This window comes from Polaromonas sp., assembly GCF_012927455.1.
Taxonomy (GTDB): Bacteria; Pseudomonadota; Gammaproteobacteria; order Burkholderiales; family Burkholderiaceae_C; genus Polaromonas.
Map to the genome: position 1 here is coordinate 168,257 of NZ_JABBPE010000016.1, position 57,671 is coordinate 225,927.

Annotated in this window: 48 protein-coding genes and 4 pseudogenes (2 of these 52 running past the window's edge); 22 read left to right on the top strand and 30 right to left on the bottom strand. The window is 62.8% G+C overall.

Translation table 11 applies throughout. The features are described from left to right. The 3 genes in view from kdpC to kdpE are tightly spaced (at most 34 nt apart) and all read left to right on the top strand, a layout consistent with a single transcriptional unit that may run on beyond the window. On the top strand, nt 1-74 hold the 3' portion of the coding sequence (kdpC, locus tag HHJ18_RS15865) for a potassium-transporting ATPase subunit KdpC (RefSeq protein WP_296916820.1). Its footprint begins 499 nt before the window's first position; the window shows 74 of its 573 coding nt (coding positions 500-573); its start codon lies beyond the left edge, outside the window; it ends in the stop codon at nt 72-74. 34 nt (nt 75-108) lie between these two features. Continuing rightward, on the top strand, nt 109-2,808 hold the full coding sequence (locus tag HHJ18_RS15870) for a DUF4118 domain-containing protein (protein WP_296916821.1): 2,700 nt from the start codon (nt 109-111) through the stop codon (nt 2,806-2,808). A 9-nt stretch (nt 2,809-2,817) separates the two neighbouring features. Continuing rightward, nucleotides 2,818-3,525, top strand: coding sequence for a two-component system response regulator KdpE (gene kdpE, locus HHJ18_RS15875; protein ID WP_296916822.1), 708 nt, complete (start codon nt 2,818-2,820; stop codon nt 3,523-3,525). A gap of 97 nt (nt 3,526-3,622) precedes the next feature. On the opposite strand, the gene HHJ18_RS15880 is transcribed toward kdpE, so the two are convergent. Next, nucleotides 3,623-4,549 (bottom strand): phosphoribosylaminoimidazolesuccinocarboxamide synthase, encoded by a 927-nt coding sequence (locus tag HHJ18_RS15880; protein ID WP_296916823.1) that lies wholly within the window; start codon nt 4,547-4,549, stop codon nt 3,623-3,625. 137 nt (nt 4,550-4,686) lie between these two features. Continuing rightward, nucleotides 4,687-5,751 carry a class II fructose-bisphosphate aldolase gene (gene fba, locus HHJ18_RS15885; RefSeq protein ID WP_296916824.1) on the bottom strand — a complete coding sequence of 355 codons (1,065 nt, stop codon included), beginning with the start codon at nt 5,749-5,751 and terminating at the stop codon, nt 4,687-4,689. Nucleotides 5,752-6,238: 487 nt separating this feature from the next. Here fba and HHJ18_RS15890 point away from each other — a divergent pair, with 487 nt between their 5' ends. Next, entirely contained in the window at nt 6,239-6,925 is a 687-nt protein-coding gene (locus HHJ18_RS15890; RefSeq protein WP_296916825.1) for a phosphatase PAP2 family protein, read from the top strand. On the opposite strand, the gene HHJ18_RS15895 is transcribed toward HHJ18_RS15890, so the two are convergent. The 7 genes from HHJ18_RS15895 to def all read right to left on the bottom strand — a co-directional run bounded on the left by HHJ18_RS15895 (nt 6,837) and on the right by def (nt 13,704). After that, complete coding sequence (locus HHJ18_RS15895; protein ID WP_296916826.1) at nt 6,837-7,685, bottom strand: alpha/beta hydrolase; 849 nt, start codon at nt 7,683-7,685, stop codon at nt 6,837-6,839. The two genes, HHJ18_RS15890 and HHJ18_RS15895, sit on opposite strands and share 89 nt — an antisense overlap. A 94-nt stretch (nt 7,686-7,779) precedes the next feature. After that, complete coding sequence (pyk, locus tag HHJ18_RS15900) at nt 7,780-9,213, bottom strand: pyruvate kinase (protein ID WP_296916827.1); 1,434 nt, start codon at nt 9,211-9,213, stop codon at nt 7,780-7,782. 303 nt (nt 9,214-9,516) lie between these two features. After that, nucleotides 9,517-10,710 carry a phosphoglycerate kinase gene (locus HHJ18_RS15905; protein ID WP_296916828.1) on the bottom strand — a complete coding sequence of 398 codons (1,194 nt, stop codon included), beginning with the start codon at nt 10,708-10,710 and terminating at the stop codon, nt 9,517-9,519. A gap of 283 nt (nt 10,711-10,993) precedes the next feature. Further along, nucleotides 10,994-11,329, bottom strand: coding sequence for an AzlD domain-containing protein (locus HHJ18_RS15910; protein ID WP_296916829.1), 336 nt, complete (start codon nt 11,327-11,329; stop codon nt 10,994-10,996). Further along, entirely contained in the window at nt 11,326-12,036 is a 711-nt protein-coding gene (locus HHJ18_RS15915; RefSeq protein WP_296917350.1) for an AzlC family ABC transporter permease, read from the bottom strand. Before HHJ18_RS15915 ends, HHJ18_RS15910 begins: the two co-directional genes overlap by 4 nt. Nucleotides 12,037-12,097: 61 nt before the next feature. After that, nucleotides 12,098-13,084 carry a methionyl-tRNA formyltransferase gene (fmt, locus tag HHJ18_RS15920; protein WP_296916830.1) on the bottom strand — a complete coding sequence of 329 codons (987 nt, stop codon included), beginning with the start codon at nt 13,082-13,084 and terminating at the stop codon, nt 12,098-12,100. Nucleotides 13,085-13,182: 98 nt separating this feature from the next. Then, nucleotides 13,183-13,704, bottom strand: coding sequence for a peptide deformylase (def, locus tag HHJ18_RS15925; RefSeq protein WP_296916831.1), 522 nt, complete (start codon nt 13,702-13,704; stop codon nt 13,183-13,185). Between the two features lie 213 nt (nt 13,705-13,917). Here def and HHJ18_RS15930 point away from each other — a divergent pair, with 213 nt between their 5' ends. The 3 genes from HHJ18_RS15930 (at nt 13,918) to HHJ18_RS15940 (ending at nt 16,926) form a co-directional block, all read left to right on the top strand. Continuing rightward, nucleotides 13,918-15,141: a LysM peptidoglycan-binding domain-containing protein gene (locus HHJ18_RS15930; RefSeq protein ID WP_296916832.1), complete on the top strand. Its 1,224-nt coding sequence runs from the start codon at nt 13,918-13,920 to the stop codon at nt 15,139-15,141. Between the two features lie 59 nt (nt 15,142-15,200). Then, nucleotides 15,201-16,349: a DNA-processing protein DprA gene (dprA, locus tag HHJ18_RS15935; protein WP_296916833.1), complete on the top strand. Its 1,149-nt coding sequence runs from the start codon at nt 15,201-15,203 to the stop codon at nt 16,347-16,349. Between the two features lie 64 nt (nt 16,350-16,413). Then, entirely contained in the window at nt 16,414-16,926 is a 513-nt protein-coding gene (locus tag HHJ18_RS15940; protein WP_296916834.1) for a DUF494 domain-containing protein, read from the top strand. A gap of 84 nt (nt 16,927-17,010) precedes the next feature. Here HHJ18_RS15940 and HHJ18_RS15945 read toward each other — a convergent pair whose 3' ends face one another. The 10 genes from HHJ18_RS15945 to HHJ18_RS15990 all read right to left on the bottom strand — a co-directional run bounded on the left by HHJ18_RS15945 (nt 17,011) and on the right by HHJ18_RS15990 (nt 31,131). Beyond that, complete coding sequence (locus tag HHJ18_RS15945; RefSeq protein WP_296916835.1) at nt 17,011-19,356, bottom strand: DUF1631 family protein; 2,346 nt, start codon at nt 19,354-19,356, stop codon at nt 17,011-17,013. Nucleotides 19,357-19,377: 21 nt separating this feature from the next. Continuing rightward, nucleotides 19,378-20,331, bottom strand: a complete 954-nt coding sequence (secF, locus tag HHJ18_RS15950) for a protein translocase subunit SecF (RefSeq protein ID WP_296916836.1) — start codon at nt 20,329-20,331, stop codon at nt 19,378-19,380. A 15-nt stretch (nt 20,332-20,346) separates the two neighbouring features. Then, nucleotides 20,347-22,221, bottom strand: a complete 1,875-nt coding sequence (gene secD / locus HHJ18_RS15955; protein ID WP_296916837.1) for a protein translocase subunit SecD — start codon at nt 22,219-22,221, stop codon at nt 20,347-20,349. Nucleotides 22,222-22,307: 86 nt separating this feature from the next. After that, complete coding sequence (gene yajC, locus HHJ18_RS15960) at nt 22,308-22,649, bottom strand: preprotein translocase subunit YajC (protein ID WP_296916838.1); 342 nt, start codon at nt 22,647-22,649, stop codon at nt 22,308-22,310. 150 nt (nt 22,650-22,799) lie between these two features. Next, nucleotides 22,800-26,366, bottom strand: a complete 3,567-nt coding sequence (locus tag HHJ18_RS15965) for an indolepyruvate ferredoxin oxidoreductase family protein (protein WP_296916839.1) — start codon at nt 26,364-26,366, stop codon at nt 22,800-22,802. A gap of 152 nt (nt 26,367-26,518) precedes the next feature. Continuing rightward, nucleotides 26,519-27,223: an ABC transporter ATP-binding protein gene (locus HHJ18_RS15970; RefSeq protein ID WP_296916840.1), complete on the bottom strand. Its 705-nt coding sequence runs from the start codon at nt 27,221-27,223 to the stop codon at nt 26,519-26,521. Continuing rightward, the gene (locus HHJ18_RS15975) at nt 27,213-27,971 is read right to left on the bottom strand and encodes an ABC transporter ATP-binding protein (RefSeq protein ID WP_296916841.1); all 759 of its coding nucleotides are present in this window, start codon (nt 27,969-27,971) and stop codon (nt 27,213-27,215) included. The genes HHJ18_RS15970 and HHJ18_RS15975 overlap by 11 nt, the downstream gene beginning before the upstream one ends. Then, nucleotides 27,968-28,972 (bottom strand): branched-chain amino acid ABC transporter permease, encoded by a 1,005-nt coding sequence (locus HHJ18_RS15980; RefSeq protein WP_296916842.1) that lies wholly within the window; start codon nt 28,970-28,972, stop codon nt 27,968-27,970. Before HHJ18_RS15980 ends, HHJ18_RS15975 begins: the two co-directional genes overlap by 4 nt. 6 nt (nt 28,973-28,978) lie before the next feature. Beyond that, complete coding sequence (locus HHJ18_RS15985; RefSeq protein WP_296916843.1) at nt 28,979-29,833, bottom strand: branched-chain amino acid ABC transporter permease; 855 nt, start codon at nt 29,831-29,833, stop codon at nt 28,979-28,981. A 74-nt stretch (nt 29,834-29,907) separates the two neighbouring features. Beyond that, the gene (locus HHJ18_RS15990) at nt 29,908-31,131 is read right to left on the bottom strand and encodes an ABC transporter substrate-binding protein (protein ID WP_296916844.1); all 1,224 of its coding nucleotides are present in this window, start codon (nt 31,129-31,131) and stop codon (nt 29,908-29,910) included. Nucleotides 31,132-31,562: 431 nt separating this feature from the next. Between HHJ18_RS15990 and HHJ18_RS15995 the strand changes: the two are divergent. Next, a pseudogene (locus HHJ18_RS15995) lies at nt 31,563-32,243 on the top strand (IS6 family transposase). A gap of 57 nt (nt 32,244-32,300) precedes the next feature. Beyond that, nucleotides 32,301-32,666: pseudogene (locus HHJ18_RS16000) on the top strand (Lrp/AsnC family transcriptional regulator); the annotation flags it as partial. A gap of 92 nt (nt 32,667-32,758) precedes the next feature. Here the strand turns inward: HHJ18_RS16000 and HHJ18_RS16005 are convergent. Beyond that, nucleotides 32,759-33,961 (bottom strand): ammonium transporter, encoded by a 1,203-nt coding sequence (locus HHJ18_RS16005; RefSeq protein ID WP_296916845.1) that lies wholly within the window; start codon nt 33,959-33,961, stop codon nt 32,759-32,761. Between the two features lie 148 nt (nt 33,962-34,109). Between HHJ18_RS16005 and HHJ18_RS16010 the strand changes: the two are divergent. From HHJ18_RS16010 to HHJ18_RS16035, 6 genes and pseudogenes are all read left to right on the top strand, one after another. Continuing rightward, nucleotides 34,110-34,250 (top strand): annotated as a pseudogene (locus HHJ18_RS16010) (UPF0016 domain-containing protein); the annotation flags it as partial. Between the two features lie 147 nt (nt 34,251-34,397). After that, entirely contained in the window at nt 34,398-35,702 is a 1,305-nt protein-coding gene (locus HHJ18_RS16015) for a homoserine O-acetyltransferase (protein ID WP_296916846.1), read from the top strand. Continuing rightward, nucleotides 35,699-36,307, top strand: a complete 609-nt coding sequence (gene metW, locus HHJ18_RS16020) for a methionine biosynthesis protein MetW (RefSeq protein WP_296916847.1) — start codon at nt 35,699-35,701, stop codon at nt 36,305-36,307. The genes HHJ18_RS16015 and metW overlap by 4 nt, the downstream gene beginning before the upstream one ends. Before the next feature lie 149 nt (nt 36,308-36,456). Then, nucleotides 36,457-37,362 carry a chromate resistance protein ChrB domain-containing protein gene (locus HHJ18_RS16025; protein ID WP_296916848.1) on the top strand — a complete coding sequence of 302 codons (906 nt, stop codon included), beginning with the start codon at nt 36,457-36,459 and terminating at the stop codon, nt 37,360-37,362. 14 nt (nt 37,363-37,376) lie between these two features. Beyond that, nucleotides 37,377-38,762 carry a chromate efflux transporter gene (gene chrA, locus HHJ18_RS16030; RefSeq protein ID WP_296916849.1) on the top strand — a complete coding sequence of 462 codons (1,386 nt, stop codon included), beginning with the start codon at nt 37,377-37,379 and terminating at the stop codon, nt 38,760-38,762. Nucleotides 38,763-38,844: 82 nt separating this feature from the next. Further along, complete coding sequence (locus tag HHJ18_RS16035) at nt 38,845-40,845, top strand: SulP family inorganic anion transporter (RefSeq protein ID WP_296916850.1); 2,001 nt, start codon at nt 38,845-38,847, stop codon at nt 40,843-40,845. Between the two features lie 25 nt (nt 40,846-40,870). Here HHJ18_RS16035 and alkB read toward each other — a convergent pair whose 3' ends face one another. From alkB to HHJ18_RS16055, 4 genes are all read right to left on the bottom strand, one after another. Further along, nucleotides 40,871-41,524 carry a DNA oxidative demethylase AlkB gene (gene alkB, locus HHJ18_RS16040; protein WP_296916851.1) on the bottom strand — a complete coding sequence of 218 codons (654 nt, stop codon included), beginning with the start codon at nt 41,522-41,524 and terminating at the stop codon, nt 40,871-40,873. Between the two features lie 8 nt (nt 41,525-41,532). Beyond that, on the bottom strand, nt 41,533-42,492 hold the full coding sequence (locus HHJ18_RS16045; protein WP_296916852.1) for a dihydrodipicolinate synthase family protein: 960 nt from the start codon (nt 42,490-42,492) through the stop codon (nt 41,533-41,535). A 185-nt stretch (nt 42,493-42,677) separates the two neighbouring features. Further along, nucleotides 42,678-43,079, bottom strand: coding sequence for a Cu(I)-responsive transcriptional regulator (gene cueR / locus HHJ18_RS16050; protein ID WP_296916853.1), 402 nt, complete (start codon nt 43,077-43,079; stop codon nt 42,678-42,680). Continuing rightward, the gene (locus tag HHJ18_RS16055) at nt 43,076-45,556 is read right to left on the bottom strand and encodes a heavy metal translocating P-type ATPase (protein WP_296916854.1); all 2,481 of its coding nucleotides are present in this window, start codon (nt 45,554-45,556) and stop codon (nt 43,076-43,078) included. Before HHJ18_RS16055 ends, cueR begins: the two co-directional genes overlap by 4 nt. 224 nt (nt 45,557-45,780) lie before the next feature. On the opposite strand from HHJ18_RS16055, the gene HHJ18_RS16060 reads away from it, so the two are divergent. From HHJ18_RS16060 to asd, 3 genes are all read left to right on the top strand, one after another. Further along, a complete protein-coding gene (locus tag HHJ18_RS16060; RefSeq protein WP_296916855.1) occupies nt 45,781-45,969 on the top strand; it encodes a heavy-metal-associated domain-containing protein in 189 nt (62 codons plus the stop codon). Between the two features lie 241 nt (nt 45,970-46,210). After that, nucleotides 46,211-46,801, top strand: a complete 591-nt coding sequence (locus tag HHJ18_RS16065) for a hypothetical protein (protein WP_296916856.1) — start codon at nt 46,211-46,213, stop codon at nt 46,799-46,801. A gap of 259 nt (nt 46,802-47,060) precedes the next feature. Next, on the top strand, nt 47,061-47,915 hold the full coding sequence (gene asd / locus HHJ18_RS16070) for an archaetidylserine decarboxylase (protein WP_296916857.1): 855 nt from the start codon (nt 47,061-47,063) through the stop codon (nt 47,913-47,915). Nucleotides 47,916-47,918: 3 nt separating this feature from the next. On the opposite strand, the gene HHJ18_RS16075 is transcribed toward asd, so the two are convergent. Continuing rightward, nucleotides 47,919-48,785 (bottom strand): DUF72 domain-containing protein, encoded by an 867-nt coding sequence (locus HHJ18_RS16075; protein ID WP_296916858.1) that lies wholly within the window; start codon nt 48,783-48,785, stop codon nt 47,919-47,921. A 132-nt stretch (nt 48,786-48,917) separates the two neighbouring features. Between HHJ18_RS16075 and HHJ18_RS16080 the strand changes: the two genes are divergently transcribed. Then, nucleotides 48,918-50,573 (top strand): M20 family metallopeptidase, encoded by a 1,656-nt coding sequence (locus tag HHJ18_RS16080; RefSeq protein ID WP_296916859.1) that lies wholly within the window; start codon nt 48,918-48,920, stop codon nt 50,571-50,573. A gap of 53 nt (nt 50,574-50,626) precedes the next feature. Beyond that, a pseudogene (locus tag HHJ18_RS16085) lies at nt 50,627-50,857 on the top strand (hypothetical protein); the annotation flags it as partial. A 33-nt stretch (nt 50,858-50,890) separates the two neighbouring features. Here HHJ18_RS16085 and HHJ18_RS16090 read toward each other — a convergent pair. From HHJ18_RS16090 to HHJ18_RS16110, 5 genes are all read right to left on the bottom strand, one after another. Then, nucleotides 50,891-51,127 carry a YidB family protein gene (locus HHJ18_RS16090; RefSeq protein ID WP_296916860.1) on the bottom strand — a complete coding sequence of 79 codons (237 nt, stop codon included), beginning with the start codon at nt 51,125-51,127 and terminating at the stop codon, nt 50,891-50,893. Nucleotides 51,128-51,246: 119 nt separating this feature from the next. Further along, a complete protein-coding gene (locus HHJ18_RS16095) occupies nt 51,247-51,786 on the bottom strand; it encodes a cysteine hydrolase family protein (protein WP_296916861.1) in 540 nt (179 codons plus the stop codon). 85 nt (nt 51,787-51,871) lie between these two features. After that, nucleotides 51,872-52,219: a DUF805 domain-containing protein gene (locus tag HHJ18_RS16100; protein WP_296916862.1), complete on the bottom strand. Its 348-nt coding sequence runs from the start codon at nt 52,217-52,219 to the stop codon at nt 51,872-51,874. Nucleotides 52,220-52,265: 46 nt separating this feature from the next. Then, entirely contained in the window at nt 52,266-53,036 is a 771-nt protein-coding gene (locus tag HHJ18_RS16105; protein ID WP_296916863.1) for a 16S rRNA (uracil(1498)-N(3))-methyltransferase, read from the bottom strand. A 106-nt stretch (nt 53,037-53,142) separates the two neighbouring features. Further along, nucleotides 53,143-54,399: a phosphotransferase gene (locus tag HHJ18_RS16110; protein WP_296916864.1), complete on the bottom strand. Its 1,257-nt coding sequence runs from the start codon at nt 54,397-54,399 to the stop codon at nt 53,143-53,145. Nucleotides 54,400-54,515: 116 nt separating this feature from the next. On the opposite strand from HHJ18_RS16110, the gene HHJ18_RS16115 reads away from it, so the two are divergent. Then, the gene (locus HHJ18_RS16115; RefSeq protein WP_296917352.1) at nt 54,516-57,005 is read left to right on the top strand and encodes an LPS-assembly protein LptD; all 2,490 of its coding nucleotides are present in this window, start codon (nt 54,516-54,518) and stop codon (nt 57,003-57,005) included. Further along, on the top strand, nt 56,998-57,671 hold the 5' portion of the coding sequence (locus HHJ18_RS16120; RefSeq protein WP_296916865.1) for a peptidylprolyl isomerase. The gene runs 742 nt beyond the window's last position; 674 of the gene's 1,416 nt are visible here — the first part of the coding sequence; its start codon is at nt 56,998-57,000; its stop codon lies off the right edge, out of view. The genes HHJ18_RS16115 and HHJ18_RS16120 overlap by 8 nt, the downstream gene beginning before the upstream one ends.

The following is a 57,671-nucleotide window of genomic DNA, read 5'->3' on the forward strand; positions in this document are numbered from 1 at the left end:
CTCTGCTTGGCTTTTTTGGTGAGCCCCGTATCCATGTGCTCAAGGTCAATCTGGCACTCGATGCCTTGAAGTGAGTGGCTGCGCCAAACACTGCGGTAACCTGTCGCCATGACCGCAACCAGCAGCCAGCGCCCCGACCCTGACGAACTGTTGCAGCGACTGCAACAGCAGGCAGAACAGGGCGCGCGCGGAAAACTCCGCATCTATTTCGGCGCCAGCGCGGGCGTCGGCAAAACCTACGCGATGCTCAGCGCCGCCCAGCGCGAACTGAAAACCGGGCGCGACATTCTGGTCGGCGTGATTGAAACGCATGGACGCAGCGAAACCGCCGAATTGCTGGCCGGGCTTGCGCAATTGCCGCTGCGCCAGGTGCCTTACCGCGGCCGCATTTTGCAGGAATTCGACCTCGACGCGGCGCTGGCGCGCAAGCCCGCCGTGCTGCTGGTCGATGAGCTGGCGCACAGCAATGTGGACGGCTCGCGCCACCTCAAGCGCTGGCAGGACGTGCAAGAACTGCTGGAAGCCGGTATCGATATCTGGTCGGCGGTCAACGTGCAGCACTTGGAAAGCTTGAACGGCACGGTCGGCGCCATCACCGGCATCCGGATCAATGAAACCGTGCCCGATACGGTGCTGGATGCGGCCGACGAGATCATTCTGGTCGATGTGACGCCGGACGAGCTGACGGCGCGCCTGAAGGCCGGCAAGGTTTACCTGCCGCAGCAGGCCGAACGCGCGGCGCAAAACTTTTTTCGCAAGGGCAACCTGATCGCCTTGCGGGAGATTGCGCTGCGGCGCACCGCCGAGCATGTCGAGGACGATGTGCGCAGCTACCGCATCGACAAATCGATCGCCCCGGTGTGGAACACCGAAGGCGCCATTCTGGCTTGCATTGGGCCGCGCGAAGGCGCCGAGCAGACCGTGCGCACGGCAGCCCGGCTGGCCGGCCAGCTCAACGTGCGCTGGCATGCGGCTTATGTGGAGACCCCGCGCCTGCAGCGGCTCAAGGTAGCCGAGCGCGACCGGATTCTGGCGGTCATGAAACTGGCGGAAGACCTGGGCGCCGCCACGGCCGTGCTGGCAGGCAACGATGCAGCGGCTGAACTGGTGGCGCAGGCGCAAATGCTTAACTGCGCCACGCTGGTGGTTGGTCGTCCCCAACTGCCGGACTGGTCAGCGCTGTGGAGCAGCCGCACCATGACACGCAGGCTGGCGACGCTGGCCCCGACGTTGGACCTTGTCGAGGTGGGCCACGCCGACAGCGCGCGGCGGCTGGCGCCGGCCGTGCAGCGTGGCGATGAAGAAGGCGCCGCCGCCTGGTACGGCAGCGTGCCGCCGTATGCCTGGGCCCTTGCCAGCAGCGTGGCCATCACCGTACTGGCGACGCCGCTGCTGAAATTTTTTGACCTGGCCAACATCGTCATGCTGTTCCTGCTGGGCACGGTGGGGGTCGCGCTGAAGTTCGGGCGCGGCCCGGCGGCGCTGGCGGCTTTCCTCAATGTGGCGGCGTTTGATTTCTTCTTTGTGCCGCCGCGCCTGTCGTTTGCGGTCAGCGATGTTCAGTACCTGGTGACTTTCGCCGTGATGCTGGTCGTCGGCTTGCTGACGGGCCAACTGACGGCGGGCCTGCGGTTTCAGGCCAATATTTCGTCCAGCCGCGAGCGCCGCGCGCAGTCGCTGTTCGAGCTGACGCGCGACCTGTCGGCCGCCTTGATACACGCGCAGGTGGGCGAGCTCGGCGAAGCGGCGGTGCAGCGCAACTTCGGCGGACAGGCGCTGGTCCTGACCACAGATGCCAGGGACCAGCTGGTATTGCCCGGCCACGCGCCGCCGGGCTTTGACGCCAGCGTGGCCGACTGGGCGTTTCGCAATGCCCAGGCGGCCGGCCTGGCTACCGCCACCTTGTCGGCCCAGCCTTGGCATTACGTCCCGCTAAAAGCGCCCATGCGGGTGCGCGGCGTGCTGGCGCTGCAGCCAGCAAAGCCGCGCTGGCTTTTGATTCCCGAGCAATTGCAGCAGCTCGACACGCTGGCCCGGCAAATCGCCATTGCACTGGAGCGCGTGCACTACGTCGACATTGCCCAGCAGGCGGTGGTGGAGATGGAGTCGGAGCGGCTGCGCAACACGCTGCTGGCGGCGATCTCGCACGATGTGCGCACGCCGCTGACGGCGCTGATCGGGCTGGCCGAATCGCTGCAGCGCTCGTTGCCGCCGCTGAGCCGGCAGCAAGCCGACATGGCACAAGCCATGACGCAGCAGGCGCGCCAGCTCAATGCCCTGGTGACCAATCTGCTGGACATGGCGCGTTTGCAGAACGCCGGGGTTAATTTGAACAGCGAATGGCAGTCGGTCGAGGAGGTGGTGGGTTCGGCGATTCGCGCTGCCCAGCCAGCGCTCGACGGCAAGGCCGTGCACACCGAAATACCGCCGAATTTGCCGCTGGTCGAATTTGACGCAGTGCTGATGGAGCGGGTGCTGGTGAACTTGCTGGAAAATGCCGCCAAGTATGGTGCGCCGCCATACGAAATCCGCGCCAGCGTGTCGCCCGACAGCCTGGTAGTGGTCGTGCGCGACCACGGGCCGGGGCTGCCGCCGGCCATGCGTGGCCGCGAGTCCGAACTGTTCGAGAAATTCACTCGGGGACAGACCGAGTCAGCCACGCCGGGCGTCGGGCTGGGCTTGGCCATCTGCAAAGCCATTGCGGACGCGCATCGCGGCCAGATCGTGGCCGGCAACGCCGTCGGAGGCGGTGCGCAATTCACCTTGAGCCTGCCGCGCCGCTCGCCTCCGGTACCGGCCCTTGACTAAACTTCGCCTATGTCAAATCCCGTAGTCATCGTCATAGAAGACGAGCCGCAAATTCGCCGTTTCGTTCGCAGCGCGCTGCAGGCCGAAGGCTGGCAGGTGTTTGAGGCGGAGACGGCAAAAAAAGGCCTGACTGAGGCGGGCACGCGCAAACCCGACCTGCTGGTGCTGGATCTGGGCTTGCCTGACGGCGACGGGCTGGACCTGATTCGCGACGTGCGCGGCTGGTCGGCTGTGCCCATCATTGTGCTGTCGGCGCGCTCTGACGAGGCCGACAAGATTGCCGCGCTGGATGCCGGCGCCGACGACTATTTGACCAAGCCGTTTGGCGTGGGCGAGCTGCTGGCCAGAGTCCGCGCCAATCTGCGGCGACCGCGCGCTGCGGCGGGCGGCCCCGGTGCGGGGGAAGAGGCTGACCCGGTGTTTCGCTTTGGCGAGGTCGAAGTGGACCGCCAGGCCAGGCTGGTGCGGCGCGCCGGCAGCGAGGTGCATCTGACGCCCATTGAGTACCGTTTGCTGACGGTGCTGATCGCCAACGCAGGCCGGGTGCTGACGCATCGCCAGTTGCTGCGCGAAGTCTGGGGGCCGTCGCATGCCGAGCAGAACCATTACCTGCGCATTTACATGGGCCATCTGCGGCAAAAGCTGGAGATCGATCCGACCCAGCCCCGGCATTTGCTGACGGAAACCGCTGTTGGCTATCGCCTGCTGGCGCCGTAAGCGCTTTAAACGCCAGAATTCGCATCAAATAGCGCTGCAGCCCATATGGCACGGGCGCAAGCAGCTATTTAATTAATAGCAAAACAGCGTGATGGGCTCAGGCCGTCAGCCGCGTCATCGCCTCTTGGTACTTGGCCGCCGTCCTGGCAATCACGTCAGGCGGCAGATGCGGCGATGGCGGGGTTTTGTCCCAGGGTTTGCCATTGATGCGCACGGCCTCCAGCCAGTCGCGCACAAACTGCTTGTCGTAGCTGGGCGGGTTTTGTCCGCCGGCAAAAGCCGCCTGGTAGCCTTCGACCGGCCAGTACCGCGACGAATCAGGCGTCAGCACTTCGTCCATCAGCGTCAGCGTGCCGTGTTCATCAAGGCCAAACTCAAACTTGGTGTCTGCAATGATGATGCCCTTGGTCAGCGCGAAAGCGGCTGCCGTCTGGTAGATCGCGATGCTGAGATTTTTGATCTGCGCGGCGAGTTCGGCACCGACGACTTTCACCACCTGTTCGTAGCTGATGTTTTCGTCATGCTCGCCCGCCTGGGCCTTGGCGGCGGGCGTGAAGATCGGTTCGGGCAGCTGGCTGGCGTTTTTCAGTCCGGCGGGCAGCGCGACGCCGCAAACTGACTGGCTCTGCTGGTATTCCTGCCAGCCGCTACCGGCCAGGTAACCACGCACCACGGCTTCGACAGGAATCGGCTTCAGGCGTTTGACCAGCATGGAGCGGCCGGTGACCTGCGCCATTTCCGCCGCCGTGACCACGCTTTCGGGCGCTTCGCCGGTCAGGTGGTTGGGGCAGAGGTGGCCCAGCTTGTCGAACCAGAACAGCGCCATTTGCGTCAGCAGCGCGCCCTTGCCGGGAATCGGCTCGCCGAGAATCACGTCAAAAGCGCTCAGGCGGTCGCTGGCCACCATCAGCAGCCTGTCCTTGCCCACGGCGTAGTTGTCGCGAACCTTGCCGCGCGCGAGCAGCGGCAAGGAGGTCAGGGCAGAGGTATGAAGGGCGGGGATTTTGGGAAGCAAGGAGGTCATGCGGGTGCTGCCATGGTGGAAGTGAAAAAGCCCGCGCGACCTGGGCAGGTCCGCGAGCTTCAATTATCACCAATCCCGGCGCGCCGATGGCCCACCGCAAGGTGCAGGGGCAAGTGCTGCCCCGATTCATTTAACGGTCAGTGCACGACCTGGGCCAACTCGCCCTTGGCGTATCGGCCTGCCACAACCGACAGGCTGTCGCCCTTGATCTTGCCGGCCTGACCTTCGCACCCAAACTCCCGGTAACGCTGCTTGCAGATGGCTTTGGCCGCCAGCGTGGCCGGCTTGAGCCATTCACGCGGATCGAATTTGCTGGGGTTCTCGGCCAAGAACTTGCGCACGGCGGCCGTCATGGCCAAGCGGATGTCGGTGTCGATGTTGATCTTGCGCACGCCGAACTGGATCGCCTTCTGGATCTCTTCGACCGGCACGCCGTAGGTCTCTTTCATATCGCCGCCGTATTCGCGGATGATGGCCAGCAGGTCTTGCGGCACGCTCGACGAGCCGTGCATGACCAGATGGGTGTTGGGGATGCGTCGGTTGATTTCCTTGACGCGTTCAATCGCCAGGATGTCGCCGGTGGGCTTGCGCGTGAACTTGTAGGCGCCATGGCTGGTGCCGATGGCAATGGCCAGCGCGTCGAGCTGGGTACGCTTGACGAAGTCGGCGGCCTGCTCGGGGTCGGTCAGCAACTGGTCGTGCGTCATGACCGCATCGCTGCCGTGGCCGTCTTCCTTCTCGCCCTGCATGGTTTCCAGGCTGCCGAGGCAACCGAGTTCGCCCTCGACCGAGACGCCCGTCGCGTGCGCCATTTCGACGACCTTGCGGGTGACTTCGACGTTGTAGTCGTAGTCGGCAATGGTCTTGCCGTCGGCCATCAACGAGCCGTCCATCATGACCGAGCTGAAGCCCAGCTTGATGGCGCCGGCGCAGACATCAGGGCTCTGGCCGTGGTCCTGGTGCATGACGACTGGGATGTGCGGATAGCTTTCAACCGCGGCCTGGATCAGGTGCTTGAGAAAGCCCTCACCGGCGTATTTGCGGGCGCCGGCGCTGGCCTGCATGATCACCGGGGCATTGACCTCGTCGGCCGCCTGCATGATGGCGGTGACCTGCTCCAGGTTGTTGACGTTGAAAGCCGGAATACCGTAGCCATTGGCGGCGGCATGGTCCAGCAGCTCGCGCATCGAAACGAGTGCCATGATCGAACTCCCAGAAAGTTAAAAAGCTGTCAAGAAAAGGTGGCTCGCCAGCGCAAGACCGCGCGACGTGAACGCCGGGTCGTAACCGCCTCGTAACCGAGTTTTTTATTCTACCGGTTGCCGCCGGCTGGGTCTGTCGATCAAAGAGCCGGAAAATTCAATAAGTAACAGCGTGTATCGAAAAACCGGCAGCGAGGTCGCTTGTTGCAGGGCTTGCGCTTACCCGGCTAGCCCTGCCTTGGCCAGTAACGCCCTGTCCAGACTTACCATCTGTTGCTGTAAATCGGCCCGGCTAGCACGCGCCACCGGCCTGCCAGGGAAGCGCTGGCAGTCGCGGCTTTCTCGGCTCGACGGTTAAGCCCTGCTTAAGACAAACCCGCTATCTTTGCGTTTCGCTTCGCAAGACAATGCCTCACTCTTCATGGCCCGTCAGCAGATCTTCCACACTCTCGCCCCACCGCGTATTTTTCTATGGTCTGCATGCAGTTTGCTACTGTTGCTGCTTTGGGATTTTTCTGGTCTTGATCTGCAGCTGGCGCAGTGGTTTGGCTCTGCCCGCGGCTTTCCGCTGGAGAAACACTGGCTCTGGCGCGGCGTGCTGCATGACGGCATTCGCTACCTGCCCTGGCTGCTGGAGCTGGCACTGCTGCTGGCCATGGCCTGGCCTTTCGGCGCCATCAAACAGCTGCAGATGGAGCGGCGGATGCAACTGGCACTGAGTACGCTGGTCGCCCTGTTGGTGGTGTCCAGCATCAAGCGGTACAGCAGCACCAGCTGCCCCTGGGACTTGCAGCAATTTGGCGGCACGGCAAGCTACCTGTCGCACTGGGCCTGGGGCGTTGCCGATGGTGGCGGCGGCGGCTGCTTTCCCGCCGGCCATGCCTCGGCGGGTTTTGCCTTTGTTGGCGGATTCTTTGCGTTTCGCCATGCCTTGCCGGCGACGGCGCGCCGCTGGCTTGTCGGGGCGCTGGCCGTGGGCTTGCTGCTGGGGCTGGCGCAGCAGGTGCGTGGCGCGCACTACCTGAGTCACACGCTGTGGACCGGCTGGTTGTGCTGGGCCAGCGCCGCCGTGGTTGACCTGGGGGTCAGCCAGCTGATTTCACGAAAGCCTGCACGCGCTCCAGCACCGGCGCCCGCCCTCTCAGGACTGACGCCATCGATGCCAGCAAAGTGACGTGGCTGACGCTGTCAAACAATTCTGATTGAACCGCTACACCGCTGGCTTTAAGCCGCTGCGCCAAGGCCAAGGTGCTGCGTTGCGGGTTGACCAAACGGTCCTGCGCTGGCGCCAGCAACAGCGCTCTGGGCGATGCCGCTGACGCATGCAGCAGCGGCTGGCTGTCTGCCGGCGTGTCTGGCCAATTGAATGCGACCCGGGACAGCGGCTCGACAATCGGTAAAAAATCATAAGGCCCGGCCAGCCCGATCCAGCCTGCCAGCCGCGTGGGCTTCAGCCCCTCGGCCGCCAGCCAGCGGCTGTCGAGTGCCACCATGGCGGCGTTGTAGGCACCCGCGCTGTGGCCCATGACAAAGATTTTGGCAGGGTCCGCGTCGTAGTCGGCTGCGTGCTGCAAAGCCCACGCGACAGCTCGGGCGCTGTCCTGCACAAAAGCCGGATAGCGAAAGGCCGGGCTCAGGCGGTAGTCAGCGACCATGGCCACGATGCCACTGGAGGCGAGCGCCTCGCCCACAAAGCGGTAGTCGGCGCGCTCGCCAGAGGACCAGTTGCCGCCGTAGAAAAATACCACCAGCGGCGCCTGGCGCAGCGGAATCGCCGGCTGGTACACATCCAGGCTCTGGCGCGCGTCCGGACCGTAATGCAGGCCCTCGGTGCGCCGATAGGTGTCGGTTGCCACGGTGGCATTGAGCAGATCGACGCCCGAGCAAGCGGTGAGGAGCGCGGGCAGCATGGCGAAAAGTGAGCGTCTGGGCATGGGGAGAAAGTTCGTGTGCATAAGAACTTATACGCAGTCCCCGCGCGCGCTGGATTCAGCCAAAGCCGCGTCTTGCTGCCAGCGTTTTACCGTTTTACGCTACACGGCAAATTTTGAGCATGTTGGTGCCGCCAGGCGCACCCATGGGCTCGCCGCAGGTGATGGCATAAACGTCGCCGCTCTGCACGATATTCAGGCGCAGCAGATGGCTTTCGGCCTGATCCAGCGCGGTGTCGCGGTCGGCGCTGCTGTCCATCAAAATCGGCCGCACATTGCGGTAGAGTGCCATCCGGCGCTGTGTCGCCAGATGGGGCGTCAACGCGTAAATGGGGGCGCGAATATCATGGCGGCTCATCCACAAGGGCGTCGAGCCGCTGTCGGTGAGCGCGACAATCGCCTTGGCACCCAGGTGGTGCGCTGTGAACAGGGCGCCCAGGGCAATTGACTGGTCGATGCGGGTAAAGGTCTTGCCCGAAAAATCGGCATCGAGTTCCTTGTATTCGGCCTTTTCGGCCTCCTCGCAGATTTTCGCCATTTCTTCGACCGTCTCCAGCGGGTATTTGCCGGCTGCGGTTTCGGCGCTCAGCATCACGGCATCAGTGCCGTCGAGCACGGCGTTGGCCACATCGCTGACCTCCGCGCGCGTCGGCACTGGGTTGAGGATCATGCTTTCCATCATCTGGGTCGCCGTGATGACGAATTTGTCAGCGGCCCTGGCCATTTTGATCATGCGTTTTTGCAGGGCCGGCACGGCGGCATTGCCGACTTCGACGGCCAGGTCGCCACGCGCCACCATGATGCCGTCGCTGACGCGCAGAATTTCATCGAGCCGGGGAATCGCTTCGGCGCGCTCAATCTTGGCGATCAGGCCGGGCTTGTGTTTGTAAGGCGCTGCGGCCACATTGCAGAGCTGGCGCGCCATTTCCATATCGGTGGCATTTTGGGGAAAGCTGACCGCCACATAGTCGGCCTGAAAGCTCATCGCAGTCCTGATGTCTTCCATGTCCTTGGCGGTCAGCGCGGGCGCCGTCAGGCCGCCGCCCTGCTTGTTGATGCCTTTGTTGTTGGACAGCACGCCGCCCAGCTTGACGCTGGTGTGCACTTCCTCACCACGCACCGCATCAACCGTCAGCACAATCAGGCCGTCGTTGAGCAACAACACATCGCCAGCCCGGACGTCGCGCGGCAACTCCTTGTAGTCCAGCCCCACCCCCTTGACATCGCCAGGTTCAGTGCGCGAGGCGTCGAGCACGAATTTTTCACCCGCGTGCAGCAAAACCTTGCCCTCGGCAAACTTGCCGACGCGGATTTTGGGGCCCTGCAGATCAGCCATGATGGCTACTTCACGGCCAGCGCGCTGGGACACTTCGCGCACCAGCTGCGCCAGCGCAACATGGTCTTGCGCCGTGCCGTGGCTGAAGTTCAGGCGCATCACGTTGACGCCTGCGTGTATCAATTTTTCCAGCATGACGGGGTCACTGGAAGCGGGGCCCAGGGTTGCAACGATTTTGGTAGCGCGACGCGTCATGGCGGGTTCCTGTAATTTAGTTTCTTATTTTTACACGGAACCTGTGACCTGCCGACTACCAAAAGGGCAAGCATCGGGCCGTCACTGCCTGACGAAAAACAGGGCGCATTGCTGCGCCAAATGGCGAACAGTGCCGGCAGGCGCCCCAAGAGATTGCGGTGCCAGCGTACGCGCAGGGGCTAAGAAAAATGGGCGCGAATGCGCCAATTTTTCTCAATTTCATGGCCAAATCGGCCTCTAGCCTATATACGTCGGGCGCAAGCAGCTATGATTTTAATAGCAACTGACGCCTAACATGGTGCTTCAACCGGCCGCCCGCTTCTCCAGGATTTCAAACGCCGGCAGTGTCTTGCCTTCCAGGATCTCCAGGAAGGCGCCGCCGCCGGTGGAGATGTAGTCCACCTGTTTCTCAATGCCATATTTGGCGATGGCCGCCAGCGTGTCGCCGCCGCCGGCGATTGAAAAGGCGCTGCTGTCTGCAATCGCGCGAGCGATGCCTTCGGTCCCTTTGGAAAAAGCGTCAAACTCGAAAACCCCCACCGGGCCGTTCCACACAATGGTGCCGGCCGCCTTGAGTTGCGCCGCCAGCCGGGCCGTGGTTTGCGGGCCGATGTCCAGAATCAGGTCATCGTCGTCCACATCGGTGGCGGCCTTGACGCTGGCGGGCGCGTCGGCGGCGAACGATTTGGCGCAGACCACGTCAGTGGGAATGGGCACTTCGGCGCCACGCGCTTTCATCGCCGCCATCACCCCTTGGGCCTCGGCCAGCAGATCGGCTTCGGCCAGGCTTTTACCAATCTTCAGGCCGGCGGCCAGCATGAAGGTGTTGGCAATGCCGCCACCGACGATCAGCTGGTCGACGTTGGCCGCGAGGGCCTTGAGAATGGTCAGCTTGGTCGAAACCTTGCTGCCGGCGACGATGGCGACCAGCGGCCGGCGCGGCTTGGCCAGCGCTTTGGAGATGGCATCCATCTCGGCCGCCAGCAGCGGGCCAGCGCAGGCGATAGGCGCGTACTGCGCAATGCCGTAGGTGGAAGCCTCGGCGCGGTGCGCCGTGCCGAAGGCGTCGTGCACAAAAATATCGCACAGCGCGGCCATCTTGCGGCTCAGCGCTTCGCTGTTTTTCTTCTCGCCTTTGTTGAGGCGGCAGTTCTCCAGCAGCACCAGCTGGCCGGGCTTGATGTCCACGCCGTCGACCCAGTTGGCTATCAGGGGAATGTCGCGCTTCATCAGCTCGCCCAGGCGCCTGGCCACGGGCGCCAGTGAATCGGCTGGCTTGAATTCGCCCTCGGCCGGGCGACCCAGGTGAGAGGTGACCATCACCGCGGCACCGGCATCGAGTGCCATCTGCAGGCAGGGAATCGAGGCCCGGATGCGGGTGTCTTCGGTGATGTTGGCGCTGTCGTCCAGCGGAACATTCAGATCGGCACGGATGAACACGCGCTGGCCCTTGGCCTTGCCGCTGGCACACAGATCGGAAAAACGGATGAAATTCATGGGGCGCTTCCAAAATACGAGTATTGAATGGCCCGTTGACGGGCGGTCGGCTGGAATTGTAGGCGGGCAGCGGCCGTGGGAAACATCCGTTCCCCACTAGCCGGGGCCACGGAACCGGCTTTGCCGGGCCGCAGGCGCAGCGGCCTCCTAGGTTTGGTAGCGGAGGATGCGGCGCCGCGAATCCACCAGCCGGGGCCGCGGGACTGGCTTCGCCAGACCGCAGGCGCAGCGCCCCCCTCGGGGGGCAGCGCAGTACGCGCAGCGACAAGCGTGGGGGCCACATTCACCAGCCCAGCCCCAGGTGCAGCGGCAGGTAAACCGCCATGCCGGCAAGGATGGTGCCGAGCAGGCCGCGGCGCCAGTAAAACCAGGCCGCACCGGCGGCCGTGGCGAACAGGCGCGCGTCTTGCCAGGAAGTAATGAAATGCCCTTGTGTCATGACCATCTCGGGAACGATCACCGCAGCCAGCGCCGCGATGGGCGCATAGTGCAGGCCGCGCTGGGCCCAGGCCGGCAGGCTCCAGGGCTGGCTGGAGAGGAAAAAGAAAGAGCGCGTGATGACGGTCACCAGCGCCATGGCAACGATGGTGACCACCGTCCACAAATCGGTCTGGTTCATGCGCTGTCACCGTTTTCAACATTGCGGGGTTGGGCGGCTTTGGCCAGACCGGGCTTTTCCAGCATCAGGCAAATCGCCACGGCGGCGGCGATGGCCACCACAATGTTGAGCTTGAGCGGCAACGCGAAGGCGGCCACGGCAGCAGCGCCGGCCACGCCAGCGGACACCGCGCGCAGCCGGGTAGTGGCGAGCGAACAGAGGATACCGAGCAGCGCCAAAATGCCGGCAAAACCGAGTCCCCAAGCCAGCGGAATGGCGTTGGCCAATGCAATGCCGAGCAGGCTGGCGCCGACCCAGCTGACCCAGTTCAAGGCGCAGTTGCCAGCCAGATACGCTTCCTGCGCGCGGATGGTCGCGGCCTCCGTGCTGGGGTGCGGGTAGCGTTTGGTGAACATCACGTAGGTCAGGTCGGCCGTGAAATAGCCGCTGGCCAGGCGCCGCCAGAGGCTTTGGTGCATCACATAAGGCCGCAGGTGCGCACTGAACACCACAAAGCGCAGATTGACGCAAAACGCGGTGGCCAGAATCACCCACATCGGTGCGCCTGCGGCGATTAGCGGCACGGCTGCCAGCTGCGAACTGCCGGCAAAAACCAGCAACCCCATCAGCACCGCCTCGGTCAGGCTCATGCCCGACTTGACCATGGCCACGCCGGTCATCAGCCCCCAGGCGGCAATGCCAGGCGCGACCGACGCCAGATCGGCCATGCCGACGCGAAACTCGGGGTGCCTGAACAACGCCCTCACGGCAAACGCTTTCTTTTTTCACTCATGGCGCTGGAGAAATCTGGTTGAAGACCATGCCAGGCCTGATTTCGAAACCGCGCAAAAAATCGGCGGCGCCGAGCGCCTTGCCGCCGGCCTTTTGTAGCCGGCTCACCCGCAGCACGGCGTCCAGCGTGCAAATATCCACGCCCTCGGGGCCGGCGGCCAGCACCTGCCCCGCTTGTGCATCGGCAGGCCGGGCCACGCCCGCCAGCACGGCGGCACGCCAGAACTTGATGGTGTCGCCCGCCAGAACAGCGGCGGCACCCGGAAAGGGATTGAAGGCGCGAATGCGGCGCTCCAGCGTGGCGGCGCTTTGCGTCAAGTCGAGCAGAGCTTCGCGTTTTTCAATCTTGTGGGCGTAGGTGATGCCTTCGAGCGGCTGCGGCACCGCTTGCAGCTGGCCACCAGCGGCCAATTGCAGCGCTTCAACGATGAGCCGGCCCCCCAGATCGGCCAGCTTGTCGTGCAAGGACTCGGTGTTGTCGTTCGGACTGATGCCCAGGCCCTGCACCAGCAACATGGCGCCGGTGTCCAGCCCCGCGTCCATCTGCATGATGGTCACACCGGTTTCTTGGTCGCCCGCCTCGATAGCCCGGTGAATCGGCGCGGCGCCGCGCCAGCGCGGCAGCAGCGAGGCGTGAATATTCAGACAACCTAGCCTCGGAGCATCGAGCACCCACTGCGGCAGGATCAGCCCGTAGGCCGCCACCACCATGACATCGGCGCGCACCACCGCAATCGCCGCGCGGGCGGCAGCAGCGTCTTCCGGGTACTTGCCGTCCAGCCGCAGGCTGCGAGGTTGCGCCAGAGTGATCGGCGCCGGCTGGCCTTGCACCCACCGCTTGACGGCAGAGGCCTGCAGCTTCATGCCGCGGCCCGCAGGGCGGTCGGGTTGCGTCAACACCAGCACAATTTCAAAGCCTGCGTCGTGCAATCTTGCCAGCGCCTCGCAGGCAAACTCAGGGGTCCCGGCAAAAATGATGCGCATGGGGGAAGATTCTAAAGACTCGCCGGAAGCAGTTTCTCAGCCTCGCTTTCGCACTCGGGCCAAGCGGCGGCGGCAGCAACAAAACTGCCAGCCCCTAATCAGTAGCTGGCCTCGCGTTCCTCGTCTTTTTTCTGCTTGATCATCTTGGTCTTGATGCGGTTGCGCTTGAGCGGTGACAGGTATTCCACAAACACTTTGCCCATCAAGTGATCCATTTCATGCTGGATGCAAACCGCCAGCGTGCCTTCGGCGACGTGCAACTGACGCTTGCCGTCCAGATCCAGCGCCTGCACCCGAATGGCTGTGGCGCGCTCCACACCGTCGTAAATACCAGGCACCGACAGACAGCCCTCGTCACCGATACGGGTTTCGCTGCTGGCCCAGACCAGTTCCGGGTTGATCAGGACCAGCGGCTGGTCGCGACTTTCGCTCACATCAATCACGATCAACCGCTCATGCACATCCACCTGCGTCGCAGCCAGTCCTATGCCCGCCGCTTCGTACATGGTTTCGAGCATATCGGCTGCCAGCGTGCGCAGGCGGGCGTCCACGGCGGGCACGGACTTGGCCACCGTGTGCAGACGCTGGTCGGGATAACGAAGGATGGTCAGTTGGCTCATAGGGAAGGGGAAGAAAAGGGGCAAAAGATGGGATGTCGCTATTTTCGCCACTTTTCGCGGTTTTTTCAGCGCTTCGATATTCCCAGAAACGCATAATCGTTGCTTAATCAAGGGCTTAAGTACAAAATCGCCAGTGATTTATTAAGACAAAAAGCGGCCTTACTTATTAAAAAAGCCCGCGCCAGCCCTTTATGGGTCCAAAGAGCCTTCAAGATGCACATTACTTTTGGTCGTTTCAGTCGTATTTCAATAGCCGCCACGGCCTTGTTGGGCGCCACGGTCGGCCTGCATGCGCAGAATCTCCCCATCACACCCGGCCAGCAGGCTACCGCTAGCCAAGTGGCCTCCACCGGCGTTCCGCTGGGGGACCTGGCGCCCAATGCGCCTGACAGTTACAGCATCAAACGCGGCGACACGCTCTGGTCGATTTCCGGCCTGTTCCTCAAAAGCCCTTGGCGCTGGCCCGAGTTGTGGGGCATGAACCTGCAGGACATCCGCAACCCGCACCGTATTTATCCCGGTCAGCAGCTTTACCTGGACAAGTCCAACGGCCGCGCGACCCTGCGCACGCGTCAGGCGGCAGGCAATGGCCCGCCTACCAACACCGTGCGCGTGTCGCCCCGCACCCGCTCGGAGTCACTGGCGGACGCGTCCATCCCGACGCTGGCACCTCATCTGCTGGAGCCCTTTCTGGCCGAGGCAATGATTGTTGACGAGGCCACGTTTGCGCGGGCGCCGCGCATCGTGGCCACGCAAGAAGGCCGCGTGCTGCTCAGCCGCGGTGACCGCGCCTATGCGCGCGGTGAATATGTAGACGGTAATGCCAGCAGCAAACCCTTGAGCATTGCCAAGGGCGAACCACAAGACTTTCGGGTTTTTCGCAACGCCACACCGCTAAAAGACCCGACCACCCAGCAAATCCTGGGTTACGAGGCACAGTACGTCGGCCGGGCCGAACTGGTGCGTGGTGAATCGCTGGTCCAGACCAAAGACAAGGACGGCAAGGCGCAAACCGACATCGTGCCGGCCACCATTGACATCGTCGCAGCCAAGGAAGAAATGCGTGAGGGCGACCGCCTGATCGCCGAACCAGCACGCGAATTGCTCAGCTACGCGCCGCGTGCGCCCGCCACCCCCATCGCCGGCCAGATCGTTTCCATTTATGGCAGCGCAGTGGCCTTTGCAGCAGAAAACCAGGTCGTGGTGATCAACCGGGGCGCCCGAAACGGGCTGGAGCGCGGTCACGTGATGGCCATCATTACGGACGGTGCACGCCAGCGGGACAAGACCGACAGCGCCCGCCCGGACATGAAGCTGCCCAATGAGCGAAATGGTTTGCTGATGGTGTTCCGCACCTTTGAACAGCTGTCCTATGCGCTGATCCTTCAGGCAAGCGACAGCGTCAAGGTCGGCGACCATTTCGTCAATCCGAATTGACTTTTGCCTGGCCTGGCCGCGTCTACGCTGAGCCGCAAGACTGCTAAACCAACGCCCGCGTGGACGCTCTTGAGCTTCAAGCCTGGCTGCGGCTGACCCTGTCTCCAGGGATCGGCAACGGCGGGGCGCGCAAGTTACTCGCGGCCTTCGGTGCGGCGCAGGCGGTCTTTGCGCAAGGCGCGCCTGCCTTGCGGCAACTGGGCACCGACAAACTGGTGACGGCCATCCAGAACGAGCCGCCAACACTGGCGGCCCTGCTGCAGACCACGCTGGACTGGCTGCAGGCGGGCGATGACCGGCGCGTGGTGGTGCTGGGCGATGCCGCCTACCCGTCCGCCCTGCTCGACATCGAAGACCCGCCTTTAATGCTCTACATGCTCGGAGTCCATGTAAATAGGGCGCAGACAGCTATTAAAACAATAGCAGTCAACCTGGCCATCGTGGGCAGTCGCAACCCCACGCCGCAGGGTGAAAGCAATGCGCGGCAGTTTGCCAAGGTGTTCGGCAGCGCCGGACTGTGCGTGGTGTCGGGGCTGGCGCTGGGCATTGACGGGGCTGCCCACGACGGCGCGATGCTGGGTGGTGGCGAGACGATTGCGGTGGTCGGCACCGGGCTGGACCGGGTTTATCCAAAAAAACATCTCGCACTGGCGCACCGCATTGCCCAGCAGGGCATGCTCATCAGCGAGTTCCCGCTGGGGACGCCGCCGCTGATGGCCAATTTCCCGAAGCGCAACCGCATCATTTCCGGCTTGTCACGCGGTACGCTGGTGGTCGAGGCGGCGCTGCAGTCTGGTTCTCTGATCACGGCGCGGCTGGCGTCCGAGCAGGGCAAGGAGGTCTTTGCCATCCCTGGCTCAATTCATTCACCCCAATCGCGCGGTTGCCACGCGCTGATCAAGCAGGGCGCCAAGCTGGTTGAACTGGCCCAGGATGTACTGGAGGAAATGAACCTTCCGGGGGCTGGCCTGGCCCGTTCGGGCGCTTCGCATACAGAAACCTGTGCTGATGCGGATGCGGATGCAGCGCAACCGTCCGATGACCCGCTCATCGCAGCTCTGGGCTTTGATGCCGTGAGCCTGGACGCCCTGCAGGCACGCACTGGGCTGGACACTGCGCGGCTGCAGGCGCAACTGCTTGAACTCGAACTGGGTGGACAAGTTGCGCGCCTGCCAGGCGGCCTGTTCCAGCGTTTGGCGACGGGCTGATCCGGCAAATCCAGTCATCCAACAGGGTTGACACTGCCGCCACTATCTGCGTTATATTGAAGTCATGTTTGAAGTGCTGGTGTACGTTTATGAGAATTATTGGCAAGGCGATGCTTGCCCGGAGCTTCAGCGGCTGGGGCGCAAACTCACGGCGGCAGGCTTTGAGGCCGAGGAGATTCAGCAGGCCCTGGTGTGGCTGGACGGTCTGAACGTTGCAGCCCAACGCACCCAAATCAGTCTGCCAGAGCAGGCGTCAGCGGGCGCTACATCGCCTAGTATGCCCTTGGGCATGCAGGCGCAATCGGCCGACAGCCTGCGTATTTATTCGGTAGCCGAGCAAACGCACCTGGGCGCGCAAAGCCTGGGTTTTGTGAGTTTCCTGGAATCGTCCGGCGTGCTGCCGCCCCACATGCGTGAGATTGTTCTTGACCGTGCAATGGCGGCCCCAGGCGATCCCGTGACGCTCGATGACCTCAAAATCATCGTGCTCATGGTGTACTGGAGCTTTGGGGAAGAGCCCGATGCGCTGGTACTCGACGAATTGTGCGACGACACAGAATTCCGTATCGCGCATTGATCCCCCCCGGGCGGCGTCAGCTTGCCCCCAAAATCAGGCTTTCAGCAGCGCAGCTTGAACCGGCGACCCCTCAGACGGATATTTTCAGCCGAGAAGGCGTTCCGGATTGGCATCCAGCTTGGCGAGGGCGTCGCGCGTCGCGCGCACCGTCAGAGACTCTTCTTCTACCGGCACCAGTAAACCGGCTTGCAGATAGGCCGCCAGCCGGCGCGCCTGGATCAAGAAATTGCGTCCATCGGCCGCCGCAAACAGATGCAATTGCTTGCGCTCGCTGCACCAGGCGAACTGCACCTGACTCACCTTGCCGTTGTGGTCCAGGCTGAACCAGCTGCCCAGCTGCAACTCCTGCGCCCACGCGCGCATGGCCCCGGTCGGCTGACTGCCCCCATCGGCAATCACCTGAATATCGGCGGCATCAATGCCTATCATCGTCACCAGACTATCGATGTCCAGCGGCAAGTCGCCAACATCCTGATCGGACAGGTAGTCCTCCAGGTTGGCCAGCCGCTGGGCCATTGCGTCGATCCGCTCCATCGAGATGGCGTCGGTCTTCGACATGAAAGCGTCGGCCAGGGTATCACTGATGACTTTCAGCTCACGGTCTTGTTCTGCAGCCGTCAAGCCCAGCATCGACATGCCCAGACGCAGCAGTTGCAGCAACTTGGGTAGATCCGCAATCACGCGGGCGCGATCGGTGCGGTTCGGCTTGGCGCTGGCGGCCCATACCAGGCTGGCAGCAGCCTGCTTGAGAGAGATGGTCTCGGCGTGCTGCGCACCATTTTTCATCGCGGCAATAGCCAGCACTTCGGCCCATATCTTGAAAAGGAATTCGCGAATGGCCTCGCGCACCGGCATGTCATTGAGCATATTGCGCATCTCAATGGTGTACTGGATGGCCATGGTCTCCTTTTGCTCGACCTGCTGCGCCACGCTGACCACGCGCGCAGTGCTGCCTTTCTGAGACAGGAATTTGGAGAGGAACCTGTCAAATTCGTCGTAAACCAGCTGAAATACCCGGCGCCCGGTTTCAGGATATTGCTCTATCACCTGGACGATACGCTTGACTTCGGTTTCCAGCGCGCCGCCCGTCACCGTGACTTCGAAGCCAAGTACACACGCACCCATCCTGTCAATCAGCCGGCGCGCCGGATGCTGTAGCGACCCGAAAAACTCGGGTTCGGAAATCGCCACCCGCAGCACCGGCATTTGCAACCGGGCAAACCAGACGCGAATCACAGCCGGAATTCGATCCTCAGCCAGAATGCTCTGAAACATCAGGGCGACGATTTCAATCGTCGCTTTTTCAGAAGACGTGGTGGCTGCCCGCTTGAGCGCGCTGGTGCGCTGACGCAAGGCTCCGGCTGCGCGATCAACGTGCGCCGGCCCATACACCTGGCCCGGCGCATCATCGCGCAATGTGGCTGCCACGCCGCTGTCTTGCGCGCGCTGCACATCGACCATCGCCTGCGCAAGCGGTGCAGAGGCGTGCTGGGCGCGCGTGTCGTCAAAACCCGCGACATGGTCGGTCAACAACCGTTTGAGGTGGCCCATCACGCCCTGGGCGCGCATGCGCGCTCTGGCCAATGGCGTGGTCGCCGTTTGCATGCGGGTCTCTTCGTAGACCGCATTACTCGGAGCAGAAGTCTCCCGGCCTGCGGCAGCGCGCGCACCGTCATGGCCCGAAACGGAGCCGGAACCCGTTCCACTGCCAAATGGGGCCTTGGCACGAGGCTGCTCGGACGCCATCCCGTTAGCCGCTTTTCCAAGGGCTGCGGAGGGCGTGCGCTTGACCAAGGGGCGTAAATCAATTTCAGCCATCACGCCTTGCCGAACCAGAAATTCGTTGGTGGCGTGATAAATCTCAAGCAACTGCTCGCCCATGCTTCTGTGAATCAGCTCTTGCACCTGCAGCCAGCCCTCGCGCGGCAACAGGGCTTGAGTCCACTGTTCAACCAGATGCTGCGCCAGCACCTCGGGGCGAAAAATATCTTGTTTACTCAGTTCAGGAATAGCCTCGAGATTTTGCACGCGCAGCCGCAAGTCGTTCAATTCCCAGCTGACAAAATCCAGCAGGCGTAAGGCCAGCCGTGACCCGAGAATTTTGTCCTCCATCACATCATTGCCAATCAGTTCGAACTTGCTGCTGTCGGCAAATTTCGATGGGGCGGGAGTCGCAGCGATGGACTGCGCCTTGGACCACGCGCTGGCACTGCCCTGCACCCAGACCGCGCCGTTTTTCTGAAAGGACAGCGCGGCGTCACGCCATTGTTGCAATTCGCGCGCGGCGCCGGGCTGCTCGCTCATGGCCGACAGCCGCTCTCTAATCGTTTTGGCTAATTCGGGCAGCAAGCGGATCGCCCGCTCGGTGAACAAGGCACGTGCCTGCTCAACAATACTACTATTTGTTCTACTAGTTGGAACCACAACCACCCTGAATGATGAATTCGTAGCTTACACCGTGGCACCGGCGTTGGGGTCGTTCGGGTCCTCGTCCTTTTTGGTTGGCCCTTTGATCAGGTCTTCGCGCTTGATGCCCAGCCACATGGCGATGGCGGCCGCCACGAACACCGAAGAATAGATGCCGAACAGAATGCCGATGGTCAGGGCCAGCGCGAAGTAAAACAGCGTGGGGCCACCGAACAGCAACATCGACAGCACCATGATCTGGGTCGAGCCGTGGGTAATGATGGTGCGGCTGATGGTGGAGGTGATCGCGTTATCGATGATTTGCACCGTGTTCATTTTTCGGTAACGGCGAAAATTCTCGCGAATCCGGTCAAAAATTACCACCGATTCATTAACGGAATAGCCCAGTACAGCGAGTACTGCGGCCAGCACCGCGAGCGAAAACTCCCACTGGAAAAAAGCGAAAAACCCGAGGATGATGATCACGTCATGCAGGTTGGCAATGATGGCAGCCACCGCATATTTCCATTCAAACCGGAAGGCAAGGTAGACCATGATGCCGAAAATCACCATGGCCAGAGCCTTCAAGCCATCCTGCGCCAGTTCTTCGCCGACCTGCGGGCCGACAAACTCGGTGCGGCGCAGGGTCACATCGCTGTTGGTGGCCTTCAGCGCAGCCAAGACTTTGTCGCTTTGCTGGGCGGTGCTCACGCCCTTTTGCGCAGGCAAACGGATCATCACGTCACGCGAGGTTCCGAAGTTTTGCACCTGCACATCGGCCAGACCCAGGCTTGCCACGGTCTCGCGAATCTTGCCGACATCGGCTGCCTGGGTGTAATTCACCTCCATCAAGGTGCCGCCGGTGAACTCTACCGAAAGGTGGAGTCCGCGCGAGAACAGGAAAAACACCGCCAGCGCAAAAGTTGCAAAACTGACGCCGTTGAAAATCAAGGCATGCCGCATGAACGGAATGTCGCGGTGGATTTTGAAGAATTCCATCTGGGGTCCTTGGGATTATTTAGCCACGGCGCCGGACGCGGCAGGGCGCCACACCGTGCCAATGGATACGGTCTTGAGTTTTTTCTGGCGGCCATACCAGAGGTTGACGAGGCCGCGTGAGAAAAATACCGCCGAGAACATACTGGTCAAAATGCCGATGCAGTGCACCACGGCAAAGCCGCGTACCGGGCCAGAGCCAAAGGCCAGCAAGGCCAAGCCGACGATCAGCGTGGAAGTGTTGGAGTCCAGAATGGTCGCCCAGGCTCGCTCATAGCCCGCATGAATGGCCGCTTGGGGCGAAGCGCCGCCGCGCAATTCCTCGCGCACCCGTTCATTGATCAGCACGTTGGAGTCGATGGCCATGCCCAGCGCCAGCGCCATGGCGGCCATGCCGGGCAAGGTCAATGTCGCCTGAAGCATCGACAGCACGGCGACCAGCAGCAGCAGGTTGACGGCCAGCGCCAGGCCGGAAAACAGGCCAAACAGCATGTAGTAAACCGCCATGAAAGCGACGATCACCAGAAAGCCCCAAGACACGCTATGAAAGCCCTTGGAAATATTGTCGGCACCCAGCGTCGGGCCGATCGTGCGCTCTTCAATGATTTCCATGGGCGCGGCCAGGGAACCGGCGCGCAGCAGCAGCGCCAGGTCATTGGCCTCGCTCACGCTCATCGAGCCGGAAATCTGGAAGCGATTGCCCAGCTCGCTCTGGATCACGGGGGCCGTCAGCACCTCCCCCTTGCCCTTTTCAAATAGCAAAATCGCCATGCGCTTCTTGATGTTTTCGCGGCTGGTGTCGCGCATGATGCGCCCGCCCTTGGCATCGACGGTCAGGTCCACCTTGGGTTGCTGGCTCTGCGAGTCGAAGCCTGGTTGCGCGTCCGTCAGATTTTCACCGGTCAGGATCACCTGTTTCTTTACGATGACGGCCTGTCCACTGCGTTCGAAAAAACGCTCGGAGCCAAAAGGCACGGCGCCGCTGTTGTTCTCGGCGGCCCTGGCCTCGGCGCCGTCTTCCACCAGACGCATCTCCAGCGTGGCGGTGCGCCCGAGAATGTCCTTGGCCTTGGCTGTATCCTGCACGCCAGGCAGTTGCACCACGATACGATCTATGCCTTGCTGCTGAATCACCGGCTCGGAGACGCCCAGTTCGTTGATCCGGTTGTGCAAGGTCACGATGTTCTGCTTGAGCGCCTGGTCCTGGATGCGGCGTGCCGCCTCGGGCTTGATGGTGGCGGTTAGCCTGTATTCAGTGCCGTCCGGCGCATCGACGCTTTGAAGGTCGGGAAACTGCTCTTGTATCAACGCTTTGGCCAAGGCCAGGGTCGCGGAATCGCGGACCTTGATTTCAATGGATTGCCCATTGCGGTTGATCCCGCTGTGCCGGATATTTTTTTCGCGCAGCGACATGCGGATGTCACCGGCCAGCGATTCGGCGCGCTTGGTGAGTGCCGCCTGCATGTCCACCTGCAGCATGAAGTGAACGCCGCCGCGCAGGTCCAGACCCAGGTACATGGGAAAAGCATGCAGCGAAGTCAGCCAGGCGGGGGAGCGCGACAGCAAATTCAACGCGACGACATAGCCTGTAGTGCTGCCTTCGGGCGCCAGCGCCTTCTGCACTGCATCCTTGGCTTTCAACTGGGTATCGGTATCGCCAAAGCGCGCCTTGACAGAGTTGCCATCGAGCGTGATGGCATCGGCGGTGAGGCCGGCCGCCGTGAGCGCCTGCTCAACCCGACTGACAGTGGTGCTGTCTACCTTGGTAGTGGATTTGCTGCTGGAGATTTGCACCGCCGGCGCTTCGCCGAAAAAGTTGGGCAGCGTGTAGAGGGCTGCAATCAGTAGCGCGACCACAATGATGGCGTACTTCCAGGCCGGATATCGATTCATGGGAGGGCTGTTCCTGGTGGACGAAGAGGAAAAAAACGACGCGCGGCGCCTTCAGTGGGCCGCCTGTGCCGTGTTGCCGCAGCGCCTTATTTGGCTGCGGTAATGGCGCCCTTGGGCAGCACCTGGACAATCGCACTGCGCTGCAACTGCACTTCAACGCCGGGCGCAATTTCAAGGCTCAGGTAGCCTTCTCCAAGCTTGGTGACCTTGCCCAGCAAACCGCCCGCTGTGGCAACTTCGTCACCTTTGGCGAGCGCCTCAATCATGGTGCGGTGCTCTTTTTGCTTCCTCATCTGCGGGCGGATCATGACGAAATACAGCACCACGAACATCAGCACCAGCGGCAGCATGCCGGTCGCGGAAGACATCCAGTCGCTACCAGCGGCGGCGGCAGGAGCGGTTTGGGCAAAAGCAGAAGAAATGAACACGGCTAACTCCACTATTTTATTGAAAAACTGATACGTACACCGGGCCTGACAGGCCTGGTACAGAGTTCGTGATTGTATGCGGCAGGCGGAGGCCAAGGCTTGTAACCGCCGCGCACCCGGGGCTATTTCAAGCCCGCAGGCGCCCACGGCTTAGGCTGCTTGCTGTTCGGTCGTTTCTGCAGGGTGACGAAAGGATTGCATCAAGGCGGCCCACTGCGGCCGCGCCACCGCCAGATGGCGCGCCTTGACATGGCCATAACCCTTGATCATCTCGGGAATCCGGGCAATTTCGAGCGCCGTGGCATGGTTGTCGGCGCTCAGGCTGTCCAGCAGCTCGTCCACGCTGGCCTTGTACTCATTGATTAGCGCGCGCTCCACCCGTCGCTCTTCGCTCTGGCCAAAAACGTCCAGCGGCGTGCCGCGCAAGCCTTTGGCGCGCGCCAGCAGTTTGAAAGCTGTCAGCATCCAGGGGCCGAATGGTTGCTTTTGCAGCTCGCCTTTGTCGTTTTTCGATGCCATCAGCGGCGGCGCAAGGTGGTAATTGAGCTTGAAGTCGCCTTCAAACATGGCGTTGACCTTGTTCAGGAACCCGCTATCGGTATGCAGCCGCGCCACTTCGTACTCGTCCTTGTAGGCCATGAGTTTGAAGAGATACCGGGCCACGGCCTCGGTCAGCGTGGTCTTGCCAAGAGGCGCTTCCACAGCGCGCACTTTTTCCACGTAGGCCTGGTAGGTCTGCGCATAAGCCGCATTTTGGTAGGCCGTCAGGAAGTCAATCCGCTTGACCAGCATCTCGGTGAGCGAAGGTTTCTTCACGAACTCGATCACCTGCGCGGCCTTGAATAGCGCCTGCACCGAGGCCAGATCATGCGCGCAGCGCCGCCCCCATTCAAATGCCGCCTTGTTGTTGTCAACCTGCACGCCGTTGAGTTCAATCGCCCGCATCAGCGAAGCATGCGTCAGCGGCAACCGGCCTTTTTGCCAGGCAAAGCCCAGCATCAAGGGATTGGTGTAGATCGAGTCGCCGATCAACTGCACCGCCACCTGCTCGGCATCGAAACTGTCCAGTCCCTGCGCGCCCACCGCGCTGCTGACTGCGCTCTCGCAATTTGCGCCCGGAAATTGCCAGCCGGGGTTGCTGACAAACGCCGCCGTCGGCGTGCCGTGCGAATTCATCGCCACATAGGTGCGGCCGGGCTGCATCACCGTCAGCGTGTATTTGCTGGCCGCCACAATCGGGTCGCAGCCCAGCACCAGGTCGGCCTTGGCAGTATCGACCTTGGTGGTGTAAATGGCGTCTGGCCGATTGGCGATCTGGATATGGCTCCAGGTGGCGCCGCCTTTTTGCGCCAGTCCGCCGGCATCCTGCGTAACCACGCCCTTGCCTTCCAGATGCGCCGCCATGCCCAGCAGCTGGCCGATGGTGATGACACCCGTGCCGCCGACGCCGGCGACCACAATGCCCCAGGCGGTTTCCGCCAGCGGCAGCGTGGGTTCAGGCAGCTGCGGCAAACCGGTCGGGCCGCCCTTTTTTTCCTTCTTCGGCTTCTTGAGGCTGCCGCCTTCAACCGTCACAAAGCTCGGGCAAAAGCCCTTGACGCAGGAGTAATCCTTGTTGCAAGTGTTCTGATTAATGCGGCGCTTGCGACCAAATTCGGTTTCCAAGGGCTCCACCGACAGGCAGTTGGACTGCACCGAGCAGTCGCCACAGCCTTCGCACACCAGCTCGTTAATGACCACGCGCTTGGCCGGGTCGACCAGCGTGCCGCGCTTGCGGCGGCGGCGTTTTTCGGTGGCGCAGGTCTGGTCGTAAATGATGGCGGTGGTGCCTTTGAGTTCCCGGAACTCGCGCTGGATCTGGTCCAGCCCGTCGCGGTGGTGCACGGTCACACCACCCTGCAGCTTGGCGCTGTCATATTTTTCCGGCTCGTCGGTCACGATCACCAGTTTGCTCACGCCCTCTGCCACCAGGCTTTGCATGATCTGCAGCACCGAATGGCCTTCAGGGCGCTCGCCAATTTGCTGTCCGCCGGTCATGGCCACCGCATCGTTGTAGAGGATCTTGTAGGTGATGTTGACGCCAGCGGCAATGCTCTGGCGAATCGCCAGCAGCCCGCTGTGAAAGTAGGTGCCGTCGCCCAGATTGGCAAAGATGTGCTGGTCCGTGGTGAACGCCGCCTGGCCGACCCAAGACACGCCTTCGCCGCCCATCTGGGAAAAGGTGGCGGTCGAGCGGTCCATCCATACCGACATGAAGTGGCAGCCAATGCCGGCCACCGCGCGCGAGCCCTCGGGCACCTTGGTGCTGGTGTTGTGCGGGCAGCCGCTGCAAAACCAGGGCGCGCGTTCGCCCGTGTCGAGCTGGACTTCGCTGAGCGCATGTTCACGCGCCGCTATCACCGACAGGCGCGCCTGCATGCGCGCAATGATGTGGCCCGGCACGCCCAGTTTGGTCAGGCGCTTGGCGATTGCCTTGGCGATGATGGCCGGCGTCAGGTCGGCCTTGGGCCGCAGTAGCCAGTGGTCGCTCGGGTTGGCGCGGCCCCATTCGCCGCTTGAGGCCTCGCCCTCGGGCTCGTCAAACTTGCCCAGCACATTGGGCCGCACGTCGGCGCGCCAGTTGTAAAGCTCTTCCTTAAGCTGGTATTCAATGACCTGGCGCTTTTCTTCAACCACCAGGATCTCCTGCAGGCCCAGGGCGAAATCGCGCGTGATGCTGGCCTCCAGCGGCCACACCACGTTGACCTTGTGCAGGCGGATGCCCAACTGGTGGCAGGTGTCTTGGTCCAGCCCCAGGTCACTGAGGGCCTGGCGCGTGTCGTTGAAAGCCTTGCCGCTGGCGATGATGCCAAAGCGATCATTCGGCCCGGCAATCACGTTGTAGTTGAGCTTGTTGGCACGCACATAGGCCAGCGCTGCATACCATTTGTAGTCCATCAGGCGCGCTTCCTGCTCCAGCGGCGCATCGGGCCAACGAATCTGCAGGCCGCCAGGCGGCATCTGAAAATCTTCCGGGAGGATGATCTTTACGCGGTCCGGATCGACCGACACCGAACTCGACGACTCGACCACTTCCTGGATGGTTTTCATGCCCGCCCAGACGCCCGAAAAGCGGCTCATGGCAAAGGCGTGCAGCCCCATGTCCAGGATGTCCTGCACGCTCGACGGAAAAAACACCGGCAAGCCGCAGGCTTTGAAAATATGGTCGCTCTGGTGCGGCGCCGTGGAGCTCTTGGAGATGTGGTCGTCGCCGGCAATGGCGATCACGCCGCCGTGTTTGGCGGTGCCTGCCATGTTGGCGTGCTTGAACACGTCCGAGCAGCGGTCCACGCCCGGGCCCTTGCCGTACCAGATGCCGAACACACCATCGAACTTGTTCGTTTTCGGGTACAGATCGAGCTGCTGCGTGCCCCAGACAGCGGTGGCACCCAGCTCCTCATTGACGCCGGGCTGGAACACGATATTTTGCGCAGCCAGGTGTTTCTTGGCCGCCCACAGCGCCTGGTCATAGCCGCCCAGCGGCGAGCCGCGGTAGCCGCTGATAAACCCGGCGGTGTTCAGGCCCGCCATGGCATCGCGCGTGCGCTGCAGCATGGGCAAGCGCACCAGCGCCTGCACGCCGCTCATGAAAGCGCGGCCGTGATCGAGTGAATACTTGTCGTCGAGCGTGACACTTTCCAGCGCTTGGCGGATGTGCTCGGGCAAGGGGGCATTCATTGTCTTATCTCCAGTGGCAGTGAGCGCCTTGTGGGCGGGACGTAAAGCAGGCGCACCCGGATAGGGCAGCGTCACTATGATGAGGCAAAGTGTAGGCTTGATACATGGATAAGTCCTTGCTTTTTATGCCCTGCCAAGGCGCCCTTATTGGGTTAGATGCCTAGATAAATTCTGCGAATATGGTCGTCGTCGCGCAGCTCATCGCTGCTTCCGCTTCGGGCGACGCTACCATTTTCCAGCACGTAGACGCGATCAGCTATGCGCAGCGCCGACTGCGCATCCTGTTCGGCCATCAGAATCGCGGTGCCACCTTGCTGAATGCGTTTTATGGCATCGAATATCTCGATCTTCAGGCGGTGCGCGATGCCCACAGAAGGCTCGTCGAGCAACAACAACGAGGGCTTGCCCATCAGTGCCCGACCGATCGCGACCATCTGCTGCTGGCCGCCCGAAAGTGTACTGACAATCTGCGGACCGCGCTCCTCCAGAATTGGGAACAGGCTGTAGACCACACTTAGGTCAGCCGCGACGGCCGTAGCGTCGCGTCTCAGGTAGGCACCTAGCATCAGGTTCTTCAACACCGTTAGTTCCGGAAACAGCCGCCGACCCTCGGGGCAGTGGCAGATGCCTTTGCCGACCACGGCGTGGGCTGGATGGCCGTGCAGCGATTCACCCCGAAACTCAAGCATGCCGGTCGACGTTTGCGAGCGTGAAATCGCCCTCAGCAGGGTGCTCTTGCCGGCGCCATTGGGGCCGAGCACCGCAACGAACTCGCCTGCGGCTATTTGCAACGATACGTTTTCGAGCGCCACCGCCTTGCCGTAAGAAACCGACAGCTTGCGCAGCTCAAGCAACATGGCGCGCCTCCGGGTCTCCAGCATCGCCGCGGCCGATGTAGGCCTCAATGACGGCCGGGTGGCGCACGATGTCTTCCGGGGAGCCTTGGGCAATTACCTCGCCGAAGTCGAGGGCGATAACCCGTCCGACCAGACGCATGAATTCGCGCAGCTTGTGTTCAATCAAGATCACTGTAAGACCTTCGTCGACATGAACCTGCCGGATTAGCGCTGACAGATCAGCGATTTCGCCGCTGCCGAGCCCGGCAAAAGGCTCATCGAGCAAAAGCAGCGCCGGCTTGGCAGCCAGCGCACGCGCGATCTCCAGTCGCCGCTGGTCGCCATAGGAGAGCACCTCCACTGGCACCTGCGCCTTGCCGGCCAACCCGACCCGTCCCAGCAGCGCCTGCGCCCGTGCATCCAGATCAGCACCGCGACCACGCTTGGAACCGAGTGCGCCGACGATAACGTTTTCGAGCACGGTCATACCGATAAACGGCCGGCACAGCTGAAAGGTGCGCGAGATGCCGAGCCCGGCGATACGATGCGGCGCCAAACCCAGCAAGCTTCGGCCCTCAAAGGCGATGCTGGCCCCAGGGTCGGGTGCAATGAAGCCGGTCAGCAAGTTGTACAAGGTGGTTTTACCCGCTCCGTTCGGGCCAAGGACGCCGACGATCTCGCCGGGCTCGACCGAGAACGATAAATTCTTGACCGCATGCAGGCCGCCGAAGTGTTTATTAAGAGCCGACACCTCCAACAGAGCGGTCATTGGGTCACCTTATCTACCTTATGCACTGGTGGCTGTCCCGCCGAGGGGGCATTCGACAGTGAACGAAGCTGTCGGCTCCGCAATGCCCCCTTGAGCCTGCGCCATGTCGGCGCGATCAGGCCGTTGGGCAGAAAGAACAAAATCAGAATCAAGGTGCAGCTGTAAATCATTAAGCGCCACTCACCGAAATTGCGCAGCAGTTCGGTGAGCAGCACTAACAAGATCGCGCCGCCCACCGGGCCGTAAATGCTGGCCATGCCGCCGACATAGACCATCGTAATGATCGTGATCGAGGTTACTACGGCGAACAGCTGCGGACTTACCTGGAGCTGGTAGTGCGCATACATCGCCCCGCCAACGCCAGCAAAGGCGGCGCTGATCACCAACGACGCGATTTTGTAGAACGTGACATTGATGCCAGCGGCCTGGCAGGTCGCTTCATCACCGCGAATCGCGCGCAGGATCATGCCCCAGTGCGATCGCGCCAGGGCCAGCAGCAAGGCGGTAATGGCCACCAATGAGCCCAGCGCGAAGTAGTAGAAGCCGAGCTGCGAGCGGATCAGTGGCGTCAGGCCGTTGATGCCTTCTTCGCCACCGGTCTGCTCCCAAAAGATCAGCATCAGCCGCTGCATGATCACCGCGCCCGACAGCATCGCCAGCGCGAAGTACGGGCCTTTGAGCCGCAGCGTGGGCAGGCCGATCAGTAGCGCGAACAGCACCGACATCACCATGGCAGCCGGCAGGCTCCACCAGCCATTGAAGCCTAGGCTGGTATTCATAAAGCCGGCGGTGTAGGCGCCGACGCCTATGAACAGGCTGTGGCCGAAGTTCTCACGCCCCGTAAGGCCCGACATGAAGTCCCAAGTCACGGCCCAGATGCCGTAGATCACGCTGACCGTCAACACGCCTATCAGATAATTGCTGCCAAAGACCAGCGGCAGCAAAGCCATGAAGGCAACAAAGGCGGCGGCGCCGGCGAGATCGATTCGTTTGCTGAACATGGCCTGTCAGAACGCGGCGCGTCGGCCGAATATGCCGGCCGGCCGGAACATCAGCATCAAGAGCGTCGCGAGCACCGAGACGATCTCGGTCCACGAACTCGAGATCATGTAGGCGACGATGGTCTCTGCATATCCCAGCATCAGCGCTGCCAGGATACTGCCCGGTATTGAGCCGAGTCCGCCTACCACGACGATCGCAAAAGCCTTGACGATGGGCAGCAGCCACATTGTTGGCTGCACTGTCAGAAAAGGCCCGGCCAGCACACCCGCTGCCGCTGCCAACGCGGCCGAGATGCCCATCACGACGGCAAAGATGCGGTCGCTCGGAATACCCATGTACTGTGCGGCCACCGGGTCTTGAGAGATTGCGAGAATAGCCGAGCCTAGACGGGTGCGCTGAATAAACAACCACAGTGCGGCAATCAACACGACCCCGACGCCGAGCGCCAGCAAGCGCGCCCCGCCGACATCGACACCACCGATCGTAAATTTCGTGTCGATAAACGCTGGCACGTTGCGGTATTCCGAGCCGAAGGTCAGGAACAGCACCTGCTCAATCACCAGCGCCACGGCGAGCGTGATCATCAGCATTGCCAGCTGCGATTTTCGCATCGGCCGGATCAGCACCCGCTCAACCACAATGCCGAACACCGCTACCACGGCGACAGCGAGCAAGGCAGCTGGCAGCAGCGGCAGTTTCATGTGTGCAGTGAAGAAGTAGGCGCCGTAGGCACCCAGCGCATAAAACGAGCCGTGCGCCAAATTCAGGATTCGTGCCACGCCGAAAATCAGCGTGAAACCGACCGCAAGCATGGCATAGATGGCGCTGCTCACCGCGCCGACAATTAAAATTTCAAGCAAGGTCTTCCCCCGTCAATATTTCGTGTGACCACTTTGCGCCGTCAAGAACAGAAGGCGCGTTCAGAATTGCCAGACTATTTCTTGATCCAGGCCGGATAGACAAAGTCTGCGGTGCGCATCGCCTTCGGATGGACCACCTCACGCTTGCAGCCCTCGCGCCATTGCGCCAGCAACAGGGCCGGCCCCTTGAACGTAGCGGTAGCAGGCTTGACGTCGTGGGTGTCGTCGAACTCGATGATGCCGGGAATGCCAGCGTAGCTGGTCTTTTCGAGTTCCTTAATCACGGCATTCGCCTCGGTGCTGCCAGCCCGCTTGACGGCTTCAGCATAGATATACACGGCGTCGTTGGCGCCAAAGGCCGTGTACACCGGGGAGCGGCTGGTGCGCTTGCGGAACTCGTCGAAGAACGGAATTGTTTTAGGCGTGAGCGGTGCGCGTACCGCGAAGTTCACCGCCATCTCGCCCACCGACTTGCCGCCAATGCGGTCACAGAAGTCGCCGTCCATGCTCTTCACGTCAATGCCGCCATAAGGCATCGGGAAACGTGAGTCGAACCACTGCTTGGCGAAAATGTCGCTTGAGGCATGCGACAGCACAACCACCATATACTGTGCGCCCGACTCCTTCACCTTGGAGAACAGCGGTGAAAAGTCAGAAGTCTGCGCGTCAAAGAATTCAGTCGCACGCACGTCGGCGCCCGCCTCAGTGGCACCTTTCTTCAGCAGTGGAACCAGGTCCTGCACCCACTTCGCGTTTTCGCCGACGATCGCGACCTTGCTGATGCCGAGTTCGCCTTTAACGAAGTCCGAAATGAAGACGGTGAGCTGGCGCGCCTGGTGAGCGGAGTTCAGCGGCCCGACGCGGAAGATGTACTTGTAGTTGTCGTAGTCGGTCTTGACTTTGGCATTGGTCGCAGGCGACGCCGAGCCAACGTTCAGGTAGATGGTCTTCGCCGCCGAAATGTGCGGCAGCTGGGCCAGCGTGACGCCGCTGGTGTATCCGCCGATCAGCACGTCGACTTTCTCGTCGGCGGTGAGCTTCTTGATCGCGCTGATGCCGGTCTCGGGGTTCTCGGTCTCGTCGGCGACTACCATCTCAAGCTTGCGGCCAAGCACACCCCCCTTGGCGTTGATGTCCTCGATTGCCATTTTCAAGGCGTCCTGCGTGTCGCGTCCGACCTGCAACTGCACAGCGGTGGGCACGCCGATACGAATGGGCTTTGGTTGCGCGCGCACCGGCGCGGTGGTGAGTCCGGCGGCGAGGCAGACTGCTGTGAAAAGAACACTCAACGTCTTCATATTGTCTCCTTTGGGTTTTCTTGCTTGACGCAGAACTACTTGCAGTTCTGCGGACCGTCTTTGCGGTCTTGCTGGCGTCCGGCGTTGACCGCGCGGACCTCGTCTGGTCATTATGATGAATCGAAGCGCGAAGTGAAACGCTTGCACTTCAGTGGAAACCCTTGTATGTAGGCTTAATCATTCTTTTCGAGTCACAGTGGGGACTTCGAGCCGAGTTCTGGCTCGCGACTTCCCGCTCGCCGGCAGCAACGCTTCGCCCTCATGAACACGCGGTTTGTCCAGTTGCTCGATGCGGCACGTCACCAGGCGCCCGTCCGAGCTACCGGGCGTGCTCAGTTCGGAAAGATTGCCTTTTTCGTACAAGCCCGCGCTCCTCATGAGTAAGCGGGCACTGGGTTGTGTCGCAATAAGGATATCTAACAATCCGGGCCATGCCTGATTTCCACAAAGGTGCGATCAATAGCGCGTTGCGCAAGGTATTTAAACGGGTTCGGCTACTCGCTGGAGGGCATGCTAATGTGCGCACGCTGGTACTTGGCCTACCCGTTGAGCCTGCGACATATCAAAGAGTTGATGCAGGAGCGAGGCGTTTTTGTTGATCACTCCACCGTGCATCGCTGGGCAACCAAAATGTTGCCGAAGTTGGCTGAGTTGGCGGATGGACGAGACTTGCATCAAAGTGGCCGGTCTGTGGAAGTACTTTTACCGCGCCGTTGATCGCACTGGTGATAGGGTTGACTTCCTTCTCACTGTCAAGCGTGATTTAGCCGCTGCGCAGCGCCTTTTGGAGCGCGCCACAAACCTGTACGGCCTGCCCGACAAGATCACCATCGACAAAAGTGGCGCAAACACAACCACCATTGAAAGTGTCAAGGTTGCCATTTGCGTCGATATCTTGATGCGTCAAAACAAATACCTCAACAACATCGTCGAGCAAGACCACCGGGCCATCAAACGGATGATCCGACCAATGCTCGAATTCAAGTCCTTTTGAGTGCCCCAATCCTCATCGCAGGTATCAAGACGATGCACATGGTTCGCAAGGCGCAGTGAACTACCCCAAAGGCACCACCATGTCCGCAATACGCCAGTTCTACAGCCTCGCAGTTTGATCAGAAGGCCAGCCGTGCGACTCTTTTCGGCCAGACTCCGCTATCGCGACAGAACCCGTGCGCGCGGCCGAGGAGGCCGGCTTCATCACCGGCTACCGTGCCGAAATCAACCGCCACAAGATCGGCCTGGGCGTGCTGGCCTTTGTGCGGCTGGACGCTGCGCGCAACAACGGCGACGTGCTGCACACCTTGGAAGAAGCCGCCCGCAAGATTCCCGAGGCCGTTAGTTGCCACTACATCAGCAGCACCGGCACCTTCGAGCTACAGGTGGTCAACCGCGACCTCAACAGCTTCAGCCAGTTCGCCCGCGACGTGCTGATCAACCTGCCCAACGTGAACGATTTGCACACCAGCTTTTCGCTCGGCGAGGTCAAGGCCAGCAGCGCGCTGCCGCTCGGCCACCTGACCTGTCCTGCGCCCTGAAAAACCCATTAAATAGGTATTTAGCCCAATAGACACGGGCGTAAGCAGCTATTAAATTAGTAGCAGAGCCACCGCCTTCGCGGCCACGGCAATTACCAGTTGACCTCGCGCTCTGCGCTGGCGCTGATGCGGTGAATCGACAGGTCGGCGCCTTCAAATTCTTCTTCCTGACTCAGGCGCAAGCCCATGGTTTTCTTGAGCACGCCGTAAACAATAAAGCCCGCCAGCAGCGCCCAGCCCACGCCCATGGCCGTTCCGATCAGCTGCGCGCCCAGACTCACGCCGCCCAGCCCACCCAGAGCCTTGCTGCCAAAGATGCCGGCGGCGATGCCACCCCAGGTGCCGCAGAGGCCGTGCAGCGGCCAGACGCCGAGGACATCGTCAATCTTCCAGCGGTTCTGCGTCAGTGTGAACATCACAACGAACACGCCGCCCGCCACGCCGCCCACCACCAGCGCGCCCAGCGGGTGCATCAAATCGGAGCCGGCACACACGGCCACCAGCCCGGCCAGCGGCCCGTTGTGCACAAAACCCGGGTCGTTTTTGCCGAAAGCCAACGCGGCTAGCGTGCCGCCCACCATGGCCATCAGCGAGTTGACGGCCACCAGACCGGATATCTTGTCTATGGTCTGCGCGCTCATGACGTTAAAGCCGAACCAGCCGACCGTCAAAATCCAGGCGCCCAGCGCCAGAAACGGGATGTTGGACGGGGGATGCGCCGACATGGCGCCATCCTTGCGGTAGCGGTTGCTGCGCGCGCCTAGCAACAGCACTGCCGGCAACGCCAGCCAGCCGCCCAGCGCATGAACCACGATGGAGCCGGCGAAATCATGAAAATCCGCGCCGGTCAGCGACCGGATCCAGGCCTGCACGCCGAAATTCTGATTCCAGACAATGCCTTCGAAAAAAGGATAGACCAGACCGACGATGACTGCAGTAGCAATCAGTTGCGGGTAAAAACGTGCACGTTCGGCAATACCGCCGGAAATAATCGCCGGAATGGCCGCCGCGAAGGTCAGCAGGAAGAAAAACCTGACGAGTTCATAGCCGTTCTTGGCGGCCAACTGTTCGGCTCCGACAAAGAAATGGGTGCCGTAAGCCACTGCATAGCCCACGACAAAATAGACCACGGTCGAGACCGAAAAATCCACCAAAATCTTGACCAGCGCATTGACCTGGTTCTTTTTGCGGACGGTGCCCAACTCCAGAAATGCAAAACCGGCATGCATGGCCAGCACCATGATGCCGCCCAACAGAATGAACAAGGCGTCTGAGCCCTGTTTTAGTGCTTCCATAAGTCCCTCTTTTGGTTTAACTGTGTCGTTTTGGTGCGTTTTTTGGATGAGTTCAATAATCGCACCAAACTAAAGCAAGAAATGCGCCGCTAATGTGCAAATAGGCGGACGCAACATGGCAGACGTTAGTGGCCCGTCGGTGCCGGCGCTAGGATGGGTGCTGGCCAATGCGCCCGTGGTCTAGCTGGGCGCGCGCGCCACGCGGCGGCTGCCGCTGCGCGTGGTCCACATCGTATCGGCCCAGGTGTTTGCCGTGCTCGGCGTGCCGGCGCTGCTGGTGCCGGCGTAGCTCGCTATACTGACAAGGCGCCGATTTGCTCCGCTTGCGGGCGCGTAAAAAGTACCGCTAAAGACGAAGCCCCGGACCCCCGCACTCTTGTACTCCCGGACTCGCCCTTAGCGCTGCCGGGTTTTTGTCTTTTGGGGTCCTCCTACCGTGCCATCCGCCTCCGTCCTTGTCGCCACACCGCAGTCCATGCACTTTGCAAAGGCGCTGCCGTTGCGCAGCGGCGCATCGATTCGCGCCTATGACCTGAGCTTTGAAACCTACGGCCAGCTCAATGCCGACAAATCCAACGCGGTGCTGATCTGCCACGCGCTCAACGCCTCGCACCATGTGGCGGGCGTGTACCTCGATAAGTCCGGCCAGATTCTGGCCAAGTCCGAAGGCTGGTGGGACACCATGATTGGCCCCGGCAAGCCGGTGGACACCGAACAGTTTTTCGTCATCGGCGTCAACAACCTGGGCTCCTGCTTTGGCTCCACCGGGCCGATGCAGACCAACCCCGACACCCATGAGGTTTACGGCGCCGACTTTCCGGTCGTCACGGTGCAGGACTGGGTCGATGCGCAGGCCCGCTTGCTTGATGCCCTGGGCATCAAGACGCTGGCAGCCGTCATGGGCGGCAGCCTGGGCGGCATGCAGGCCCTGAGCTGGACGCTGCAGTACCCGCAGCGCGTGCGCCACGCCATCGTCGTCGCCAGCGCGCCCAACCTGACGGCCGAAAACATCGCCTTCAACGAAGTCGCGCGCCGCGCCATCGTCACCGACCCGGACTTTCACGGCGGCCATTTTTACCGCCACGGCGTGCTGCCCAAGCGCGGCCTGCGCATCGCCCGCATGATTGGCCACATCACCTACCTGAGCGACGACGTGATGAACGAGAAGTTCGGCCGCCGGTTACGGGCCCCCACGCTCCCCGCTGCGCGTGGTTCGCTGCCCCCCGAGGGGGCGCTGCGCCTGCGGCCCGGCGAAGCCGGTTCCGCGGCCCCTGCTTGGGAACGCGGGGACAGCTCGGCGCTGGCGGGTGCTGTCCCCACGCTGCCCGCTGCGCGTGCTTCGCTGGCAGCACCTTTCAAGTTTTCCACGCAAGATGTGGAGTTCGAAATTGAAAGCTATCTGCGCTACCAGGGCGACAAGTTCGCCGAGTACTTCGACGCCAACACCTACCTCTTGACCACGCGCGCGCTCGACTACTTTGACCCGGCCAGCGAGTTTGGCGGCAACCTGAGCCGCGCCCTGGCCGAGGCCAGCGCTGGATTTTTACTCGTGAGCTTCACCACCGACTGGCGTTTCGCGCCGTCGCGCAGCCGCGAGATCGTCAAGGCGCTGCTCGACAACCAGCGCGATGTGAGTTACGCGGAGATTGACGCGCCCCATGGTCATGATGCATTTTTGCTCGATGACCCGCGCTACATGGGCGTGGTGCGCTCCTATTTTCAGAGCAAGGTGGCGCCATGAGCAGCCTGCCTGACCTGACTGCGCAGCCCACGCCCGACCAGCTGTCGATTGCCCGGCTGGTGCCGCGCGGCGCCCGCGTGCTGGACCTGGGTTGCGGCACCGGCGAGCTGCTGGCCCATCTGATTGCCGAGCGCGGCTGCTCGGGCTATGGCGTCGAGATCAACGACGCCAATGTGCAGGCCTGCGTGGCACGCGGCGTCAATGTGATCCAGCTCAACTTGGAAGAAGGCCTGACGCTGTTCGGCGACAACTCGTTTGACGTGGTGCTGCAAATCGACACGCTGCAACACCTGCGCAACGCCGAAACCATGCTGGCAGAGACCGTGCGCGTGGGCCGCATCGGCATCGTCGCCTTTCCCAATTTCGGCCACTGGCCGAACCGGCTGGCGGTGCTGCGCGGCCGCATGCCGGTGACCAAGGTGCTGCCCTACCAGTGGTATGACACGCCCAATATCCGCGTCGGCACACTGCAGGATTTTGAGGCGCTGGCGCTGCAAAACCGCCTGCAAATCCTCGACTCGTTTGGCTTGCAGGACGGCCGCGAAATCCGCTTCTGGCCGAACGCGCGCGCCAGCCGTGCGGTGTTCAAATTGCAGCGCGCCTGACGCCAGCTGCGTAATCCCTGCGCAGCAGCGCGGTGCTTGCAGGCTGCGCTTGGCGCTGCTAATATTTAGCCATCGGGATTTCAGCCTCCCGACTCCTCACAGATAGACGGTGTCCCGTCCAAGCGCTGGCAACTGACTTGGAGCTTTCCGTGGACACCTCTGACATTTCTGTTCCTTCCCCTTTCTTTTCCATTTCCCTTTCTATTTCCCCGCAAGAACTCGCAGCCGGCATCGGACGCGCCGACGCGCCCCTGCTGCTCGACGTGCGGCGCGAGGAGACGTTTCTTGCCAGCCCGCATTTGCTGGCAGGCGCACGGCGTTGTGCGCCTGAACACGTGACAGCTTTTGCGGCCACGCAGCCGCAGCAGGAAGTCGTTGCGTATTGCGTCCATGGTCACAACGCCAGCGAAGATGCCGTGGCCACGTTGCGCGCAGCGGGCTGGAGCGCGCGCCTGCTGGCTGGCGGCCTGGCGGGCGGCGAGGACGGCGTCGATACGCCGCAAGACATCGCCGCGTGGCGCGCGCAGCATTTGCCGATGATGCGCAAGCGGCCCGACCTGGGCGTGAGCGGCGAACAGCGCTCGCGCTGGATCACCCGCGAGCGCCCCAAGATCGACCGCATCGCCTGCCCGTGGCTGGTACGCCGTTTCATCGATACGCGCGCCGAGTTCTTCTACGTCCCCACCGCCAAGGTGTTTGAAGAGGCAGCGCGCCTGGGCGCGGTGGCCTACGACATACCCGGCGCGCCGGTCTCGCATGAGGGCGAACTGTGCAGCTTTGATACCTTGCTGAGTGCGTTTGAGTTGACCGATCCGGCCCTTCAGACCTTGGCCCGCATCGTGCGCGGCGCCGACACCGACCGGCTAAGCCTGGCAGCGCAGTCGGCCGGCCTGCTGGCCTTTTCGCTGGGCCTGTCAGGGCTGCACGCTGGCGACGACCACGCCATGCTGCAGGCGGCCCTGCCACTTTATGACGCGCTTTACGCCTGGTGCCGCAGCGCGCAAGATGAGCCCCACAGCTGGATGCCCGAGACCATGATGGGAGCGGTGCGATGACGCCAGCGACCCCCATGTCTCCAAGTACTCTTGAGCAAGCGTCCGCGCAGCCCTCCGCCGTATCTTTCCGCGAGGCCTTGCGCTTCTGGCTGCTGCTCGGCTTCATCAGCTTTGGCGGTCCGGCCGGGCAGATTGCCATCATGCACCGCGAGCTGGTCGAACGGCGCCGCTGGGTCTCGGAAAAACGCTTTCTGCACGCGCTCAATTTCTGCATGGTGCTGCCCGGCCCCGAGGCGCAGCAGCTGGCCACCTACCTGGGTTGGCTGATGCACCGCACACGCGGCGGCGTGCTGGCGGGCACGCTGTTCGTGCTGCCCTCGCTGGTGCTGCTGATCGCTCTGAGCTGGATTTACATGGCCTTTGGCCAGCAGCCGCTGATCGCCGGGATCTTTTACGGCATCAAGCCGGCGGTGGCGGCAATCGTGTTGCACGCGCTCCATCGCATTGCCCGGAAATCACTGGGAAATCCTTTGTTAACCCCCGTTCCATGGGTGCTGGCGGCTATGAGTTTTATAGCAATCTGGGCCTTGCAGTGGCCTTTTCCAGTGGTGGTTTTGAGCGCCATGTTGATCGGTGCAGTGCTGGCGCGCATCGCCCCGGACGCCCTGGTGCACGGCGGCGGCCACGCGGCGGCGGGCAGCGCGCCGCACCCAGCTGCGCTGATTGATGACGACACGCCGACGCCGCCGCACGCGCGGTCCAAGGGCTCGCGTCTGGCGACGGTGCTGGCGCTAGGCGCGGTGCTCTGGCTGCTGCCGATGGCCGCGTTGCTGCTAAGCCAGGGCTGGAGCGGCACGCTGACGCAGATGGGCTGGTTTTTCACCAAGGCCGCGCTGCTGACCTTTGGCGGCGCCTACGCGGTGCTGCCTTATGTGAACCAGGCCGCAGTCGAGCATTACCAGTGGCTGACTACGGCGCAAATGATGGATGGCCTGGCGCTCGGTGAAACCACGCCGGGACCGCTCATCATCGTGGTGGCTTTTGTCGGTTTTGTCGGCGGCTGGACCCGGCAGGTGCTGGGCCCCGACGCGCTGTTTCTGGGCGCCGCGCTGGCCGCCTGCGTGGCGAGCTGGTTCACCTTTTTGCCGTCCTTCATCTTCATTTTGGCGGGCGGTCCGTGGGTCGAATCAACGCGCGGCAACCTGCACCTGACCGCGCCGCTGGCCGCGGTGACGGCTGCAGTGGTCGGCGTGATTGCTAACCTTGCTCTGTTTTTCATAGCGGCTATCGCATATCCGGCGGTTGTTACAGGTAATTTTGACACCAGACCCGACGTGATTGCACTGACGCTGGCCGCGCTCGCCGCGCTGGCCCTGTGGCGCTTCAAGTGGGGCGTGATACCGGTGATTGCTGCCTGTGCGACGGCCGGCCTGCTGCTGCGCTGGTTCGGCCTGGCGTAAACCTGGCGTCGACCAGGCGCAGTCAAAGCGCAGCGGCAGACCAGCCTGCGCACCGCCCGCCGCCCGCGTTATGCTCAAGCCGATGCAAGCCCCCGTCCCCCGCGCCGCCGCGCCCTCGCCGCCCCTGCTGGAGCGCCTGTTGGGCGGCTGGGTGCGGCAGGTTTCGCCGCTCACCCTGCGCGCCGATGCGCTGGCCGGTTTGCTCGGCGCGGTACTGGTGCTGCCGCAGGGCATTGCCTTTGCCACGCTGGCCGGCCTGCCTCCGGAATATGGCTTGTACACCGCCGTGGTGCCGTGCATCATCGCCGCGCTGTTCGGCTCAAGCTGGCATGTCATGTCGGGCCCCACCAACGCCAATTCGCTGGCGCTGTTTGCCATGCTTTCGCCGCTGGCGCTGGCCTTCAGCCCGCTTTACATCCAGCTGGCGCTGGCCGTCACCGTGATGGTCGGCGTCATGCAGTGGCTGATTGGCGCCTTGCGGCTGGGCGCGCTGGCCAACTTCATCTCGCCGGCGGTGCTGTTTGGTTTCACCTCAGGCGCGGCACTGCTGATTGCAGTGCATGCGCTGCCCGACTTGCTGGGGCTCGGCGCTGCGCCCGCGCACAGTGCCGCTGCCGTGCTGCGCCATGTGGGCACGCAGCTCGGCTCGGTGCAAGCAGCGGCGCTGGCGGTGGCGGCCATCACCGTCGTGGTCGCGCTGGGGGTGCGCCGCCTGCGCCCGCACTGGCCGCACATGCTGCTGGGCCTGCTGGTGGCCAGTACGCTGACCTGGCTGTGGGGCCAGACCATGAACGCGAATCTGGCGGCGGCTTTGAGTGCCAACGGCGCCACGCCGATTACCCAGCCCTTTCCCGCGCTGCGCCTGGTCGGGCAGATCCCCACGCCGTGGCCGCGCTTTGAGCTGCCGCGCGTCAGCTGGGCACAGGCCATCGAGTTGCTGGGGCTGGCGTTCGCGCTCACCATCGTCGCGCTCGGACAGGCCATCTCGATTGCCAAGATGGTCGCCCTGCGCTCAGGCCAGCGCATAGACGCCAACCGCGAGTTCCGCGGTCAGGGCCTGTCCAACATCGTCGGTGGCTTCTTCTCCTGCTATGTGTCGTGCGGCTCGATGAACCGCTCCATGCCCAACTTCGAAGCCGGCGCGCGCACCCCGCTGGCCTCGGTTTTCTCCGCGCTGCTGCTGTTGGCGCTGGTGGCGCTCAGCGCGCCGCTTCTGGCGCAAATCCCGATGGCCGCGCTGGCCGCGCTGCTGCTGCTGGTGGCGCTGGCGCTGCTGGACGGCAAGCGCTGGCGCCAGCTATACACCCTGAGCCGCGCCGACTTCAGCGTGGCGCTGGCCACCGTGGTCGCCACCGTCACCATACGGCTGGAAATTGCCATCTTGCTCGGCATGATCCTGTCGCTGATGTCTTTTTTGTACCGCACCTCGCACCCCGCCATGCGCACCATGGGCTTTGACAGCCGCGCGCCGGGCCGGCAGTTTGTAGTGATCGACGATGACGCCCGCCAGCTGTTAGGCGAGGATGGAGCAAGCCTGGAGGCGCCAGTACCTTCGCAAGCTCGAGCCGCAGGACCGGCTTTGCCGGACTGCAGGCGGGCGGCCCCCTCGGGGGGCAGCGAACCACACGCAGTGGGGAGCGTGGGGGCTAACTTCCTTCCGGAATGCCCCCAGCTCAAGCTCTTGCGAATGGAAGGCGAGGTCTACTTTGGCGCGACCCAGCATGTGGCCGACCATTTGTACGCGCTGCGAAGCCAGCCGCAACCGCAAAAGCATTTGCTGGTGATGGGCAAGAGCATGAATTTCATTGACCTGGCCGGTGCCGAGTTGTGGGAGGCTGAACTTGCCGCGCGCCGCGCCATGGGCGGGGATCTGTACTTTCACCGGCCACGGCCCGAGGTGATCGCCATGTGGCGCAAAACCGGCTTCACCCGCGTACTCGGCCCCGAGCACCAGTTTCCCGACAAGGGCACCGCGATTGCCACCATCTTTAAAAAGCTCGATCCCGAGATCTGCCGGCACTGCACGGCGCGCATTTTCTGGGAATGCAAAACCGCACCAGGTGCCGACAAGCGCGAGGACTGAAAAGCCCCGCGCCGACTGCGCGGAGTCAGCGCGCCCGGCGAAACGTCAGGTTGATGCGCCGCCGCCCCAGCCGAACGTGATCGCCATCGGCCAGCGGCGCAACGCCGTGGTAAGCCAGCCGCGACGGGCCGCCCCACACCGCCACGTCACCATGCAGCAGCCGGTAACGCGCCGCTGGCTCACTGCGCGTTGTCGTGCCAAACAGAAAAATCGCCGGCAGGCCGAGGGACACCGACACAATCGGCGCCGTCAGGTCGCATTCGTCCTTGTCCTGGTGCAACGAAAGCCGCGCGCCCGGCGCGTAACCGTTGACCAGGCAGGCGTCTGGATTAAAGCGCTCGAACCCGGCCTGCGCGGCGGCCCGCAGCGCCACCTCCCTAAAGCAGTCCGGCATGGGCGGCCAGGGTTGGCCGGACTGCGGATCGCTTGCGCTGTAGCGGTAACCCGACCGATCCGACACCCAGCCCAGCGCACCGCAATTGGTCATACCGACCGACATGCTGCGCCCGCCCGGCGTGACCAGATGGCGCAGCGGCGCGGCAGCGATGACCTGCTCGGCAGCCTGCAGCAACGCGCCTGCCAGGTCCAGCGCAAAGCCGCGCAGCAGCACAGCGCCCGGCGCGATGCGCTCTGGTGCCAGGTACGGCGTGGGGGTTTCGTCGAAAAGACTACGGGTCACACGCGGCTTCAGGCGATCTCGGCCAGGCGCCGGTTTTGCCGCCGCGTCAGGCGGGCGATGTCGGCGACATCGGCCGCTGACAACTTCGGCCCCGGCTTGCGCAGGGTGGCGCTGGCAATCACGCCGCGCTCGGCCAGAATGTACTTGCGCACGGCCAGGCCAATGCCGGCCTGTTGCTCGTAGCGCGCCAGCGGCAAGTAGGCGTCAAAAATGTCGTGCGCTGTTTCAAGCTTGCCGGCGCCATGCGCGCGGCACACCTCGACCATCATCTCGGGGTAGGCAAAACCAGTCATGGCACCGTCCGCGCCGCGTGTCAGCTCTTCAGGCAAAAACAGCCCGCCGCCGTTGCCGGTGAGGATGGAGACACGCGGCAAGTCTCCGCGCTCACTCGCCGCACGGATGGCCGACAGCTTGGCCAGACCCGGGCAGTCTTCGTGCTTGAGCATCACGCAGGTCGGTGAGTTTTTCAGGATGCGCAAGACCACCGCCGTAGACATCTGCACGCCGGTGGCCACCGGGTGGTCTTGCAAGACCCAGGGCACCTCCTTGCCCAGGGTTTCATGGACCATCTCGAAGTAAGCCACGATCTGCTCGTCAGTACGCACGCTGGCCGGCGGCGCCACCATCACGCCGGAAGCGCCCATGGCCATCACGCTGTCGGTCAGCTCACGCATGGGCGCAAAGCCGGGCGCAGAGGCGCCGACCACCACCGGCACGCGGCCCGCCACGCGCGCCAGCACCTGCCTGACAAACAGCCGCGACTCTTCAGCCGTGAGCTTGCTCGCCTCGCCCATGATGCCCAGTACTGTCAAGCCGCTAACGCCAGCGTCCAGACAGAAATCAACCATGCGGTCGGTGCTGGACAAATCCAGCGCACCACTTTCAGTGAAGGGCGTGACGGTGATCAGGTAGACACCGGAGGCCGCACCATCGAGTTTTGCATTGAGTTTTGCATCGAGTTTTTTCACCAAGAACTCCGGTAGATTTTGCAGGCACCCATCTTATCGGCCACGCTGCGCGGCAAGCGCAGCCTGGTGACAGCTGCTTTGGGCTGGCGCATGGCTAAAGCGTCAACACTTGAGGGGTAAATATGGCTGCAGCCCAATAACCACGGGCGTAAGCAGCTATTAAATACATAGCAATAAACCTGCGCCTAGCCCGCCAGCTCACTCAGGATAGGGCAGTCCGGCCGGTGATTGCCTTGGCAGCAATGCGCCAGCTGCGCCAGGGTTTGCCGCATCGCCTGCATCTCGGCAATGCGCCGCTCCAGGTCGGCCACATGGGCCAACGCGATGCGCTTCACGTCGGCGCTGGCGCGGCGTTTGTCTTGCCACAGCTTGAGCAGTTCGGCGATCTCCGCCATGCTGAAGCCCAGTGCGCGGGCGCGGCGGATAAAGCGCAGGGTGTGGATTTCGCTCTCGCCATATTGCCGGTAACCCGCATCAGTGCGCGGCACGGTGGGCAGCAGGCCGAGCGACTCGTAATGGCGGATCATCTTGGCCGACACCCCTGATTGACTGGCCGCCTGACCAATGTTGAAGAGGCTGGCAGTCATTTCGAGCTGCCTTTCCAGCGGCGCAGCAGCAAGGCGTTCATCACCACGCTGACGCTGCTGAAGGCCATGGCGGCGCCGGCGATTACCGGACTCAGCAGACCAAAAGCTGCCAGCGGAATGCCGACCACGTTGTAGATAAACGCCCAGAACAGGTTTTGCCGGATCTTGGCGTAGGTGCGGCGCGAGATGTCGATGGCGTCGGCCACCAGCGCCGGGTTGCCGCGCATCAGCGTAATGCCGGCCGCGTGCATGGCGACGTCGGTGCCGGTGGCCATGGCAATGCCGACATCGGCGGCGGCCAGCGCGGGTGCGTCATTGATGCCGTCGCCGACCATCGCGACGCGGCCACCTTTGTCCTGCACTTGCGCCTTGAGCTGGCCCACGATGGCTGCCTTGTCTTCGGGCAGCACCTGGAAATGCACGATGTCGATGCCGAGCTGTTTGGCGACGGATTCGGCGCTGCCCTGGTTGTCGCCGGTCACCAGCGCGGTCTGTATGCCCAGCGCGTGCAGGCTGGCCACGGCCGGCGCGGCGCTGGGCTTGAGGGTGTCGCCAAAGGCCAGCAGCCCCAGCAGTTGCGGTGCGCCGCTGACATCGGCCAGCCACGAGACGGTGCGGCCTTCGGCTTCCAGTGCCTGGGCGCGCTCGGCGAATGGGCTGACATCGACTTTCAACTCCTGCATGAAGCGCGGGCTGCCGAGGCGCAACGCGCGCCCTTCGACCTGCGCCGACATGCCGCGTCCGGCGACGGCCCGCAACTGGGTGGCTGGCGCTACGCGGACCTCTTCCTTGAGCGCGAGGGCGGTGACGGCCTTGGCCAGCGGATGTTCACTGCCGGCCTGGATGGCGGCGCTCAGGGCCAGCAGCACAGCGCGCGTCGAGCCGCTGCCGGGTTCGAGCGCGACGACTTCGGGCTTGCCTTCGGTCAGCGTACCGGTCTTGTCGAAGGCGACGATCTTGACCCGGTGCGCCACTTCCAGCGCTTCGGCGTCCTTGATCAGAATGCCGCGTTTGGCCGCCGCCCCGGTGCCCACCATGATGGCCGTGGGCGTGGCCAGCCCCAGCGCGCAAGGGCAGGCAATCACCAGCACGGCGACGGCGTTGAGGATGGCGGCCTCCCAGTTGCCGGTGACCAGACCCCAGCCCAGCACGGTGACGGCGGCGATGCCAATGACGACCGGCACGAACACCGCGCTGACCTGGTCAACCAGCCGCTGTATCGGCGCTTTTTTGGCCTGCGCCGATTCGACCATGCGCACAATGCGCGCCAACGTGGATTCGGCGCCCACCGCCGTGGTGCGCACCACGATCAGGCCTTCGGCATTGACGGCGCCGCCGGTGACGCGGTCGCCCTCGTGCTTGTTGACGGGCAGGCTTTCGCCGGTGATCAGCGATTCATCGACTTGCGTCGCGCCTTCGATGATCTCGCCATCGACCGCGATGCGCTCGCCGGGGCGCACCACGATGAGGTCGCCCACCGCGACCTGCGCCATCGCTATTTCCTCGTCCCGGCCGTTGACGCGGCGGCGCGCGGTTTCAGGCCGCAGCGCATTGAGCGCGCGTATCGCTTCGGTGGTCTGGCCCTTGGCGCGCGCTTCCATCCATTTGCCCAGCAACACCAGCGTGATGACGACCGCTGAAGCCTCAAAATAAAGATGTTCCATGCTGCCCTGCGCCCCATATGCCAGCAGCTGATAGACACTGAGACCGTAGGCGGCCGACGTGCCCAGGGCCACCAGCAAATCCATGTTGCCGGCGCCGGCGCGCACGGCTTTGTAGCCGGCCTTGTAAAAGCGCGCCCCCAGCCAGAATTGCACCGGCGTGGCGAGAAGCCACTGCAGCCAGCCATCCAGCATCCAGTGCTGGCCGAACAGCCCGGCCAGCATGGGCAGCGCCAGTGGCGTCGAGAGCGCCGTCGCCAGCGCCACCGGCCACCAGCTGGCGCCAGATTTTTGCGACTGGCCGGCGGCGGTGTCCAGGCCCTCAGCCTGCAGCGCCCAGGCCCGGTAACCGGCTTTATCAACGGCGGCAATCAGTTGGTCCAGCGTGGCAGCGCCGCCCGAGAGTTTGACTTCTGCCGTCTCGGTGGCCAGATTGACCTCGGCCGACAGCACGCCGGGCACTTGCCTGAGCGCTTTTTCGACACGCGACACGCAAGACGCGCAGGTCATGTCGCCAATTTTCAGGCGCAGCGACTGCTCGCCCACCGCATAGCCGGCTTTTTCCACCGCGTGCTGCAGCGTGGCCAGGCTGACATCGGCGCGCGCCGAGACGCTGGCCTGCTCGGTGGCGAAATTGACGCTGGCCTCACTGACGCCCGCGACTGCGCCCAGCGCTTTCTCGACGCGGGTTACGCACGATGCGCAGGTCATACCGGTTACGGGAAAGCGCCATTCGGTCAGGGCAGCACCCGGTGTTGGCGGTGCTTGCTGGTCTTTTTGACTCAAGGGGGTTGGCAATGTCTGCGTGATGCTCATGCGAACTCCTGGAAAACGAATTGCTGGGGCCGGTCACTTGGCAATAAGCGACATAGCGATAGACGTAGTGTGAACCTTGCCACCATGGCAGGGTCAAGCGCCACGCGAAAAAGCCCGCCAAAGACCCCGGGTTCCGTTCAGGTTTGCCGCCGGGGGATTGACCCTGCCCCCATGGGAACGTTCAAACTGCAGGCCTCAGTCTTTAAGCATTCAAGGAGTCAAACATGGAATTCAACATCCCCGCCATCAGCTGCGGCCATTGCGTCCGCGCCGTCACCGAGGCCGTCAAGCAGGTCGACCCGGACGCACAGGTCGGTGTGGATTTGGAGAGCAAGAAGGTTACGGTGCAGACCACGCGGGAACGTGACGTTGTGGCAGCTGCGCTGGCGGATGCGGGTTACCCGGTGCGGTGACTACTGTTCAATGCGTTTTAAGGCTGCAGCCTAATAAGAGAGGGCTTAGCTAGCTATTAAATTCATAGTAACTCTGAGCTGCTGCGGTTGTTGTGGCTGAGCTTCTCGAGGCCTCGTTGGAGAGTCGTAGCAGCGCCCTTTGCGACCATGCCGGGGGTAGCCCGGCGGCTAGTCACTTTCTATTGCTTCGCCCTTTATCAACTTGACCTCGCGACAGATAAACATAATTCGTTAGCCCTCTATGACCCCGAACGACAAAAAATGGGAGCAGCTTCTTACGCCAGCTATCGCTCGCGAGAAACTGATCTCGGCTTCCATGTACATCACAGCATTCGAATTGCTGAAAGATTCCATCATTGATCGAGTCCGCTCGTTCTACGCAGATAGCTTCGACCAAAATGGGCCAATAGTCGGCCCGGAATACCAAGCAAAAGTGCTTTCTCGAAGCAAGAGCGTTCTGTATGCCTCACTCAATTGGCTTCTAGAAAACGATGCCATAAACAAGCAAGACATTCAGTTATTCGAGAGCATCAAGGCAACTCGAAATTCCATCGCCCACGGCCTGCACACGCTAGTCATTGGGGATGCTGACTTCAAACATATTGAGCGGTTTCAGGAGCTCGTAGCACTGCTACGAAAAATTGAAGTCTGGTGGGTTGTCAGTTTCGAAATTCCGACTAACCCGGACTTCGATGGACAAGAAATTGATGAGAGCGGAATCGTTCCCGGCCCCGTACTGATGCTTCAAATGATGCTGGAAGTGGTTTCCGGGAATGAGGAATTTCTAAACCACTACCGCCAAGCGAGGCCGTGCGCAAAGAACGACGACTAATGGGTACTCCCTCCCCCAGAAGCAGTAAACCGACCGATTGTTTGGCTGCCCGGGAACGCCTGCAGTCGTACACACCATACAAGTAGATACAGAAGCAGAAGCGATAACAGGGATGATTTAGGCTTTTAGCTCTGCTTTCGACACGCATTTCATAGCCGCTGCCCAGACAGCGCGGGCGCAGAATGCTATTTAATCAATAGCAACAACAGCTACCGCTGCCCCGATAGAATCAATCGTCCCATCCTCACGCCGCCTGCCCATGTCTGACCGTCTTGCCGTCCTGCCCCAATACCTGATTCCCAAGCAGGCGCTCACCGTGTTTGCCGGCTATGTGGCAGGACGCGAGCGGGGCTGGCTGACCACTGAAATCATTCGCCGCTTTGTCGCCAAATACCAGGTCAACATGGACGAGGCGCTTGACTCTGACATTGCCCACTACACCACCTTCAACGACTTTTTCACACGCGCCCTCAAGCCCGGTGCGCGGCCTTTGGCTGATGCAGACCTCATTTGCCCGGTTGATGGCGCCATTAGCCAGTTTGGGGCGATTGAGCACGACCAGATTTTTCAGGCCAAGGGCCATCGTTACTCCACCACCGCGATGGTGGGCGGCGATGCCGCGCTGGCCGCACAGTACCAGGACGGCAGCTTCGCCACGCTGTACCTGAGCCCGAAGGACTACCACCGCATTCACATGCCTTGCGATGGCCGTTTGACGCGCATGATTTACGTGCCGGGCGAGCTGTTTTCAGTCAACCCGGTGACGGCGCGCGGTGTGCCCGGCCTGTTCGCGCGCAACGAGCGTGTGGTCTGCGTGTTCGAGGCAGAGCGCGGCCCGTTTGTGCTGGTGCTGGTCGGTGCGACGATTGTCGGCAGCATGGCGACGGTGTGGCATGGCGTGGTCAATCCGCCGCGCGGCAAGCAGGTGCGCGAGTGGGATTATTCGGCGGAGGTAGCGCCCGCCATCGCCCTGAAGCAAGGCGAAGAAATGGGGCGTTTTTTGCTCGGCTCCACCGTCGTCATGCTATTTCCCAAGGGGCCGTTGCACTTCAACCCGACGTGGACGCACGCACGCGGCATACGGCTGGGCGAGGTCATGGCGAACTACGACTGAAGCTCAGGTAACCGCCACCTTGACACCCAGCCGGGCCAGCAGCGCCATGGCGGCGGCAGGCGCCTTTTCTTTGGCGCCATTGATGAAGTAGATGAACACGTCGCGCGGCGCGCCTGCCTCAGCCGGACCCTCCAGGCTGGGCAAGTCGTCAGGCGCGCCGCCTGCCGCCCAGTTGCGCGCGCGTTCGGCCCAGGCGCTAAGGGCCGCTTCATCGTAGCCGCTGGCCAGGCCGGCCTCGCTCAACATCAGCCGGGCATAGACAAAATCGCCGGTGAGGTCGGCAAACGACGGAAATTTGTCAGCATCGGTAAACACGGTGGCCACCTTGTAGCGGCGTGCCAGCGCCAGGAAGGCTTGCGTCATGAAACTCTCGTGCCGCACATCGACCACATGGCGCAGCGCCCGCCCATCAAGCTGCTGCGGCAGCAGCGCCAGAAAGGCTTCAAAGTCCCCTGCCTCAAACACTTTGCCGGGCATGAATTGCCATACGATGGGGCCGAGTTTGTGGCCCAGCTCGCTGATGCCGCTTTCAACAAAGCGCGTGATGGATTCGCCCGCTTCGGCCAGCACGCGGCGGTTGGTCGCGTAGCGCGAGGCCTTGAGCGAAAAGACAAAGTCGGCGGGCGTCTCATCGTGCCATTTTTTGAAGCTGGCCGGTTTCATGGTGCTGTAGTAGGTGCCGTTGACTTCGATGGCGCTGAGCTGGCGGCTGGCGTAGGCCAGTTCCTGACTTTGCGGCAGGCCTTGCGGAAAGAAGTTGTCGCGCCAGGGCGGGTAAGTCCAGCCGCCCACGCCGACGCGGATGCGCGGCGCGGCCTGTGCTTCAGGAGAATGATTTGCAGCGCTGGTCGGGGCGGGCTGTGGGGTCATGACGGGTGCGGTAAAAAACTCGTTCAAACACATGCCCATGAAGGATAGCGGCGTTCGCCACAGGCGTACAGTAGCCGTTGGCCCAGCCTAGCGCTGATGTGTTTTCTGCCCTTCCATCTTCGGAGTCTTTTCATGAACGCCCGACTACCCAGCTCGCAAATTTTGCAAGGTTCGCAACGCGGCACTACCGACGCTACCGGCGCTTCCGACATTGACGCCAGCCCGTTCAACACCGCCCAGGCCCTGTCACAGATCACGGCACAGTGGGACGGCGACATCGTCCAGCAGCTGAGCGACTACATCGCCATTCCGGCCAAATCGCCCATGTTCGACAGCGACTGGGCGCAGCACGGCTACATCGACACCGTGGTGCGCAATGCGGCGGCCTGGGTGGAGGCGCAGAAAGTCGAGGGGCTGACACTGGAAATTGTGCGGCTGGAGGGGCGCACGCCGCTGCTGTTTTTCGAGATTGCGGCCTCGTCAGGCGGTGGACAAGCACATGCCGCAAGGCACGCGGGGCCTGCCCCCTTGCCAGCCGGGGCCGTGGAACCGGCTTTGCCGGGCCACAGGCGCAGCGCCCCCTCGGGGGGCAGCGAACCACGCGAAGCGGGGAGCGTGGGGGCCACAGTCTTGTTCTATGGCCACCTTGACAAGCAGCCCGAATTTACCGGCTGGCGCAGCGACCTGGGCCCGTGGACGCCGAAGTACCAGGACGGCAAACTCTATGGCCGGGGCGGCGCCGACGACGGCTATGCGGTCTACGCCAGCATTGCGGCGGTACAGGCGCTGAAAAGCCAGGGCGTGGCGCACCCGCGCATTGTCGGCATGATTGAAACCTGCGAGGAAAGCGGCTCGCGCGACCTGCTGCCCTATATCAACGCGCTCAAAACGCGGCTTGGCGAGGTTGCGCTGGTGGTGTGCCTGGACTCGGGCGCCGGCAATTACGACCAGCTCTGGCTGACCACCAGCCTGCGCGGCAACGCGGCCGGCGTGCTGAAGGTCGAGGTGCTGACCGAAGGCATCCACTCGGGCGACGCCAGCGGCTTGGTGCCGTCGAGCTTTCGCATCCTGCGCCATCTGCTGGACCGGCTCGAGGACAGCCAGACCGGGCGCCTGCTGCCGCCAAGTTTTCACTGCGAAATTCCTCCGGACCGCCTGGAGCAGGCGCAGGCGACAGCAAAAATTCTGGGTGACGAGATTTACAAACGCTTTCCATGGGCGCACTACGACTGCGAAGGCGCGGGCAGTTTTACCCTGCCGACGACCACCGACCCGGTCGAGGCGATGCTGAACCGCACCTGGCGGCCGACGCTGAGCGTGACCGGCGCCGAGGGTTTTCCGGCACTGAAAGACGCCGGCAATGTGCTGCGCCCTTACAGCGCCTTCAAGCTGTCGCTGCGCTTTCCGCCGCTGATTGACGCCGGCGCCGCAGTGCAGGAACTGAAAGCGCTGCTGGAAGACAACGCGCCTTATCAAGCCAAGGTGACGTTTGAAAGCAGCGGCGGCGCAAGCGGCTGGAACGCGCCGGGCGCCGCGCCTTGGTTTGAAAGCGCCCTCAACGACGCGTCGCAGAGCTTTTTTGGCGCGCCCTGCGGCACCATAGGCCAGGGCGGCACGATCCCGCTGATGGGCATGCTAAGCCAGGGCTTTCCCCAGGCGCAGATGATGGTTTGCGGCGTGCTTGGCCCCAAGAGCAACGCGCACGGCCCCAACGAGTTTTTGCATGTGCCCTACGCCAAGAAGCTGACCGCTGCAGTCGCCCAGGTGATCGCGCGCATGCCGGGCTGAACGCGCGTGCCAGCGCGCTGGCACGCGCGTTCAGCCCGGCATGCGCCCGCGCCGACCGGCTGGTCAACCCGGCGGGCAGCCGCGCCTTTGCAAAAAAAGCGGCGGACTCGCCCGCCGTGAAACCGGGCACGGTCACCAGCCCATGCTTTGACGGGCTCTATCACGAGGTTTTCAACGAGCTGGACGCCGCGCCGGTGCTGGCAGCACTGAAAACCTGGCTGGATGCCAGATTTTTAACAAGAAATGGCTGTAGACCAATGAAATCGGGCACTATTAGCTATTAAATTCATAGCAATCTAAGTTTGCATCAGCGTCCGTCAATGTGTCCGCTGGGCTAATCGCCCTTTCCGCAGGCCGCTCAGCATGCCCATCAAGTCACCGCCATTGCCTAAGCCCTGCTGCGGCGCCTCTCGGGAGGACGTCAGGTGGTTGATCAGCCCCGGCAAAAGCTGCGATAGCTGACCGACCGCTTCGTCGGGGTTCAGTCCCAGCTTGGCGGCAATGTTGGAGACGGTGTTGCTGCCCAGCGCGATGGTGACTTCTTTGCCAGACACCGGCTGACGCGAGCTCGGTCAGCCCGTTGATGGCGATGAAGGTGACGTTGTTGGTGAGAAAAAGCCTGGCAAATGGCTGGCAGCCAGAGGTTGCGGTTCATGGCAGCTGGCCGTTCGAGTCAGGCCCCAATGCGCAAGTTCTCCGTGGATATAGCGCGAACTCTGGGCCCGAAACTGCTGATATTGGTGAGCGTGTCGTTGTGGTGCTGAATCACCTGGGCTGCCGACAAATGCGCGTTGCCCTCCGTGGTGTGCGCGTCCGCTACCAGGACGACCGGGTAACCGAGCGCCAGCGCTCGGCGTGAGGTGGTGTCCACGCAGAACTCGGTATGCATGCCGCAGATGACGAGGTCGGCCACCGCATGGCGCTTCAGGATTTGCTCCAACTCGGTGCGATGAAAAGAATCCGGAGTGGTCTTTCGCATGCGTACGTCTCTTGGCTCAACCTGGAGACCCTGGGCAAGTTGCCATGCAGCCGTTGCAAACTCAAGGTAGCCGGACGTGGACTCGTGCTGTATGAAGATCACAAGGGCACCCGCGGCGCGCGCCTTCCCGGAAACTTGGTTGATGCGGGCGATGACTTGCTGTGACTCAAAAGCGGCGTGCTCGCCTTCGCATAGGCCCTGCTGGACGTCGATGACAAGTAATGCTGTGTTCATGGGTCGACAATCAGGAATATGGGGGTTGTGGAGCTTGCGGCCTCATTGGACCCTGAGCTTGACGGCAAATGCAAGCCGCGAAAATTCAGTCGGCGGTTTTTGGGTTGCTGCCGTAGGCGTTGTCCTGTGCATCGCCTTCCTTGACGGCCCAGTACAGCGCAATGATCCAGCCGACCAGCGGTAGCAGCGCAATCAGCAGCCACCAGCCGCTGCGGCCAATGTCATGGAGCCGGCGCACGCCCACCGTGATGCTGGGCACCAGATGCGCCAGCGCCACCAGTCCGCCAATCAGGCCCAGCCCGACCAGCGCGTCGAGCAGGCCGGCAACAATGGCAATCGCAAGGTAGACCAGAAAATACATCCAGTACTCGGTGCGCCGCGCACGGCCGCTGATGTTGAAATAATTTCTCATCACCTTTAGGTACCAGTTCATGGGGTTCCTTTTGAAATAGGGATTATTCAGGCGGCCGGCTGGTGGTTCAGGCCGGTGTGATCAGGGTCAGCAGCGCCAGGCAGGCCAGCGGCGCGGTTTCGGCGCGCAGGATGCGCGGGCCCAGCGTAACGGGAACAAAACCGCTGGCGAGGGCGGCGGCTTCTTCGGCGGCGCTCAGGCCGCCTTCCGGACCACTCAAAAACGTCAATGCGCCGCTGCTGGCAACGGCCTGGCTGAGCGGGCGGGTGCCGTCTTGCAGCGACAGCAGCAGCCGCGTACCGGCCCCGCTGGCGGGCGTCTGGCCGGTCTTCAGCCAGTCGGCCAGGTTGCTGACGTCGTGAATCAGCGGCAGCCGGTTGCGGCCGCATTGCTCGCACGCGGCGGTGGCGGCGGCGCGCCAGTGCGCCAGCTTCTTGTCGGCGCGCTCGCCTTTGAGGCGCAACACGCTGCGCTCGCTCATCAGGGGCTGGATGCTGGCGGCACCCAGCTCGGTGGCTTTTTCGATCAGCCAGTCCATGCGTTCGTTGGTCGGCATGACCACCGCCAGATGGATGGCGCGGCCGGCTTCGCGCGCGCTGGCACTGTAGGCACCTACGAGGACCTGGACCTCGCTGCGGCCCATGCGCTCGACCGTGGCCTCGAATTCGCCTTCGCTGACGGGTTGGCCACTGCCCTGACCATTACCCTGGCCATTGAACAGCGTGAGGGGCGCGCCGGGCTGCAGACGCAGCACCTGAACATGGCGCGCGGCCTGCTCGGGCAGGCTGACGGAATGGCCGGGCACCAGGGCCATGTCGGCGTAAAAACGCGGATTCATGAACGCGGGCTCATGCGCTCGGCCCGGCTGTAATGGCTTTTTGAAAATGCTATTAAATTAATAGCTGCTTGCGCCCGTGGTATATGGGCTAGAGCCGTATTTAGCATCAAAACGTGTAACCCACTCGGGTTTCGTTGCCTTCGATCTGGTCGAGCAGCACCATCAGCGGCCCGAGCTGGCGGTAGCGCGCGGCGGTGTTGCGCGCGTACTTGATGAAGCGCGGTGTGTCGGCCAGGTATTTGGGCTTGCCGTCGCGCAACGTCAGGCGCGCAAAAATGCCCAGCACCTTGAGGTGGCGCTGCAGGCCCATCCACTCGACGGCACGGTAAAACTCGCCGAAATCATCGCCGACCGGAAGCCCGGCCTTGCGCGCCTTTTGCCAGTAGCGCACGCTGATATCGAGCACGAAATCTTCTTCCCAGGTCAGGAAGGCGTCGCGCATCAGGCTGGCAATGTCGTAGCTGATCGGGCCGTAGACGGCGTCTTGAAAGTCTAGTACCCCCACGCTTCCCACTGCGTGTGGTGCGCTGCCCCCCGAGGGGGCCGCCCCGCCTGCAGTCCGGCGAAGCCGGTCCTGCGGCCGGAACTTGGAGGGGTCGGGAGCCGTCTCCTTTAATCCTGCAGTATGGAAGGCGCCGACCGCCACGGCGCTGCTGCCGCTTTCGCCGGCAGCATTGGACACCATCAAATTGCGGGGCATGAAGTCGCGGTGCACATAAACGCGCGCGCCGCCCAGCGACTGCAGGTTGCTGGCCTTGATCTGCGTGAACATGGCGTTGAGCTTGTCCAGCAGCCCGCCATCGAGTGCCAGGCCGCGGTGCTGGGCGACATACCAATCCGGGAACAGGGCCAGTTCGCGCGACAGCAACGCGTCGTCGTAAGGCGGCAGCACGCCGGGGCGCGAGGCGAGCTGCCAGCGCACCAGGGCATCGACCGCGTCCAGGTAGAGCTCGGTATGGGCGGCGCTGGGCTGGGCGATGGCATCGACGGCAGCCGGCGGCGCGATCAGGTCGAGCATGGTCTGGTTGCCCAGGTCGCTCAGCAGCATGAAGCCGAGCGACTGGTCCCAGGCCAGCACGCGCGGCGCGTTCAGACCGGCTTGCAGCATCAGGCCGGCGACGCGTACGAAAGGCTGGCAGTCTTCTTGGGCCGGTGGTGCGTCCATGATGATGCGGCTGGCTGCGCCGAGGCCTGCAGCGGCGCCAGCATCAATCCTGAAATAGCGGCGAAAGCTGGCATCGGCCGAAGCCAGCCGCAGGCTGCCGGTTTGCAGGTCATGCTGGTGCGCCATGTCGGCCAGCCAGCGGTCAAAGGCACTGGCGCGCGCCGGGTCAGCCCAGACGATGGAAAGAGAAGTGGTCATGGTTGTCGGGCTGCCGCCGGGGCGGGCGCCTGGCGCTGGTTTGGCAAGGTGGGGGTGGGATGGATGGTCATGGATAATCGGGCCTGATTTTACAAACGGGTTATCTCATACAAATGATGCGCCGCGCATCCTCCTCGCCTTTTATTCTTTCCCCGGTCGCCCTGGCCGTCTGCAGATTGGCATTGCTCGCCATGCTGGGACTGGCCTGCGCCGGGATCGGGCGCGCCCAGGCGCAGGCGGCGCCGGCTGACACTGCGCCGCTGCCGGGTTCACCGGCGTCCGCAGCTGCAGCCGCACCGGCGGGTCCGGCCCAGCTCAAAGGCTCGGCCCTGCTGGCCGAGCAGCCCCCCGCTCTGCAGGACAGCCAGCTGCCGACCTTTGTGTTCGGCGACCGGCTCTCGGGACGCCCCGATCTGGAAACCGTGATCGACGGCAACGCCGAGTTGCGCCGCGGCACGACCTCGCTGCGCGCCGACCGTATTGAGTATTACCAGCCCGATGACCTGATGAAAAGCCGCGGCCATGTGCGCATCAACCGCGCCGGCAACCGCTTTGAAGGCCCCGAGCTGGAGCTCAGGCTGGACCGCTTTGAAGGCTTTTTCATCGCGCCCCGTTACCGCTTCCTCAGCAATGGCGGGAATGGCCAGGCCGAGCGCGTTGACTTTGTCGATGACAAGCACTTCACGGCGCGCCGCGTCCGGTACACCACCTGCGAAAGAGACGACGAAGCCAGCTGGAACCCGGCCTGGGACCTGCGCGCCAGCCGTATCGATTTCGATCTGGACAACGACGTCGGCGTGGCCACTGGCGCGGTCGTGCGCTTCAAGAAGGTGCCGATTCTGGCCTTTCCCGTCGTCAGTTTTCCGCTCAGCGACAAGCGCAAGTCGGGTCTGCTGCCGCCCACCTTCGGACTGGGCTCCGTCAACGGCGCGGAATACCGGCAGCCCTATTACTTTGACATTGCGCCCAACCGCGACGCGACCTTCTCACCGGCTATCCTGAGCAAACGCGGCATTGATCTGGCCGGCGAGTTCCGCTACCTGGAGCCGACCTACAAGGGCGAGCTGCGCGCCAATCTGCTGGCGGCCGACAAGCTGCGCAACCGTGACCGCTGGTCTTACAGCCTGCAGCACAGCGGAGCGATCGACAGCGGCATACCCGCCGTGGGCGGCTTCGGCCTGGCTCTCAATTTGAACCGCGTCAGCGACAACGACTACTGGCGCGATTTCCCGCTGCCCGTTGTGAGCGGGCTTTCGTCCTCGCCGCGACTGCTGCCGCAGGACGCCACCCTGTCGTGGGGCAAAGGTTTCTTTTCCTCAACGCTGCGCACGCTGAAGTGGCAAACGCTGCAGGATGCGACGTCGCCCATCGTTCCGCCCTACGACCGGCTGCCTCAGTTGACCGCCGCCTACACGCGGGTGGACGCGCCGCTGGCCGGTTTGGGCAACGGCTTTGACTGGTCGCTTGACAGCGATTTCACGCGGTTTTCCGCCGATAGCGCGCTGACGAACCCGCCGGGCAGCAATCAGCGCAATGGCAACCGCGCCTTCGGCCGGGCACAGGTCAGCCGCCCCTGGCTCTGGCCGGCCGGCTACATCACGCCGAAAGTGCAGCTGCACGCCACCAGCTACCAATTTGAGTCGCCGCTGCCCAATGGCGCGAACTCGGCATCGCGCGTGGTGCCAACCTTCAGCCTGGACAGCGGGCTGCAATTCGAGCGCGACGCCAGCCTGTTTGGCCGCAACCTGACCCAGACGCTGGAACCACGCGCCTTTTATGTGCGCACGCCGTTTCGCGACCAAAGCCAGCTGCCCAACTACGACTCGGGCGCCAACGACTTCAACTTTGCCACGGTGTTCACCGAGAACGCCTTTGTCGGCAACGACCGCATTTCAGACGCCAACCTGCTGACGCTGGGCCTGACCTCGCGCCTGCTCGATCCGGCGACCGGCGCCGAGGCGGTGCGCTTGGGCGTGGCCCAACGCCTGCGCTATGAAGACCAGAAGGTGACCCTGCCCGGCGCCCTGCCGGCGACCGACCGCGTCAGCGACCTGCTGGTCGGCGCGTCGGTCAACTGGGTGCCACAATGGACTTTTGACAGCACCGTGCAATACAACCCGAAGATCAGGCTGTCCGAACGTGCCTCCTACGGCGTGCGCTACAACCCCGGCAACTACCGCACCATCAGTGCCGCGATACGCCGCCAGCGCAATGTCAGCGAGCAGGTGGACATCGGCTGGCAGTGGCCCATTAACGATTTATGGGGCGACAAGGGCCGCGAACTGGGCGCCGGTCAGGGCCAGGGCGGTGGGCGCTACTACAGCGTGGGCCGCCTGAACTACAGCACGCTGGAGAAAAAACTGGTCGACGCAGTCATAGGCGTAGAGTACGACGGCTGCTGCTGGATTGGCCGCGTGGTGCTGCAGCGCACACAAAACAGCGGCACGAGCGTCGGTGCGGCGACCAGAATTTTGTTCCAGCTCGAACTGGTCGGTTTTTCCCGTGTCGGCGCCAGCCCGCTAGAAACCCTCAAGTCCAACGTTCCGCGCTACCAATACCTGCGTGACAACATCATTTCCCCCAGCCGCTTCACCACCTATGACTAACTACCGCTTTTTTACCCGACCTGTGCCGGCCCGCTCACGCACCGCCGCGCTGGCGCTGCTGCTTGCGCTACCCCTGCTGGGGGCGCAGGCGCAAGGACTTAAACCGTCCGGCCTGCTGCGGCTGCCTGATGCGGCCGCCAGCGCGCCTGTGGCGGGGCGCGCCAGCACCGCCACGCAACGGCCGGCTGATTTCATCATCGCCATCGTCAATTCGGAGCCGATCACCAACAACGAACTGCGCACCAAGCTGATTCGCACCGAGCAGCAGATCCTGCAACAGGGCACTGCGCTGGCGCCGCGCAGCGAACTGGTGCCGCAACTGCTGGAGCGCCTGATCAGCGACAAGGCGCAGCTGCAAATGGCGCGCAGCTCGGGCGTGCGTGTGGACGAGAACGCGGTGGAAAACGCGGTGCAGGGCGTCGCCCGACAAAACCAGATCACGGTGGACGAGTTGCGCCGCCGCCTCAAGGCCGACGGGATTGATTACAACCAGTTCCGCGCTGACTTGCGCGACGAACTGCTGGTCAGCCGCCTGCGCCAACGCGAGGTCGAGCCCCGCGCGACCGTGAGCGAGCAGGACATCGATCAGTTTTTACGTGACCAGGAAGGCGGCACCGACCTGTCTTCACTGGCCCTCAATCTGGCCGAGATTCTGGTGGCGGTACC

Coding starts and splice junctions, on each gene's coding strand:
- HHJ18_RS15870 (WP_296916821.1), top strand. CDS start 109: ATGACCGCAACCAGCAGCCAGCGCCCCGACCCTGACGAACTGTTGCAG.
- kdpE (WP_296916822.1), top strand. CDS start 2,818: ATGTCAAATCCCGTAGTCATCGTCATAGAAGACGAGCCGCAAATTCGC.
- HHJ18_RS15880 (WP_296916823.1), bottom strand. CDS start 4,549: ATGACCTCCTTGCTTCCCAAAATCCCCGCCCTTCATACCTCTGCCCTG.
- fba (WP_296916824.1), bottom strand. CDS start 5,751: ATGGCACTCGTTTCGATGCGCGAGCTGCTGGACCATGCCGCCGCCAAT.
- HHJ18_RS15895 (WP_296916826.1), bottom strand. CDS start 7,685: ATGCCCAGACGCTCACTTTTCGCCATGCTGCCCGCGCTCCTCACCGCT.
- pyk (WP_296916827.1), bottom strand. CDS start 9,213: ATGACGCGTCGCGCTACCAAAATCGTTGCAACCCTGGGCCCCGCTTCC.
- HHJ18_RS15905 (WP_296916828.1), bottom strand. CDS start 10,710: ATGAATTTCATCCGTTTTTCCGATCTGTGTGCCAGCGGCAAGGCCAAG.
- HHJ18_RS15910 (WP_296916829.1), bottom strand. CDS start 11,329: ATGAACCAGACCGATTTGTGGACGGTGGTCACCATCGTTGCCATGGCG.
- HHJ18_RS15915 (WP_296917350.1), bottom strand. CDS start 12,036: ATGGCCGATCTGGCGTCGGTCGCGCCTGGCATTGCCGCCTGGGGGCTG.
- fmt (WP_296916830.1), bottom strand. CDS start 13,084: ATGCGCATCATTTTTGCCGGGACCCCTGAGTTTGCCTGCGAGGCGCTG.
- def (WP_296916831.1), bottom strand. CDS start 13,704: ATGAGCCAACTGACCATCCTTCGTTATCCCGACCAGCGTCTGCACACG.
- HHJ18_RS15930 (WP_296916832.1), top strand. CDS start 13,918: ATGCACATTACTTTTGGTCGTTTCAGTCGTATTTCAATAGCCGCCACG.
- HHJ18_RS15940 (WP_296916834.1), top strand. CDS start 16,414: ATGTTTGAAGTGCTGGTGTACGTTTATGAGAATTATTGGCAAGGCGAT.
- secF (WP_296916836.1), bottom strand. CDS start 20,331: ATGGAATTCTTCAAAATCCACCGCGACATTCCGTTCATGCGGCATGCC.
- secD (WP_296916837.1), bottom strand. CDS start 22,221: ATGAATCGATATCCGGCCTGGAAGTACGCCATCATTGTGGTCGCGCTA.
- HHJ18_RS15965 (WP_296916839.1), bottom strand. CDS start 26,366: ATGAATGCCCCCTTGCCCGAGCACATCCGCCAAGCGCTGGAAAGTGTC.
- HHJ18_RS15970 (WP_296916840.1), bottom strand. CDS start 27,223: ATGTTGCTTGAGCTGCGCAAGCTGTCGGTTTCTTACGGCAAGGCGGTG.
- HHJ18_RS15975 (WP_296916841.1), bottom strand. CDS start 27,971: ATGACCGCTCTGTTGGAGGTGTCGGCTCTTAATAAACACTTCGGCGGC.
- HHJ18_RS15980 (WP_296916842.1), bottom strand. CDS start 28,972: ATGTTCAGCAAACGAATCGATCTCGCCGGCGCCGCCGCCTTTGTTGCC.
- HHJ18_RS15990 (WP_296916844.1), bottom strand. CDS start 31,131: ATGAAGACGTTGAGTGTTCTTTTCACAGCAGTCTGCCTCGCCGCCGGA.
- HHJ18_RS16005 (WP_296916845.1), bottom strand. CDS start 33,961: ATGGAAGCACTAAAACAGGGCTCAGACGCCTTGTTCATTCTGTTGGGC.
- metW (WP_296916847.1), top strand. CDS start 35,699: ATGAGCAGCCTGCCTGACCTGACTGCGCAGCCCACGCCCGACCAGCTG.
- chrA (WP_296916849.1), top strand. CDS start 37,377: ATGTCTCCAAGTACTCTTGAGCAAGCGTCCGCGCAGCCCTCCGCCGTA.
- HHJ18_RS16035 (WP_296916850.1), top strand. CDS start 38,845: ATGCAAGCCCCCGTCCCCCGCGCCGCCGCGCCCTCGCCGCCCCTGCTG.
- cueR (WP_296916853.1), bottom strand. CDS start 43,079: ATGACTGCCAGCCTCTTCAACATTGGTCAGGCGGCCAGTCAATCAGGG.
- HHJ18_RS16055 (WP_296916854.1), bottom strand. CDS start 45,556: ATGAGCATCACGCAGACATTGCCAACCCCCTTGAGTCAAAAAGACCAG.
- HHJ18_RS16060 (WP_296916855.1), top strand. CDS start 45,781: ATGGAATTCAACATCCCCGCCATCAGCTGCGGCCATTGCGTCCGCGCC.
- HHJ18_RS16065 (WP_296916856.1), top strand. CDS start 46,211: ATGACCCCGAACGACAAAAAATGGGAGCAGCTTCTTACGCCAGCTATC.
- asd (WP_296916857.1), top strand. CDS start 47,061: ATGTCTGACCGTCTTGCCGTCCTGCCCCAATACCTGATTCCCAAGCAG.
- HHJ18_RS16075 (WP_296916858.1), bottom strand. CDS start 48,785: ATGACCCCACAGCCCGCCCCGACCAGCGCTGCAAATCATTCTCCTGAA.
- HHJ18_RS16080 (WP_296916859.1), top strand. CDS start 48,918: ATGAACGCCCGACTACCCAGCTCGCAAATTTTGCAAGGTTCGCAACGC.
- HHJ18_RS16095 (WP_296916861.1), bottom strand. CDS start 51,786: ATGAACACAGCATTACTTGTCATCGACGTCCAGCAGGGCCTATGCGAA.
- HHJ18_RS16100 (WP_296916862.1), bottom strand. CDS start 52,219: ATGAACTGGTACCTAAAGGTGATGAGAAATTATTTCAACATCAGCGGC.
- HHJ18_RS16105 (WP_296916863.1), bottom strand. CDS start 53,036: ATGAATCCGCGTTTTTACGCCGACATGGCCCTGGTGCCCGGCCATTCC.
- HHJ18_RS16110 (WP_296916864.1), bottom strand. CDS start 54,399: ATGACCACTTCTCTTTCCATCGTCTGGGCTGACCCGGCGCGCGCCAGT.
- HHJ18_RS16115 (WP_296917352.1), top strand. CDS start 54,516: ATGCGCCGCGCATCCTCCTCGCCTTTTATTCTTTCCCCGGTCGCCCTG.